At 46.5% G+C, this 57671-nt stretch carries 54 protein-coding genes (2 of these 54 running past the window's edge); 31 read left to right on the plus strand and 23 right to left on the minus strand.

Translation table 11 applies throughout. The features are described 5' to 3' along the window. Both FSB84_RS08755 and FSB84_RS08760 read left to right on the plus strand, forming a co-directional pair. A protein-coding gene (locus FSB84_RS08755; RefSeq protein WP_130541920.1) for an efflux RND transporter permease subunit crosses the window boundary here: on the plus strand, nucleotides 1-2034 show its 3' portion. The gene continues 1545 nt to the left of window position 1, outside the view; the window shows 2034 of its 3579 coding nt (coding positions 1546-3579); its start codon lies off the left edge, out of view; its stop codon occupies nucleotides 2032-2034. A 144-nt stretch (nucleotides 2035-2178) separates the two neighbouring features. Further along, entirely contained in the window at nucleotides 2179-2973 is a 795-nt protein-coding gene (locus FSB84_RS08760) for a TIGR00266 family protein (protein ID WP_130541919.1), read from the plus strand. 81 nt (nucleotides 2974-3054) lie between these two features. Here the strand turns inward: FSB84_RS08760 and FSB84_RS08765 are convergent, their stop codons facing one another. From FSB84_RS08765 to radA, 6 genes are all read right to left on the minus strand, one after another. Further along, on the minus strand, nucleotides 3055-4578 hold the full coding sequence (locus FSB84_RS08765) for a PSP1 domain-containing protein (protein ID WP_130541918.1): 1524 nt from the start codon (nucleotides 4576-4578) through the stop codon (nucleotides 3055-3057). Between the two features lie 263 nt (nucleotides 4579-4841). Next, on the minus strand, nucleotides 4842-6047 hold the full coding sequence (locus FSB84_RS08770) for a DNA polymerase III subunit (RefSeq protein ID WP_130541917.1): 1206 nt from the start codon (nucleotides 6045-6047) through the stop codon (nucleotides 4842-4844). Between the two features lie 27 nt (nucleotides 6048-6074). Beyond that, nucleotides 6075-6587 (minus strand): glutathione peroxidase, encoded by a 513-nt coding sequence (locus FSB84_RS08775; RefSeq protein ID WP_130541916.1) that lies wholly within the window; start codon nucleotides 6585-6587, stop codon nucleotides 6075-6077. 61 nt (nucleotides 6588-6648) lie between these two features. Beyond that, nucleotides 6649-8043 carry a choice-of-anchor Q domain-containing protein gene (locus FSB84_RS08780; protein ID WP_130541915.1) on the minus strand — a complete coding sequence of 465 codons (1395 nt, stop codon included), beginning with the start codon at nucleotides 8041-8043 and terminating at the stop codon, nucleotides 6649-6651. A 20-nt stretch (nucleotides 8044-8063) separates the two neighbouring features. After that, nucleotides 8064-8762 carry a ComF family protein gene (locus FSB84_RS08785; RefSeq protein WP_130541914.1) on the minus strand — a complete coding sequence of 233 codons (699 nt, stop codon included), beginning with the start codon at nucleotides 8760-8762 and terminating at the stop codon, nucleotides 8064-8066. An 8-nt stretch (nucleotides 8763-8770) separates the two neighbouring features. Next, nucleotides 8771-10147 (minus strand): DNA repair protein RadA, encoded by a 1377-nt coding sequence (gene radA / locus FSB84_RS08790; protein WP_130541913.1) that lies wholly within the window; start codon nucleotides 10145-10147, stop codon nucleotides 8771-8773. On the opposite strand from radA, the gene FSB84_RS08795 reads away from it, so the two are divergent. Both FSB84_RS08795 and FSB84_RS08800 read left to right on the plus strand, forming a co-directional pair. Continuing rightward, a complete protein-coding gene (locus FSB84_RS08795) occupies nucleotides 10148-10381 on the plus strand; it encodes a hypothetical protein (RefSeq protein WP_130541912.1) in 234 nt (77 codons plus the stop codon). A gap of 355 nt (nucleotides 10382-10736) precedes the next feature. Continuing rightward, nucleotides 10737-11429 carry a zinc metallopeptidase gene (locus FSB84_RS08800; RefSeq protein WP_130541911.1) on the plus strand — a complete coding sequence of 231 codons (693 nt, stop codon included), beginning with the start codon at nucleotides 10737-10739 and terminating at the stop codon, nucleotides 11427-11429. Nucleotides 11430-12729: 1300 nt separating this feature from the next. Here FSB84_RS08800 and FSB84_RS08805 read toward each other — a convergent pair. The 3 genes from FSB84_RS08805 to FSB84_RS08815 all read right to left on the minus strand — a co-directional run bounded on the left by FSB84_RS08805 (nucleotide 12730) and on the right by FSB84_RS08815 (nucleotide 15790). Further along, nucleotides 12730-14283, minus strand: coding sequence for an Rne/Rng family ribonuclease (locus FSB84_RS08805; protein WP_130541910.1), 1554 nt, complete (start codon nucleotides 14281-14283; stop codon nucleotides 12730-12732). A 317-nt stretch (nucleotides 14284-14600) separates the two neighbouring features. Further along, nucleotides 14601-15182 carry a tetratricopeptide repeat protein gene (locus FSB84_RS08810; RefSeq protein ID WP_225980017.1) on the minus strand — a complete coding sequence of 194 codons (582 nt, stop codon included), beginning with the start codon at nucleotides 15180-15182 and terminating at the stop codon, nucleotides 14601-14603. Between the two features lie 287 nt (nucleotides 15183-15469). Further along, nucleotides 15470-15790: an HU family DNA-binding protein gene (locus tag FSB84_RS08815; protein WP_127129062.1), complete on the minus strand. Its 321-nt coding sequence runs from the start codon at nucleotides 15788-15790 to the stop codon at nucleotides 15470-15472. A gap of 302 nt (nucleotides 15791-16092) precedes the next feature. On the opposite strand from FSB84_RS08815, the gene mutY reads away from it, so the two are divergent. The 7 genes from mutY to FSB84_RS08850 all read left to right on the plus strand — a co-directional run bounded on the left by mutY (nucleotide 16093) and on the right by FSB84_RS08850 (nucleotide 23484). Continuing rightward, on the plus strand, nucleotides 16093-17163 hold the full coding sequence (gene mutY / locus FSB84_RS08820; protein WP_130541908.1) for an A/G-specific adenine glycosylase: 1071 nt from the start codon (nucleotides 16093-16095) through the stop codon (nucleotides 17161-17163). Between the two features lie 158 nt (nucleotides 17164-17321). Further along, nucleotides 17322-17771 carry a single-stranded DNA-binding protein gene (locus FSB84_RS08825; protein WP_262713799.1) on the plus strand — a complete coding sequence of 150 codons (450 nt, stop codon included), beginning with the start codon at nucleotides 17322-17324 and terminating at the stop codon, nucleotides 17769-17771. Between the two features lie 115 nt (nucleotides 17772-17886). After that, complete coding sequence (gldE, locus tag FSB84_RS08830) at nucleotides 17887-19239, plus strand: gliding motility-associated protein GldE (RefSeq protein WP_225980019.1); 1353 nt, start codon at nucleotides 17887-17889, stop codon at nucleotides 19237-19239. Next, the gene (gene gldD, locus FSB84_RS08835) at nucleotides 19236-19826 is read left to right on the plus strand and encodes a gliding motility lipoprotein GldD (RefSeq protein ID WP_130541906.1); all 591 of its coding nucleotides are present in this window, start codon (nucleotides 19236-19238) and stop codon (nucleotides 19824-19826) included. The genes gldE and gldD overlap by 4 nt, the downstream gene beginning before the upstream one ends. A 127-nt stretch (nucleotides 19827-19953) precedes the next feature. Continuing rightward, a complete protein-coding gene (locus tag FSB84_RS08840; protein WP_130541905.1) occupies nucleotides 19954-20547 on the plus strand; it encodes a DUF3109 family protein in 594 nt (197 codons plus the stop codon). A 12-nt stretch (nucleotides 20548-20559) separates the two neighbouring features. Then, nucleotides 20560-21945, plus strand: a complete 1386-nt coding sequence (locus FSB84_RS08845) for a LutB/LldF family L-lactate oxidation iron-sulfur protein (protein ID WP_130541904.1) — start codon at nucleotides 20560-20562, stop codon at nucleotides 21943-21945. A gap of 216 nt (nucleotides 21946-22161) precedes the next feature. Continuing rightward, nucleotides 22162-23484 (plus strand): polysaccharide deacetylase family protein, encoded by a 1323-nt coding sequence (locus tag FSB84_RS08850; RefSeq protein WP_130541903.1) that lies wholly within the window; start codon nucleotides 22162-22164, stop codon nucleotides 23482-23484. Here the strand turns inward: FSB84_RS08850 and FSB84_RS08855 are convergent. From FSB84_RS08855 to FSB84_RS08875, 5 genes are all read right to left on the minus strand, one after another. Then, complete coding sequence (locus FSB84_RS08855; protein ID WP_207234271.1) at nucleotides 23472-24452, minus strand: DMT family transporter; 981 nt, start codon at nucleotides 24450-24452, stop codon at nucleotides 23472-23474. The genes FSB84_RS08850 and FSB84_RS08855 overlap by 13 nt on opposite strands. A 3-nt stretch (nucleotides 24453-24455) precedes the next feature. Then, nucleotides 24456-25976, minus strand: coding sequence for a bifunctional phosphoribosylaminoimidazolecarboxamide formyltransferase/IMP cyclohydrolase (purH, locus tag FSB84_RS08860; RefSeq protein WP_130541902.1), 1521 nt, complete (start codon nucleotides 25974-25976; stop codon nucleotides 24456-24458). A gap of 125 nt (nucleotides 25977-26101) precedes the next feature. Next, nucleotides 26102-26566 carry a hypothetical protein gene (locus tag FSB84_RS08865; RefSeq protein WP_158643822.1) on the minus strand — a complete coding sequence of 155 codons (465 nt, stop codon included), beginning with the start codon at nucleotides 26564-26566 and terminating at the stop codon, nucleotides 26102-26104. After that, nucleotides 26563-27555, minus strand: coding sequence for a ComEC/Rec2 family competence protein (locus tag FSB84_RS08870; protein ID WP_147122106.1), 993 nt, complete (start codon nucleotides 27553-27555; stop codon nucleotides 26563-26565). Before FSB84_RS08870 ends, FSB84_RS08865 begins: the two co-directional genes overlap by 4 nt. Continuing rightward, nucleotides 27528-28199 (minus strand): ComEC/Rec2 family competence protein, encoded by a 672-nt coding sequence (locus FSB84_RS08875; RefSeq protein ID WP_147122108.1) that lies wholly within the window; start codon nucleotides 28197-28199, stop codon nucleotides 27528-27530. The genes FSB84_RS08870 and FSB84_RS08875 overlap by 28 nt, the downstream gene beginning before the upstream one ends. Nucleotides 28200-28898: 699 nt before the next feature. Between FSB84_RS08875 and FSB84_RS08880 the strand changes: the two genes are divergently transcribed. The 3 genes from FSB84_RS08880 to FSB84_RS08890 all read left to right on the plus strand — a co-directional run bounded on the left by FSB84_RS08880 (nucleotide 28899) and on the right by FSB84_RS08890 (nucleotide 32526). After that, nucleotides 28899-29399 carry a hypothetical protein gene (locus tag FSB84_RS08880; protein ID WP_130541900.1) on the plus strand — a complete coding sequence of 167 codons (501 nt, stop codon included), beginning with the start codon at nucleotides 28899-28901 and terminating at the stop codon, nucleotides 29397-29399. A gap of 1650 nt (nucleotides 29400-31049) precedes the next feature. Beyond that, complete coding sequence (locus FSB84_RS08885; protein ID WP_130541899.1) at nucleotides 31050-31880, plus strand: sensor histidine kinase; 831 nt, start codon at nucleotides 31050-31052, stop codon at nucleotides 31878-31880. Next, complete coding sequence (locus tag FSB84_RS08890) at nucleotides 31870-32526, plus strand: response regulator transcription factor (RefSeq protein ID WP_130541898.1); 657 nt, start codon at nucleotides 31870-31872, stop codon at nucleotides 32524-32526. Before FSB84_RS08885 ends, FSB84_RS08890 begins: the two co-directional genes overlap by 11 nt. Before the next feature lie 79 nt (nucleotides 32527-32605). Here the strand turns inward: FSB84_RS08890 and carB are convergent, their stop codons facing one another. Next, a complete protein-coding gene (carB, locus tag FSB84_RS08895; protein WP_130541897.1) occupies nucleotides 32606-35428 on the minus strand; it encodes a carbamoyl-phosphate synthase large subunit in 2823 nt (940 codons plus the stop codon). A 198-nt stretch (nucleotides 35429-35626) separates the two neighbouring features. Continuing rightward, complete coding sequence (locus FSB84_RS08900; protein ID WP_130541896.1) at nucleotides 35627-35842, minus strand: hypothetical protein; 216 nt, start codon at nucleotides 35840-35842, stop codon at nucleotides 35627-35629. A 456-nt stretch (nucleotides 35843-36298) separates the two neighbouring features. On the opposite strand from FSB84_RS08900, the gene FSB84_RS08905 reads away from it, so the two are divergent. From FSB84_RS08905 to FSB84_RS08930, 6 genes are all read left to right on the plus strand, one after another. Continuing rightward, a complete protein-coding gene (locus FSB84_RS08905; protein ID WP_158643823.1) occupies nucleotides 36299-37858 on the plus strand; it encodes a M23 family metallopeptidase in 1560 nt (519 codons plus the stop codon). Nucleotides 37859-38012: 154 nt separating this feature from the next. After that, complete coding sequence (gene bcp / locus FSB84_RS08910; RefSeq protein ID WP_130541894.1) at nucleotides 38013-38480, plus strand: thioredoxin-dependent thiol peroxidase; 468 nt, start codon at nucleotides 38013-38015, stop codon at nucleotides 38478-38480. Between the two features lie 317 nt (nucleotides 38481-38797). Continuing rightward, complete coding sequence (locus tag FSB84_RS08915) at nucleotides 38798-39169, plus strand: c-type cytochrome (RefSeq protein ID WP_130541893.1); 372 nt, start codon at nucleotides 38798-38800, stop codon at nucleotides 39167-39169. A gap of 5 nt (nucleotides 39170-39174) precedes the next feature. Beyond that, complete coding sequence (locus FSB84_RS08920) at nucleotides 39175-39612, plus strand: OB-fold protein (RefSeq protein ID WP_147122109.1); 438 nt, start codon at nucleotides 39175-39177, stop codon at nucleotides 39610-39612. Nucleotides 39613-39650: 38 nt separating this feature from the next. After that, complete coding sequence (locus FSB84_RS08925; protein ID WP_130541891.1) at nucleotides 39651-40202, plus strand: YceI family protein; 552 nt, start codon at nucleotides 39651-39653, stop codon at nucleotides 40200-40202. Nucleotides 40203-40258: 56 nt separating this feature from the next. After that, entirely contained in the window at nucleotides 40259-41140 is an 882-nt protein-coding gene (locus tag FSB84_RS08930; RefSeq protein ID WP_130541890.1) for a DUF5777 family beta-barrel protein, read from the plus strand. On the opposite strand, the gene FSB84_RS08935 is transcribed toward FSB84_RS08930, so the two are convergent. From FSB84_RS08935 to FSB84_RS08945, 3 genes are all read right to left on the minus strand, one after another. Continuing rightward, nucleotides 41141-41500, minus strand: a complete 360-nt coding sequence (locus FSB84_RS08935; protein WP_130541889.1) for a hypothetical protein — start codon at nucleotides 41498-41500, stop codon at nucleotides 41141-41143. It lies immediately after the preceding gene. A gap of 139 nt (nucleotides 41501-41639) precedes the next feature. Then, entirely contained in the window at nucleotides 41640-42149 is a 510-nt protein-coding gene (locus FSB84_RS08940; RefSeq protein WP_147122111.1) for a biotin--[acetyl-CoA-carboxylase] ligase, read from the minus strand. Next, nucleotides 42140-42412 carry a biotin--[acetyl-CoA-carboxylase] ligase gene (locus FSB84_RS08945; RefSeq protein WP_147122113.1) on the minus strand — a complete coding sequence of 91 codons (273 nt, stop codon included), beginning with the start codon at nucleotides 42410-42412 and terminating at the stop codon, nucleotides 42140-42142. The genes FSB84_RS08940 and FSB84_RS08945 overlap by 10 nt, the downstream gene beginning before the upstream one ends. 126 nt (nucleotides 42413-42538) lie before the next feature. On the opposite strand from FSB84_RS08945, the gene rsfS reads away from it, so the two are divergent. From rsfS to FSB84_RS08985, 8 genes are all read left to right on the plus strand, one after another. Next, on the plus strand, nucleotides 42539-42928 hold the full coding sequence (gene rsfS / locus FSB84_RS08950; RefSeq protein WP_130541887.1) for a ribosome silencing factor: 390 nt from the start codon (nucleotides 42539-42541) through the stop codon (nucleotides 42926-42928). Nucleotides 42929-43056: 128 nt separating this feature from the next. Further along, on the plus strand, nucleotides 43057-45150 hold the full coding sequence (ftsH, locus tag FSB84_RS08955) for an ATP-dependent zinc metalloprotease FtsH (RefSeq protein ID WP_207234269.1): 2094 nt from the start codon (nucleotides 43057-43059) through the stop codon (nucleotides 45148-45150). Between the two features lie 47 nt (nucleotides 45151-45197). Further along, on the plus strand, nucleotides 45198-45782 hold the full coding sequence (locus FSB84_RS08960) for a LutC/YkgG family protein (RefSeq protein WP_225980020.1): 585 nt from the start codon (nucleotides 45198-45200) through the stop codon (nucleotides 45780-45782). A 16-nt stretch (nucleotides 45783-45798) separates the two neighbouring features. Next, nucleotides 45799-46221: a gamma-glutamylcyclotransferase family protein gene (locus FSB84_RS08965; RefSeq protein WP_130541885.1), complete on the plus strand. Its 423-nt coding sequence runs from the start codon at nucleotides 45799-45801 to the stop codon at nucleotides 46219-46221. A 28-nt stretch (nucleotides 46222-46249) separates the two neighbouring features. Beyond that, on the plus strand, nucleotides 46250-47038 hold the full coding sequence (locus FSB84_RS08970) for a UDP-2,3-diacylglucosamine diphosphatase (protein ID WP_130541884.1): 789 nt from the start codon (nucleotides 46250-46252) through the stop codon (nucleotides 47036-47038). Between the two features lie 5 nt (nucleotides 47039-47043). Next, nucleotides 47044-47880, plus strand: coding sequence for a hypothetical protein (locus FSB84_RS08975; protein ID WP_130541883.1), 837 nt, complete (start codon nucleotides 47044-47046; stop codon nucleotides 47878-47880). A 31-nt stretch (nucleotides 47881-47911) separates the two neighbouring features. Continuing rightward, entirely contained in the window at nucleotides 47912-49006 is a 1095-nt protein-coding gene (locus FSB84_RS08980; protein WP_130541882.1) for a mechanosensitive ion channel family protein, read from the plus strand. 65 nt (nucleotides 49007-49071) lie between these two features. Further along, nucleotides 49072-50178, plus strand: a complete 1107-nt coding sequence (locus tag FSB84_RS08985; RefSeq protein WP_130541881.1) for a hypothetical protein — start codon at nucleotides 49072-49074, stop codon at nucleotides 50176-50178. Nucleotides 50179-50192: 14 nt separating this feature from the next. On the opposite strand, the gene FSB84_RS08990 is transcribed toward FSB84_RS08985, so the two are convergent. Both FSB84_RS08990 and FSB84_RS30975 read right to left on the minus strand, forming a co-directional pair. Next, entirely contained in the window at nucleotides 50193-50702 is a 510-nt protein-coding gene (locus FSB84_RS08990; RefSeq protein WP_130541880.1) for a thioredoxin family protein, read from the minus strand. 41 nt (nucleotides 50703-50743) lie between these two features. Then, entirely contained in the window at nucleotides 50744-52090 is a 1347-nt protein-coding gene (locus tag FSB84_RS30975; protein ID WP_225980021.1) for a MerR family transcriptional regulator, read from the minus strand. A 393-nt stretch (nucleotides 52091-52483) separates the two neighbouring features. On the opposite strand from FSB84_RS30975, the gene FSB84_RS09000 reads away from it, so the two are divergent. Both FSB84_RS09000 and FSB84_RS31805 read left to right on the plus strand, forming a co-directional pair. Beyond that, on the plus strand, nucleotides 52484-54031 hold the full coding sequence (locus FSB84_RS09000) for an ATP-binding protein (RefSeq protein WP_455430516.1): 1548 nt from the start codon (nucleotides 52484-52486) through the stop codon (nucleotides 54029-54031). Nucleotides 54032-54036: 5 nt separating this feature from the next. Beyond that, a complete protein-coding gene (locus FSB84_RS31805; RefSeq protein ID WP_455430517.1) occupies nucleotides 54037-54462 on the plus strand; it encodes a hypothetical protein in 426 nt (141 codons plus the stop codon). Nucleotides 54463-54534: 72 nt separating this feature from the next. Here FSB84_RS31805 and FSB84_RS09005 read toward each other — a convergent pair whose 3' ends face one another. Beyond that, nucleotides 54535-56787, minus strand: a complete 2253-nt coding sequence (locus FSB84_RS09005; protein ID WP_130541878.1) for a hypothetical protein — start codon at nucleotides 56785-56787, stop codon at nucleotides 54535-54537. 206 nt (nucleotides 56788-56993) lie between these two features. Between FSB84_RS09005 and FSB84_RS09010 the strand changes: the two genes are divergently transcribed. Next, nucleotides 56994-57197, plus strand: a complete 204-nt coding sequence (locus tag FSB84_RS09010) for a hypothetical protein (RefSeq protein WP_127129124.1) — start codon at nucleotides 56994-56996, stop codon at nucleotides 57195-57197. A 279-nt stretch (nucleotides 57198-57476) separates the two neighbouring features. On the opposite strand, the gene FSB84_RS09015 is transcribed toward FSB84_RS09010, so the two are convergent. Further along, on the minus strand, nucleotides 57477-57671 hold the final stretch of the coding sequence (locus FSB84_RS09015) for a DUF1501 domain-containing protein (protein WP_130541877.1). It continues 1005 nt past the right edge of the window; 195 of the gene's 1200 nt are visible here — the last part of the coding sequence; its start codon lies beyond the right edge, outside the window — the gene reads right to left on this strand; its stop codon occupies nucleotides 57477-57479.

The following is a 57671-nucleotide window of genomic DNA, read 5'->3' on the forward strand; positions in this document are numbered from 1 at the left end:
GAGCATGAGAAAAGGAAATCGGATATCTTCAAAAAGCCGGCCCTTTGGGTAGCGCTTGTTGTTGGTATCATCTTCGATCTCACTGGTTATACTTTCCTGGGGAACCTCCTGATCTTTATTGTGTTGCTGGTGATCCTCAACACGTATGTTCTGGAAGGAATGATCCGTTCATTCCAGCATCGTGTACTGCCCTGGATCATGGGTCACTATGAAACCCTGTTGAGATGGGTATTGAAAGGATGGAGACCCGTATGGATGCTGATCGCCACATTTGTGCTGCTGATTTTGTCCGTGATGATCTTCGGCGCGTCCAATCCTAAAGTTGTGTTCTTCCCAACCGGCGATCCCAATCAGATCTTCGTATACCTCAAATTACCGGTAGGTACCGATGTTGATTATACAGATTCGATTACCAAAGCAATGGAAAGCCGCGTAGCCCGTGTACTTGATATGGAGAACGGAAAAAAGAACCCGGTAGTGGAAAGTGTGATCACCAATATCGCAGTGGGCGCAGGTGATCCAATGAGTGGCGATAGAAGTACACGCCCCGAGCTGGGACGTATCCAGGTTTCTTTCGTGGAGTTTGAAAAACGACATGGTGTATCAACCAAACCTTATCTCGATTCCATCCGCGCAGTGGTGAAAGGCGTACCTGGCGCGGAGATCACAGTGAACCAGGAGCAAGGCGGCCCTCCTACCGAACCTCCGGTCAACATCGAGATCGCCAGTGAAGACTTCGACAACCTCACCAAAACAGCAGTAGCGCTGAAGAACTACCTTGATTCCATCCAGGTGCCGGGTGTGGAAGAGTTGAAAATGGATATAGATCTTACCAATCCTGAAATTACGCTTACTGTAGACCGTGAGAGAGCAATGATGGCCGGCGTAACTTCTGCACAGATCGGTATGACCATCCGTACTGCTCTCTTCGGAAGAGAGCTTTCAAAGATCAAAGACGGTGATGAAGAATATAAGATCCAGTTGCGCAACCAGGAACTGCAAAGAAAAGATCTGGGTTCGCTGCTGAATATGAATGTAGTGTTCATGGATCAGAGTGTGGGCCGCTGGAAATCGGTTCCCATCAGTTCCTTAGTGAAAGTGGATTATACCAGCACGCTGGGAAGTGTGAAGCGCAAGAACCAGAAACGTATGATCACACTCGTGTCTAACGTTCTGGAATCACAGGGATATACTCCTACCGGCGTTAACCAGGAGCTGGCACAGCATATCGCCAACTTCAAACAAAAGCCTGACGGTGTAACCATCAGGCAGACCGGTGAAGGCGAACAACAGGCTGAGACGGGAGCATTCCTCGGTAAGGCCCTGATCATAGCCCTGCTGTTGATCCTGCTGATCCTGGTGATCCAGTTCAACTCTATCAGTAAATCTGTGATCATCTTAACGGAGATCGTATTCAGTGTGATCGGTGTACTGCTTGGATTTGCGTTCACCGGAATGGAAGTGTCTGTGGTGATGACGGGTATCGGAATCGTTGGTCTGGCTGGTATTGTGGTGAAGAACGGGATCCTCGTGATCGAGTTTGCGGATGAGCTGCGTATGCGTGGAATGAAAACCCGTGAAGCCGTGATCCAGGCTGGTAAAACGCGTATCATCCCGGTTCTGCTGACGGCTGTGGCGGCTATCCTCGGTCTGATCCCGCTGGCAGTTGGTTTCAATATCGACTTCATCAGGATGTTCTCCGAACTGAATCCGCATATCTTCTTTGGTGGTGATAATGCCGTGTTCTGGAAGCCACTGTCCTGGACCATCATCTTCGGTCTGGCCTTCGCCTTCTTCATGACGCTGATCATTGTACCGAGCATGTACCTGATCGCGGAAAGATTGAGACGTCCGATGCGTAATTTATACGGAGGCAAGTGGGTGAGCTTTATGGGCATCCCGCCACTGACCCTGATCTTTGCACTGATGATGATAGTTGAGATCTTCAGGCATAATTACAAACGTGGACGCCGGAGGAACAAGCTCAGGAACAATCCGAATGTGAATGAAGCCTTTATCGGCAGCTGGTTCTGATGATCATGAATAATTGATCCAATGCGGGCCTCAGGTAATTTTTGCCGGAGGCCCGTAATTTTTTAAACCGCTTCACTACTAATTGTAAGTAATCAATTTAAATGATAATATTGCGGAAGCAGTATTTGCAATAAAACAAAAAGTATGAGAACGAACCACGAGATAGACTATCGCATTTACGGAGAAGAAATGCAATATGTTGAGATAGAACTCGACCCCAACGAAACCGCCATCGCAGAAAGCGGCGCCTTTATGATGATGGATGATGGCATCCAGATGGAAACTATTTTCGGAGACGGAGCCAAAGCGCAGCAAGGCTTCTTCGGCAAACTGATGTCTGCCGGTAAGCGCATGCTCACTGGTGAAAGTCTTTTCATGACTGCCTTCACCAACCTGGGGCATGGAAAGAGAAAAGTAAGTTTCGCCTCACCTTATCCCGGTAAGATCATTCCGCTGGACCTGCAGCAAATGGGCGGAAAGATCGTGGCACAAAAAGATGCATTCCTTTGCGCAGCCAAAGGAGTGAGCGTTGGTATCGAATTCCAGCGTAAACTGGGAACGGGCCTCTTTGGTGGCGAAGGTTTCATCATGCAGAAGTTGGAAGGCGATGGTATGGCATTTGTGCATGCAGGTGGTCACGTATTCGAAAGGGAATTGCAGGCAGGTGAATTCCTCCGCATCGATACAGGTTGCTTAGTGGCTTATACACAAACCATCGATTACGATATCCAGTTTGTAGGTGGTATCAAGAATACATTTTTCGGAGGTGAAGGTCTTTTCTTCGCTACACTTCGTGGACCTGGTAAAGTGTGGATCCAGACACTGCCTATCAGCAGGCTCGCAGGTCGCATCCTCGCTTACGGATCTTATAACCGTAAAGAAGAAGGAAGCCTTCTCGGTGGTTTGGGGAATATGCTTGATGGCGACGGCTGGAAATAATGAAGTCATCTTCTGAACGCAATAAAAAAAGCAGGCACCTGTAAGATGCCTGCTTTTGTATTTTGATCTGTTGAAATAAACTTATGCCTGCGGTTGCTGCGGTGGCGTACCATCGTTGCCCTGCTGTTGCTGAGGCCGCGGAGGATTATTGCGCTGCTGGTTTTGCGGGCGTTGCTGTTGCTGAGGACGCTGACCATTCTGTTGATTGGTCTGCTGTGGCTTCTGACCTTGCTGGCCCTGCTGAGGTTTCTGTTGCTGCGGCTTGTTAGGTTGCGGCTTTTGACCTTGCCCTTGTTGCTGCGGGCGTTGTTGCTGCTGTGGCTTTTGTCCCTGCTGCGATTGCTGCTGAGGACGCTGACCTTGCTGTTGCTGTGGTTTTTGTGCCTGCCCTTGTTGTCCCTGCTGCGGTTTTTGAGGCTGTTGTTGTCTCAACTGCTGAGCAGGTTTTTGTTGTTGGCCTCCTTTCTGCTGACCACCTTTCTGATCCTTGCCCTGGTGGCGTTTTTTCTTTTCCGCTTTTTCCAGGCTGCGCAGGCTGATCTGTCCAACCACATCCACAAACTCAGGTTCTACTTCTTTCGGTTTGTTGGTAGTAACATCAACTGGTTCCAGTTCATCTGGGATGATACCCTGTGCATTCAGTTGTTTGATCTTGCGAACGCGTTCGATGCTCAGTGGATATTGTTTGTTGCTATCCGGCAACATATACCACATGAGGTTTTTGAAAATATCTTTCTTGATGAGATTGGCGTATCCTTTGGCTACCTGGATGCTCTCTGCATTTTCAGGGAATGATTGCAATGCATCGAGATAGGTATCCAGTTCGTAATTGAGACAGCATTTGAGGCGGCCGCATTGTCCGCTCAGTTTGCTCTGGTTGATACTGAGGTTCTGGTAACGGGCAGCAGTAGTGTTCACTGATTTGAAATCAGAGAGCCAGGTACTGCAGCAGAGCTCGCGTCCACAGCTTCCGATTCCACCTACTTTGGCGGCTTCCTGGCGGGCGCCGATCTGGCGCATTTCCACTTTCAGTTTGAACTCGCGTGCATAGATCTTGATCAGTTCACGGAAGTCAACGCGGTCATCCGCAATATAAAAGAAGGTAGCCTTGCGGCCATCTGCCTGGATCTCCACTTCGCTTACCTTCATCGCCAGGTTCAGTTGTTTGGCGATGGCGCGCGACTGGATCAGTGCCTCTTTTTCGCGGGCTTTGTTCTGCGCCTGCACCTCAAGGTCTTTATCAGAAGAACGTCTGAGTACTTTTTTCATTTCAGGCTCAAACTCGTTGAGCCCTTTCTTTTTCAGCTGCAGTCTTACTATTTCACCGGTCACGCTTACAGAGCCCACGTCAAAGCCGCTGATACCTTCAACGGTAACCTGGTCTCCTTTTTCGAGATTGTGAACAGTACTGTTTCTGAAATAATCTTTACGGCTGCCATTGTTGAAAGCGACTTCTATCACTTTACAGGCGCTGTCTTCATCGTTGATTGGAAGATTGACAAGCCAGTCGAACACATTCATACGGTTGCAGCCACCAGTGCTGCATCCTCCGTTACTTTTACAGCCGGCTACTTTGCCACCTGTACCACATGAACTACATCCCATTCGTATGTTGAATTGACGATGATTAAATTGGATTTATGTTGAAGCCGTAGTACAGGGATCAAAAGGGAGGGAGTACATGCAAACCAATATGCTAACAGTTGTAATCACTGATTAGCATACCAATACTATATATATAGCAGGTGTAAGATGACTCAGTTGATGCTTTCGCTCCTCTTCACAATATCTTCCTTCACAAGCCTCTCTTTTTCACATTTCTGTACAGGCTGATATACAAATATAGGTTTTTCAGAACAAAAGGGGCTTTATAAGACAGTCAGGGTCTGGCGGGTAGCCAGGATATGGTATAATTTTATGGTGAGCGCATGGAAAAGCATTTTCGCATTAGCATTTCTTTCAATGTAATACGCGGCGTTATCCAGCTCTTTAATGATGGCTTCCTGCTGGGCGTAGCCCGATAGTTTATTGAGGCGGGAGGCAAAATCCTTCTCTGTTTCTGGAAGGTGAACGGCGTCAGGGCCCATTGCCTGCAGGCGGATGGCCTGTTCCAGGAGGTGATTGAAATATCTGAGGAACTGTTTTTGTTTTTCCCGGCCCAGCTTACTCACCTCATCCACCCATTTCACCTGTGCGATAGGACCATTCTTCAGAACGGCATTGAGCCATTCACGTACGAGTGAGATCCAGTCTTCCCCGGCATGGTTCATCAGTTGAAGGGCCTCGCGATAATTACCCGAAGCAATGCTTGCGATCTGACGGGCCTGATCTGGTTGCAGATTAGCACGGGAACTGAGGGCTTCGGTAATTTCATTGGTGGTGAGTGCGGGGATCTTCACCAGCTGGGTGCGGCTAAGGATGGTGGCCAGGATCTGTGCTTCATTCTCTGCCACGAGGATGAAGAGCGTATCCGGGGGCGGCTCTTCTATCAGTTTGAGAAGTTTGTTTCCTTCATTACCAAGGTACTCCGGCATCCAGAGTACGAGTATCTTGAAACCGCTTTCGAAACTCTTAAGGTTGAGCTTGCGGATGATGTCGTTGCATTCGTAAGCAGTGATATTGCCCTGCTTGTTTTCTGCGCCGATGAACTGGAGCCAGTCGTACACATTGCCGTAAGGATACTGACCACAGAATTCTCTCCATTCAGTGATATAATCTGTACTGAGGGGTTTGTCGCCCGGTTTGCGCGGGATCACCGGATAGGAGAAATGGATATCCGGGTGCATCATTTGCTGTGCTTTCATGCAGGAGGGACATTCGCCGCAGGCATCGTTCATAAGAACGGGTTCCATGGCGGGTTCCGCTTCTCCAAATAAAGATGGTCCGGGATCAGGAGTGCCGGCCCTGTTCACTTTATCACACACTACATACTGGGCAAAGGCCATTGCCATCGGCAATGCGCCGCTTCCTTCTTTTCCGAGAAAAAGCAGCGCATGAGCCAACTTGTTCTGATGCACCATTTCTACCAGGTGCTGCTTTGTATCAGCCTGACCAATTACTTTTTTGAAAGACATGGACGCGAAGATAACAAAAGCTCCCGCTTAGTTGAGGTACTTCATTAATTCAGGATCGGTGGGTTTCACCTTGCTGGGGAAAACGGTGATGAGCTTTCCATTCTCGTCTACAAGGAATTTGGTGAAGTTCCATTTTACGGGATCTTCAATGCCCAGTTTCTTTGCTTCTTCCAGGAGATATTTATATAAAGGATGAATGTCTTCGCCTTTTACAGAGATCTTTTCAGCCATCGGAAAGCTGACGCCGTAATTCTTCTGGCAGAATTCCTGGATCTCTTCATTGCTGCCGGGTTCCTGTCCTCCGAAATTATTGGCGGGGAAACCAACGATCACCAGTTTGTCTTTATGCGCTTCGTACAGGCTTTCCAGTTCTGCATATTGCTTCGTGTAGCCGCATTTGCTGGCCGTGTTCACGATCAGGATCTTCTTTCCCTTGTATTGGGAAAAATCGATGGTGCCGCCGGAAAGACCGGGAACCTTGAAATCATAAATTCCCATGGCGGCCGTAAGCATCAGTGAAAGCAATAACAGACGTATCATAAATTATTTGTTTTGAAATGATGTATTGTAATACAAGAATTGTACTAAAAAGGTTGCCGGTTTATTGTTTTTCATAACAACCGAGATCGGGCTGGGCAACAGGACGTGGTTTGCCATCCAGGTCGATACTGATACCGGAAGCGATACCTGCATCGATAGCCGGTGATCCATCCTTCAGCCGGAAATTGAAATTCTTCTTTTGTGTATCGATGGTTTCAAATTCCGGCGACTGGTTCAGCAATACTCCCGTGAGCGTACTGTTGGCCGGATTCGTTTTTACTTTCATGATACAATTGGTGAAACTAACATCGAAATTGCTATTGCCTTCTTTCTGAACTACCACTTCGTTCTCCACAATACTGTTCTCAGACCAGAAGATGGAGTTGGTGAAACTGGCTGAAAGATCAACCGAAATAGTATTGTTATTTTCTTTCACAAAATTGGTCAGACCCAGTACCGGATCCTTATGTTGTATGAAAGAAGTGGTGTAAGACGCAGCCGTAAGATGATTGAAAGTATATTGTCCGCCTTTCACCAGTATCAGGTTCTTTCCGCAATTGCTGATCAGGCAGTTTTCGGAATTGATGGAAGATGAGATGGCGAGGATGCCTGCATCATATGCATTGTCTATGATGGATTCTTTCAGTTGTAATTTCGCTTGTCCGTTACTGGCAGGGTTGTTGAGAACGATGGCCTGGTATGCGTTCTGGATTGTCGTGTATTGGATACTGTTATTGATGCTTGCGTCTCTGAAGATCAGTCCTGGCCAGGCGGCGGGATAATCCCTGTAAGGAATGTCCAGCCTGTCTCCCCGGAAAATGATCCTTTCATTTTCATCAGCTCCGCCATTGGCCTGGAGGGTTCCGTCAACAAATAAGGGGGCATCTGCATGAACATAGATGCGTGTTCCTTTTTCGATAGTGAGTGTTACATTTTCTTCAACCAGCAGGCCGCCGAGGATCACATAAGGTTTATCGTTAGTCCAGGTTTCATTGGCATCGATGAGTCGGTTCCGGTAGAAATGAGCATTCTGTCCCCAGGCATCCAGTTGCACCCATTGTTCCTGGTCATTGTATTTGATATGCACACTGTCTTGTACAACAAAGGGCAGGTTGGCAGCGGTGGGATCAATCTTGACTGTAACGAAAACATAGAGACTATCGTTGGCTTCCACTTCGAGATCACGAACAACAGGGCCGGGAAATCCATCCACGTTGATCTTGAAGAAGGAGGCTGCTCCACCGCCGAGCGATACTTCGCTGATGCGGAGTTTCTGATCGTTCTGGTTGTAGATACGGAAGAACTGGGTAACGGAGCCTGTTGAAGTGAACAGGGTATCGAAATGAAGTGAATCGGAAGAAGTGATAACGGTAGCGTTACCTGTAATGAATGAGTTTTTCTTGCACGCGCTGGCAGTGATAAGCACCAGCAGTATGGCAACAAGGATTTGTTTCATGCAGCTCAAAAATAAGGTTTTCATTTCATGGCGCAAGCCAGGGTACAGATGCTGAGACGGGCGTCGGGAGCTTTGAGCAAGGCGGCTCCACAGGCTTCCAGGGTGGCGCCTGTAGTGATCACATCGTCCACCAGCAGCAGGTGTTTACCGGCAACAGCTTCCGGAGCCTGCAGTATGAAGCTGCCGGCAATGTTCTCCCATCTTTCTATCCTGTTCTTATGCGTTTGTGATCCCGTGGAGCTGATACGTGTAATGATATGCTCCAGCACCGGCCGGTTGATCACTGCGCCGATGCTATTGCTGAGAATACCGGCCTGGTTGTATTTCCTTTTTTTCATTTTGTGTTTGTGCAATGGCATCGGTATGATGGCATCGATACTTTGGAAACGGCCGGATTGTAAAATGGCTTCTCCCATCCTCTTTCCAAAATATTCTCCGATCTCCTGCCTGCCTTTGTATTTGAACTGGTGCATCAGTTCCTGTATCAGGGATTGCTGCGTGTAAAAGTAATGGCTGGCTGCGTTGAGGAATGGCAGCCGGCCGGCAAGTATCTTTTCCGTGGCATTTCCTGAATGCGGGTAGAAATCGGTTGCTGGTAATCGTTGGAGACAGGAAAAGCAGAGCATCTGGTCCCTACTCACCGCGTCAGATCCGCATCCCTGGCAGGTTTGCGGGAAGAAAAGCTGAATGAGTGATTGAGCGGCTTGCCTGAACTGCATAGGGATGGTTAACCGAAAAGATAGCGGTAGAGTTCTTCAACCCTTGCCATCTGTATTACTTCAATATTGAAGGATTGCTGACTGATTGCTTTTTGGGTGTATTTGGAAACGATGATCTTTTCAAAGCCGAGTTTCTCTGCTTCGGCGATCCTTTGTTCGATCCTGTTCACGGCTCTGATCTCTCCGCTGAGACCAACTTCACCTGCGAAACAAATATCATAGGGAAGCGGAATGTCTTCATAAGAGCTCAGCAATGCGGAGAGAACGGCGAGATCGATGCTCGGGTCTTCCACTTTGAGTCCGCCTGCGATATTGAGAAAAACATCTTTGACTCCGAAATGGAAGCCGCCTCTTTTTTCAAGTACGGCCAGGAGGAGCTGAAGCCTGCGCAGGTCGAAACCCGAAACCGTTCTTTGCGGTGTTCCGTAAACCGACTGGGTCACCAGGGCCTGCACTTCCACCAGGAGGGGGCGCATGCCTTCGATGGTAGCGGCAATGGCGATTCCGCTGAGCTGTTCCTCCTTCTGGCTCAGGAGGATATCGCTGGGATTGTTCACGCCCCGCATCCCGTCTGCCCCCATTTCGTAGATTCCCAGCTCCGCGGTGCTCCCGAAGCGGTTTTTGAGGGTCCGGAGGATGCGGTAAGCATAGTGTCTGTCGCCCTCAAATTGCAGTACAGTATCCACCATATGTTCCAGTATTTTCGGGCCCGCAATACTTCCATCTTTTGTGATATGTCCGATCAGGAAAACAGGAATATGCGTGTCTTTCGCGAAGCGCTGGAATTCTGCAGTGGTTTCGCGGATCTGCGAAACACTTCCGGGAGAAGAATCTATGTAAGGGCTTTGAATGGTTTGAATGGAATCTACTATTACCAGGTCTGGTTTCAGTTTTTTGATCTCCTGGAAAATAGTTTGTGTGAGGGTTTCCGTGAGCAGATAAAAAGAATCGTTCTGGATTTTCAAACGGTCTGCGCGGAGTTTGATCTGTTGATCGCTTTCTTCCCCGCTGATATAAAGTGTTGTAATGTTTTTCATCTGCAAAGCGATTTGCAGAAAGAGCGTAGACTTACCGATGCCTGGTTCGCCGGCCACGAGAACAAGACTTCCGGGAACAATGCCACCGCCTAAAACCCTGTTCAGCTCTGCATCTCCGGTGATGATGCGTTCCTGTGCATTACTTTTTATTTCATTCAGCGCGATCGTTTTTGCTGTTCCGTTTTTCTCATCATCGTTTTTCCATTGCTTCTCTTTTTGGGAAACATCTTTATGGATCACTTCTTCAATGAAAGTATTCCAGTTACCACATGAAGGACATTTACCGGACCACTTTGGACTTTCATAACCACAGTTCGAACAGAAGAAGGCGGTTTTTATTTTACTCATATGATAAAGATACGTTGGGAAGGATCAATTTCCGGACTTCAAAACGGAATGAACTTGTTTGACGTAGCGAAGAAAAAAAACGGGATGATGTATGAACGAAAAAAAACTGAAATGCATTTCAAAAATGATATTCGAAATAGAAAAATGAAGAAAGAATTTTTGATAGAAAAAATGCGGGGAAAAATGATAAAAAATGAGGTGAGAAAACGAAGAAAATCTGAGGTGATTTTTTAAAAAGTAAAAGGGCCAACATTGCTGTTGACCCCTTACTTACTAACCCATTAAATTCTTGCACTAAATTACAAATTCACGCCACATAACAAAATTATTTTTTAGGGTTGTGAATAAATAATAATCGTTATGAGGGATACATTTTAATGCATATATAATATTGTAAATCAATTGATTAAATTATTTTTGACATATCAGGGCAAGGCAACGGTGATAAAATGTCAGCCATGTTTTTTTGATTAGATTTGAGGTGACAAAACTGCTCGTTTTCAACCCCTGACATGACCAAAAATCTGAAAAAAAATTTGGTAATTCTTTTGATATTTAATTAGAATATTCATCAAAAATCCTAGTACAAATGACACCATCGATTTTGATAGTTTCCCTCGTGTTTCTTGGTATCAGTATGTTAGTTTCCGGGGTGTTAAAAAGTAAGTTTAATTCTTATGCAAAGATCCGGTTATCCTCCGGTCTGACCGGTAGTGAAGTAGCCCGGAAGATGCTCCGGGATAACGGTATATATGATGTTCAGGTGGTATCTGTAGACGGCTTTTTGAGTGATCACTACAATCCGGCCAATAAAACCGTCAATCTCAGCCCCGATGTATATAATGGAGTGTCTATTTCAGCGGCAGCGGTAGCTGCCCACGAATGCGGCCACGCCGTACAACATGCTACCCAATACCCCTGGCTGAACATGCGGAGCAAGCTGGTTCCCGCGGTGCAACTAAGCGCCAACCTGGTGAACTGGGTATTGCTGGTGGGGGTGATCATGGTCCAAACCTTCCCTCAGTTACTGCTGGTAGGCATCATTCTTTTCGCTCTAACTACCTTATTTTCAGTGATTACGCTCCCTGTGGAGTTCGATGCCAGTAAAAGGGCGCTTGCCTGGCTGCAGCAAACCAATGTTACCACAGCCCAGGAATACCCCAAGGCCAAGGATGCCCTGAAGTGGGCTGCCACCACATATGTGGTTGCCGCGCTGGCTTCCATCGCCACCCTGGTACAATACATTTTGATCTTTTTGGGTGGTAGCCGGAACAGGGATTAAAGAAACACAGCAATTTTTTAATATTCTGGTAAAGCCATGCAGCATCCTGCATGGCTTTCCTGTCTCAGAATGATAACAACACAAGCTAACGATTGCTGACTTATACTTTTTCATGTTAACGTTGCCATTTTCCTGAAGAAGGAAGATGGTATCCCGGAAACGGGGATACTCTTACTCAAAACCAAACTGCAAAGAAAACTCTGGCTAACCACCGGAGTTTTTGATTTTTAGGGGGGCTCAGTTTTTTCGTTTGACAATTGTCAAAAGAAGGGGCGGCAGAAATAGATTTTAATACTTAATGTCCGCAGGATTAATTGCCTGGAACGTTCAGGGGCATTTTTTAAGCTGTTTTGGCGAAATGCCACGAATTCCACCTTGCTGTTTTCCTTCGCCAATAATGCCTCAATTTCGTTTTACGGGCGGTAGAACAAATATCCTCCAATCGCTTTCGTTCATAAAAATGCACAGTTACAATTCTTCCTGGCACAGTTGCTAGTTTCTTATTGTTCTACCGATGGGAGGGGTATATCTTTACTCCCGTACATATACTTTGTACAGGGCTGGTTCATTGTATATAATACATCCGGGCAACTTTAGGGTTGCCCGGTTTATTTTATGTTCCTTCCTGCCGGAATATTTATGGGATTATTTCTTTCACTGGATTTTACCCGGTTCCTGCTCTGCCGCGTTCATTCATTGCCACTGTAGCCGGCAGGCGGCCGATCGGTTTGGTTTCGCCAGCAGAACAGGTAAATGGATCAGGCATTGATGGTCTCAAAGGCTATCGCTTCAATCAGCAATAAGGAGCGATCCCGGTACCGGTCAGGTGATCAATAACGTTAGTGATGCATACATGCATAGCGTTGACGGTATTCACATTACCCGGACAACTATGCGAAAATCAATTGATCAGTCAAAGAGAGTAGAAGTCATCTTACGCTGGTTATGTTTTGAAGATGATACTGGATAACTGACTCCGGGCAATTACTCATGGAAGAGTTTTGTGGTGCTGTTTGTTTTGAGATGGTTTCTTCTCAGAATTTCCCGGTATAGTTCCAGCTTCTATCAGTAAATATGTTCAAACAGCAACTGTTTACATTATGGGATATTAAGATTCGCCTGATGAGTGCGTGGCGATCTTGCTGCATTGCCGCAGAAACAATGCTGTTGAGCTGCTGATTTACCCGAATGATCATTGCTCTTCTCCTGAGCATCCTCCAGTGAAGAAGATCCCATCTTTTCTTACGAAGAGAATCACGATAAAAGAAAAACGGCGCAGAATTTTCTGCGCCGTTCATTTTTATAATTTGATCTCTTCGTCGTGTTTATCAAAGAAGTGGAATTCCGTGAGATGGTAGTTTGTGTTTTCTCTCATTTTTACTTTACGGCCATATTTGAACCGCCATTTCCACTGACGTGAACTGAACCATTTGCCTTTGGTGAGATAGGCGTACATGATCGGGTGTACAACCAGAGCAAGATCTTTGTGCTGGTGGGTGATGAGATAAGAAAGATTCTTTTCAATTTCATCTTCCAGCAATAAGGTAGACGAGATCTTACCGGTTCCCGCGCAGGTGGGACAAACTTCTTGTGTATTGATATTCACTTCCGGCTTCATTCTTTGCCGGGTGATCTGCATGATACCGAATTTGGAGATCGGCAGCACAGCATGTTTTGCTCTGTCGGCTTTCATGAACTCTTCCATCGCATCAAGGAGCTTGCGTTTGTTCTCGGGGAGTTTCATGTCTATGAAATCCACTACGATGATACCACCGAGGTCGCGCAAACGAAGTTGTCTTGCGATCTCAGCTGCAGCTTCGAGATTTGTTTCCAGTGCGTTCAATTCCTGGTTATTGCCAACAGATTTGTAGCCGCTGTTCACGTCAATTACGTGGAGGGCTTCTGTGTGCTCGATGATCAGGTAGGCGCCACTGGGGAGGTTCACTGTTTTACCGAAGGCGGCTTTCACCTGTTTGGTGATACCGAACTGGTCGAAGATGGGCAGGCCATTATTATAGTAGGTAACGATCTCAGATTTTTCAGGAGCGATACGCTGGATATAGTTCCTGGTATCGTTGAAAAGGTTTCTGTCGTTCACTACTATCCGGTTGAAATCTTCGTTGAGCAGATCGCGAAGGATGCTGGTTGTTTTGGTCTGTTCACTCAGGATTTTGGCGGGAGCTACGGCGCCTTTGAGGTTGTGCTGGATGGTTTTCCAGGTTTCAACCAGCATGGAGAGGTCTTCATGCAGTTCTGCCGTATTCTTACCTTCAGCAGCAGTACGAACGATAACGCCGAAATTTTTTGGTTTGATCGCTTCCACGATCTTCTGCAGGCGTTTGCGTTCATCCGCGGAATGGATCTTCCGGGATACCGCTACAATGTCGTTAAATGGAGTGATGACTACAAAACGTCCGGGGAGGGAGATCTCGCAACTCAGACGTGGTCCTTTGGCCGCAATGGGTTCTTTGAGGATCTGAACCAGAATGTTCGGCTTACCGCTGAGCACTTCATTGATCTTACCGGTTTTGATGATCTCGGGTTCAACCACAAAGGTGCCGAAATCGAAACCTGGTTCGGAAGTATCGTTGATAGCCTGCTGGGTGAATTTCAACAATGAACGGGCATAAGGGCTGAGGTCTGTATAATGCAGGAATGCATCTTTTTCAAACCCCACATCCACAAAGGCCGCATTCAATCCGGGGATGAGTTTCTTCACTTTCCCCAGATAGAGATCACCTACAGCAAAACTGCCATCCGCTTTTTCGTGATGAAGTTCTACCAGCTTCTTGTCCTCTAATAGGGCTATTTCTACCCCCTGAGGCGCAGCATTAATTATTAATTCCTTATTCAAGCGTAAACTTTTACCGTCTTACCAATCACCACTACAAGGAAGGTTGCTGAAGAGGTATTAATTGTCAGATATATCTTATCAGGGCGGGGAAAACTTGAATAAATGACAAGTAATGAATTCAGCTAAAAGGAAGAAGGAATGGGCCGGTGATCGCCGGCCCTGTGCAAAAAGAAAAAACTCTTAGCGATTTTTCTTCTTATGACGGTTCTTTCTCAGTCTTTTCTTACGCTTGTGCGTAGCGATCTTATGACGTTTTCTCTTTTTTCCACAAGGCATATAACACCAATGAATTAAAGTTAACAAATGATTTTTCTATCCTATTGTTTCAGCGCTTTTATACGCTGGTCAATATCTGCAATGATCTCGGGGTTACCGAGTTTTTTCTTTGCGGCTTCATACCAGTGAATGGCTTCGGACTTATTGCCTCTGCCTTCGTGGATATCTGCCAGCATCAGTACAGCTTCCAGGTTGTTGGGTTCTTTGGTGGCCACTTTGGTGAGCCTTTCGATGGCTTTATCCATCTGACCGGACATCAAAGCGCCCTGACCTAACATGAACTGTGCGTACATATTGGTGGAATCTCTCTCCGCCACTTCACGGATCTTCAGGATTCCTTCCATTGGATTGCTGCTGATATTACCGAAAAGGTAACAACTTCCCAGGCCGATTTTCAACGAATCATTATTGGGATCCAGCTCTAATCCTTTCTCAAACAACTCTTTAGCCTGTGTGGCCATCCAATTTCTCAGGGAAGGGTCAGGTTGACGACGAACCCCGTCCAAAAAGAATTGGGCAGCAAAGGTGAGGTTTTTTTGAGAATTTTCCAATTTAGCTGCTTCTGCAGTGTAATATGCATAAGGAAGCAGGGCATGGGCGGAGTCTCTCCAGAACCCAGCCATCTGCTTAAACATTTGAATCTGCTGTTCCTTCACGTCGCCGCGCACAACGGATGCTTCCAGCCGGGTGATGTACTCCTGCTGGGAAACAGACAGTTTTTGTTTGGATGCCGAAAGAATAGCTTTAATGTCGATCGCGGTAGAGTCCTGATGGGTAGCGGCGGCAACAGGTCCGGCCTTTTGAGTTGGAACTGTTCTGCCAAAAAATAAATCAGGCAGAGGAGGGCCACTCCGCCACCTACGACGATGATCTGCTGCTTTTTCACGTCAGAATAATTTAGGCAGCAAAATTACATCTCATCGTCGGGGTTTGGTTGATCTTCTTTGATAGATTGTAACTTTTTAACTTCTGCAACAAATTCTTTTGCAGGTTTGAATGCGGGAATGTAATGTTCTGGGATGTGAACCGCAATATTCTTTTTAATGTTGCGGCCGATCTTGGCGGCTCTTTTCTTGGTGATGAAGCTACCAAAACCACGGATGTAGATGTTCTCCCCCTGGGACAAGGTGTCTTTCACTTCCTTGAACATGGTTTCCAGCGTAACCAGAACATCAACCTTCGGAATACCTGTTTTTTCAGATATTTGGTTAACGAGGTCTGCCTTTCTCATGTCGTTTGAGTTTTAAACAGTTTAAAAATTTTTTTATAGGCTATTGATCGCCCACAGGGGCAATCCGCACAAAATCAATTCTTTACCCAAATTAAAAGTTAATTCGCACATTTGCAAGAAAAGTCTAAATTATTGATTATGAATTTTCAACATGCCAGGTGCGAAAAAGTTTATAGAAACACTCATTTTCAATAAGTTATTTGTCATAACTTGTGCCAACCGCAACTTTCCCTTTTGCCGGCAGAAGTTCAAAACGGGAATGGCGGGACAGCAGAAACCACAAAAAAGAAACCTGTTTTCGGATGAAACCTGATTTTACCCGGAAATTATTGCAGTGGAACAAAGATTCCAATACAAGGTCCATGCCCTGGAAAGGAGAGAAGAACCCTTACAGGATCTGGCTTAGTGAGATCATTCTCCAGCAAACCCGCGTGGAGCAAGGATTAGCGTATTATCAGAAATTCATCGAAACATTCCCAACCATTCAACACCTGGCAGATGCACCCGAAAAGGAAGTGTTCAAATGCTGGGAAGGACTTGGTTATTACACACGCTGCAAGAACCTCATCGCTACTGCAAAAAAAGTTGCCTACGAACTGAATGGTGTATTTCCTTCCACGTATGAATCCATCAAAGAACTCAAAGGGATCGGCCCATACACTGCAGCTGCTATCGCATCCTTTGCATTCAATGAGCCCAAAGCCGTGGTGGACGGCAATGTGCAACGGGTATTGAGCCGTTACTTCGGCATCTCTACTCCCATCGATACCACTACCGGAAAAAAATTATACCAGGAACTTGCCCAGGCTCTCATAGACACAGACCAGCCTGCTGCATACAACCAGGCCATCATGGATTTTGGCGCTGTGATCTGTAAACCTCAGTCACCCTTATGCGCAATCTGTGTCCAGAACCAAGATTGCGAAGCATTCAAACATGATCTCGTAAAGCAATTACCGGTGAAAGAAAAAACACTGGTGAAGAGTACGAGATGGTTGTATTATTTTATTATCGTATCTGATGATGAGGTTTATATCCGTCAGAGAAAAGGTAAAGACATATGGGAAAACCTGCATGAGTTTGTACTCTATGAGGCTGAAGGTCCCGTGCATACTGCATTTCAGGAGCTTCCCTTCCTGAATGGATTTCTTGGTGATATACCTTTTTCCATCTGGCATATCAGCAAAATGTTCAAACAGCAGTTGACACATCAAACCATTAATGGACAGTTTATTACTGTAGATATAAGCAAACCCCTTCCCACCGGATCAGGATATTTTCAGGTTTCGAAAGCTCAATTGTCAGACTATCCATTCCCGCGATTCATCAATATGTTCCTGGAAGAAACCGCCTCCCCGGCACGATTATTTTAGGCATGTGAAAGTTGGTTTAAAACCATCCATGGATACCTGTAGAACGGCCAAATAATTGTGATAATATCTCTGAAAAAAATTAACTTTAAAAGCAATTAAAACCGACAGGCGATTCATTAACATTCAAACTTACCATTATGCGCGGTGTAAACAGGGTTATGTTAATTGGAAATTTAGGACGAGATCCGGATGTGCAATACCTGGAAGGTAATATCGCAGTAGCCAAATTCCCGCTCGCCACTACCGAAACTTTTAAAGACAGGGCTGGTAAGCTCATCTCACAAACAGAATGGCATACAGTTGTGCTCTGGCGCGGCCTGGCCGAGCTGGCTCAAAAATACCTGCATAAAGGAAGTCTGGTTTATATTGAAGGTCGTTTGCGTACCCGTAGCTGGGAAGACAAAGAGGGTAACAAGAAATTCGCTACTGAAGTGGTGGGTGATAACCTGATCATGCTGGATAAACGCTCCGACTCCGGTGGCCAAAGCTCGCATACTCCCCCCACGGTGAGAACGTGGAAGGGTTCGGTAATCACGATGTACCCCCGCCCATGCAGGAGCCCTCACCAGACCTGCCTTTCTAAGAAGCCCCTTTTCCGTTACAAGTAATATCTTTACAACCCAAATCGATAATGGTCAGGCTAAAACCTTGTGCCATACACGAAAACAACCAGCAAAACCGTTGTTTTGTCTGGCAAGCTATTGATCACGCAAACCCTTTGAGTTGGACAACCTTTCTACGCTGCTTTTTACCGGAGTGAGCTTTCAGCCTTTATTACTGGCTGTAAATGCACAATCCACCACTATTCTGGGCGCCGTAATCCTGATGTTGCTCCTTCTGAGCTTCTTCGTATCAGGAGCAAAGCTCGCATTCTTCTCACTCACCTTCCGTGACGTGAACATGCTTAAAACAAAGCAGGATACAGGTTGGAAGAGGATCGCCACCCTCCTGGAAGAACCCAGGAAACTGCAGGCCTCCCTCACTGTTGCCAATACGCTGATCAATATCGCCATCATCATTCTCTCCAATTACCTCATAGACGAGATCCTGATTTTCGACGAAGCCCAGGAAGGATCAACAATGATGATATTGCTCCGCTATGCCATCAAAGTGCTGATCATCGCTTCACTTATCATCCTTTTCGGTGAAGTGCTTCCCAAGATCAGGGCCACTCAGAATAATCTCAGGTCTGCATACGAAACCTCATTTCTTGTAGAAGTACTGTATTATGTATTCCGCAGGATCGGCGACTGGATGATTGGTCTCAGCGATTCCGTGGAAAAATTCTTCGGCGGCAGCACCGCCCGCGCCAGCATTCAGCTACAACTGGAAGCCGATATCAAAAAATCGGTAACACAGGAAGGCGAACAAAAGATCCTCGCAGGCATCTATAAATTCGCGGACATCACAGTGAAACAGGTGATGCGCACCAGGCTGGATGTGAGCGGCATCGAATACGGCATCAGCTTCGGTGAGCTTAAGAAAAGAGTGGAGGACCTGCATTATTCAAGGCTTCCCGTTTACAAGGGCAGCCTCGATGATATTGTGGGTATCGTACAAACGAAAGACATCGTTCCGCATTTGCTGGAGCCCGATACTTTCGACTGGCATACCATTCTTCGCACACCTTACTTCGTTCATGAACAGAAATATATCGAAGACCTGCTAGGTGAATTCCAGAAAAAACATATCCATTTCGCAGTAGTGGTGGATGAGTTCGGAGGCACCAGCGGTATCATCACCCTCGAAGATATCATGGAAGAGATCGTTGGTGAGATCAAAGATGAGTTCGATGAAGAAGAATCCACCAATAAAAAAATAGACGACCACACTTATATCTTCGAAGGCAGCACCATGATCCACGATGTTTGCAGCATCATGGGACTGGCCGCCGATACCTTCGACCAGGTGCGCGGTGAAAGCGATTCCCTCGCCGGCCTGGTGCTGGAGCTCGCCGGAGAGATCCCCAAAGTGAACGATACCATCAACGTGGGCGACTTCGATTTTGTGGTATTGGAAATAGAAAGAAACCGTATCAAAAAAGTGAAAGTAGTAGTGAACCCACATGCAATATGAAACCAGTAGCCCTCCTCAGCCTCATCGCCCTTTTTGTGATCAGCTGCAACAGTGAATTCACTCCCAAAAGAAGAGGGTATTACCGGATCGATTTTCCGAAACATGAATACCAGGTTTTCAATCAGCCAGGCTATCCCTATTCATTTGAGTATCCCGTTTATGCCACCGTGGTAAAGGATACCACCTTCTTTGATGCGAATCCCGAAAACCCTTACTGGGTCAATATCGAGATCCCACGCTTTAATGGAAAAGTGTACATCAGCTACAAGAATGTAAACAGCAGGGATGACTTCATGAAACTGGTGAACGACGCCTACAAAATGACCTACAAACATTCCTCCAAAGCCACGGAAATAACGGATTCGGCTATGCGAACTCCCAATGGTGTTCACGGCATGTACTTCCAGGTGGGAGGGAATGCCGCCACAGCCAAACAGTTCTTCCTTTCCGATACCACCAAACATTTCCTGCGCGGCGCCCTTTATTTTGACGCTACTCCCAATGAGGACTCCCTTTCTGTTGTGAATGATTTTTTGCAGGAAGATCTGAAGCATTTGATCAATACGCTGAAGTGGAACTTGCAATGAGTGCCCGGGAAGTAACAAGGGGCCAGTTGTTTGCCTTCTGCGGGTGACCTGTATTTGTTCACCTTCCGGTGAACACTCATAGTGCATCAGCAATTTCCCTTAAATTTGCTTCATAAAACTCAATAGCGTGATAGCAGTAGACAATGTATTGATCAGTGACGATATTGCCAAAGAGCAATTTGTCTGCGATCTCTCCAAATGTAAGGGAGGTTGCTGTGAAGAAGGAGATGCCGGAGCGCCACTGGAGGAAGCCGAGCTGGACCTGATGGTGGAGCTCTATCCAAAGATCGTTTCTTACCTCACGCCTGAAGCTATCAAAGAAATCGAAAAGAAAGGTAAATACGTTTACCATAAAGAATTCGGATGGGTAACCCCCACCCTTGGAAACGACAATGAGATCTGCGTTTACGGTACCCGCGATGAACAGGGCATCATCAAATGTGCATTCGAGCAAGCCTATTACGATGGTAAGATCGGATGGAAGAAACCGATCAGTTGTCATTTCTTCCCCATCATTCAGAAGAGTGGCCGTGATGGCGACTATGATCGCATGAATTACGAGCCACGCGAAGTACTCTGCAAACCTGCCTGCAGTTTCGGTAAGAAGCTGAAAGTGCCGGTTTACCAATTCCTGAAAGAACCCATCATCCGCAAATACGGAGAAGCATTTTACGAAGCACTGGAAAAAGTGGCGAAAGACAATTTCCCACCCAAAACATAAAGCCTGGCAACAATGAGTGATATCCTCTCTTCCTTCATGGCCAAAAGCACCATCAAGGCTGGTGATCTCGAACACCGCCGTAAAGTGGCTTTCAATATCAGCAGATATGATGCTGTGGTGCCCGTTGGCAAGCAACAATTCCAGGATGTACACCTCGCCCGCGAGCGCGCCAAGAACGTGAAATGGAGAGCCATCGAAATGCTGGACCAGTACCTGGAGGAATTCGAATCCAATATCACCAGGCGTGGCGCCAAAGTGATTTGGGCAGAAGATGCCAAACAAGCCCTGGAAGAAGTGGCGAAGATCTGCGCAGAGAAGAATTGCAAAACCATCGTGAAGAGCAAGAGCATGGTAACCGAAGAGATCCATCTCAACGATTACCTGGAAAAAAAAGGAATTGAAAGCGTTGAGACCGATCTCGGCGAATACATCCAGCAACTGGACGAAGAGCCGCCCTATCATATCGTAACGCCTGCCATGCACAAGAGCAAGGAAGATGTTGCAAAACTGTTCTACGATAAGCTGGGAACCGCGCCCAATCTGAGCCCCAGTGAGCTCACACTCGTAGCCCGCGAAAAGCTCCGCAAAAAATATGTTGAGGCAGAGATCGGTATCACCGGCGCCAATTTCATCATTGCAGATGTTGGCGGCATCGCTGTTACGGAGAATGAAGGCAATGCAAGACTGAGCTGTGCATTCCCCAAAACGCATATCGTGATCTGTGGTATCGAGAAGATCATTCCTTCCGTTACCGATCTGGGGCTGTTCTGGCCGCTGCTCGCCACTTACGGAACAGGACAACGCATCACTGTTTATAATACCATCGTAACCGGGCCGAAGCAGGCGAATGAAACCGATGGCCCGGAAGAAATGTACGTGATCCTGCTGGACAATGGCCGGACCAATATCCTGGCCAACGAAAAAACAAGGGAAAGTCTTTACTGCATACGTTGTGGCGCCTGCCTCAACGCATGTCCTGTATACAAGAATATTGGCGGGCATGCTTATGGAACTACCTATAGCGGCCCCATCGGTTCTGTGATCACACCGCACCTGAAAGAGCTGGACGAATGGAAACACCTCAGCTATGCTTCCTCGCTTTGTGGCAACTGCACTGAAGTATGTGCCGTGAAGATCAACCTGCACGAGCTATTGCTGGAAAACAGGCATGAAGCTGTAGAAGAAGGCGCCAGCAGTTTCGCTGAAAGGATCGCCTGGAAAATGTGGAAGAAAGCCAGTCTCAGCCGCAAAATGATGAACATGGGCAACCAGAAAGTGAAGAATTGGGCTGCCAATAAAATGTTCAAGGGTTGGACTGCACATCGGGGCGATCTCCAGTTCCCGGAAAAAACTTTCAATGAACAATGGAAAGAGAAGTTTGAACCGAAGAAAAAATAATCCGGATTGCGCCGGATCATTGATTGGTCAAACAGCAATCTACCCAATAACCCGCAGCGGATTTCGAAACTTTGCGGTTACCCCCTGCTTCATAAGCATTCGAAATAGTAGAATTCCAATTGGATTTGATGCAGATCAATCCTGGCGGGAATTCCACTTATCTTTTTTCAAATCCCCGATACAATTATCAACCTACTTTTATATTTTGTGTAACTGATGCTGCTGCTCTACACTCATACTGTTACACCACGGTTGGAATATATCGTTGACTTTTTCAGCAGGGAATTGTTTGATGAACCGATTGAAGTAACCTCCAGCCGGGCCGCTTACAATGCCAGTATTCAACCCAGGATCAACTACTCCGGACAGGCGTTCTCCGACAATGAATTCTTCATTGAACATACCAGCCTGTTATTTGAAAAAGGTATTCGCGATCAACCCATCGAATGCTTTGAAGTGAATTTTCACAAAGCCTTTTTTCAAACCCGCGGGGATTTTCCATTCGACATTTTTGCCGCATCATTTTATCTGCTCAGCCGATACGAAGAATATCTTCCTCATAAAAAAGATGAGTATGGCCGTTATGCACATACCAATTCACTGGCGTTCCGCGAAGGATTCCTTCAACAGCCTCTCGTGAATATCTGGATGGAAGAATTCAGGAAAGCACTGCAACAGAAATTTCCAAACCTTCGCTTCAAGGGAAGGAATTTCAAATGCATCCTGTCTTACGATATCGACATGGCCTGGTCTTATCGCCACAAAGGCTTCATGAGGAATATGGGAGGATTTGCCAGGAGCATCAAAAATGGCAACTGGAATCAGGTGAAAGAAAGATGGGAAGTTGTGCGCGGTAAAAGAAAGGACCCCTTCGATTGTTTCGAGTGGCTGGACGCGTTGCATCTCTATTGCAGATTGAAGCCCTATTACTTTTTCCTCGTTGCAAAAAAACAAACCGGATACGATAAGAATACATCGCCCGATGTAAAACAATTCCAGGACCTGGTAGAATATTATTCCAACAGCTACAAAGTGGGATTGCATCCCAGCTGGCAGACGGGCGATGATGAAGAACTGTTCGAATCCGAACTGGAGTGGATGGAAGACGTTACCGGCAGGGCCATCATTCACAGTCGTCAACATTATATCCGGTTCACATTACCTGACACTTTCCGCACACTCACCAATCTCGGCATCCAAAAGGAATTTTCGATGGGATACGGTACCATCAACGGTTTCAGGGCATCCGTCTGTTCATCTTTCTATTGGTACGACCTGGAAAAAGATGATCCCACCACTCTGATGTTATATCCCTTTTGCTTTATGGACGCCAACGCTTACTACGAACAAAAATTCACGCCACAGCAGGCATACACAGAGCTCATGCAATACTACTCCACGGTAAAAAAGCTTAATGGGATGCTGGTAACTGTCTGGCATAATTCCATTCTCGGCACAGACAGTGCTTTTGCCGGCTGGCGCGAGATGTTTGAACTCTTCATGAAAGAAACAGTGTACTGGGATGCTTACTGCGACTGATCTTTCACTTTCTCCTGATTTTTGAAAGCCTTATTGATGAGGCGAACGCCAATGAGGATCACAGCTCCGCCGATAGCGATGTAGATGCTCAGTTTTTCATCGAACCAGATGGAACCGAGCAGGATCGCTACTATCGGGTTGATATATGCGTAGATCGATAACTGCTCTGTTGGCAGATGCTGTAACGCATACAGGTAAGCGATGAAGGAAACCACCGAACCGATGATCACCAGGTAAGCCAGCGCCGCCCAGGCCTGCCAGGGAATGCTGCTGTAAGGGATCGTCATTCCCGTGCCATTGGCTACGCCCGAGAGGATGATGCCGCCGATCAGCATTTGCAGGCCCAAACTGAAATACGGATTGAAAGCCGTTGCCTGTTGTTTTGTGTAGATGGTTCCAAATGCCCAGCTCCAGGCCCCTGCCAGCGAAAGAATGATCCCGAACCGGAAATCCGGGTTCAGGAAATCCACGAGATGATCATAGAAGATGGTGCATACTCCTGCAAAACCCAGAAGCAATCCAAGGATGGCATTTCGTGGTAGTTTCACTTTGGAGACTGTCAGATGTATCACAACGATCCAGAGTGGAAAAGTAGCGGCGATGATGGCTCCCAGTCCTGCGGAAATGTATTGTACTGCCCAGGTGGTAAGTCCATTTGTGAAAGTGATGTTCAGCAGGCTCAGCACCAGGATGGGCATCCATTCCTTTCCTCTGGGCCATTGCATGCCTTTGGCGGTAAAATAAATGATGTAGAGAATGCCGCCGGCCAGTTGGCGGATGCCTGCCATCTGGAGGGCAGGCATGTAGAGTACGCCTTGCCGTGAGGCGATCCAGGTGGTGCCCCAGAGAAAGCACACCAGTCCCAATGCTATGAGTGCTTTGGAACGGGTGCCTTTCTTTTTCAGAAATGGGGTTGATATATTAGTTGATGCACACATGTTATAGATCAGGAAGTGCGCATCGCGCAATTCTTAGTGTTTGAAATGGCGCATGCCGGTCATTACCATGGCGAGGTTATGTTCTTTGCAATACTCGATACTGTCTTTATCGCGAACAGAACCTCCGGGTTGAATGAATGCTGCGATACCCGCTGCATGGCCGATCTGCACGCAATCATTGAAGGGGAAGAAAGCATCGCTGGCAAGTACTGCGCCGTTCAGGTCGAAATTGAATTGCTTCGCTTTTTCGAGAGCCTGACGGAGTGAATCGATGCGGCTGGTTTGTCCGCAACCTTTGCCAACCAGTTGTTTGTTTTTCACCAGTGCGATGGCGTTTGACTTCAGGTGCTTGCACACGAGGTTAGCGAAGATGAGATCGGATCTTTCAGCTTCGGTGGTTTCCCTGCCTCCGGCTTCTTCCCATTTCTCATAATTGCCTTCATCGGGTTTTTGCGCCAGAACACCGTTCAGTACAGCTTTGAATTCTTCTTTCTTCTTCAACTGGTTGATTTGCTGAAGGAGGATCCTGTTCTTCTTTGATTTCAGAACAGTCAGTGCATCTTCATCAAATGCAGGTGCGATCAATACTTCGAAGAAGATTTCGTTGATAGCGTCTGCAGTGGCCTTGTCGATGGTTTTGTTGCAAACCAGTACGCCACCGAATGCGCTTTCAGGATCACCTGCCAGGGCTGCGTCCCAAGCTTCTTTCACAGATGGGCGGGAAGCGATGCCACAGACATTGGTATGTTTGATGATGGCAAAAACTGGTGTGCCTTCTCCGCTGAATTCATCAATGAGTTGAACGGCTGCATCCACATCAACAAGATTGTTGTAAGAAAGTTCTTTTCCATTGAGCTGGTTGAATATCTTTTCCAGGTTGCCGAAGAAAACGCCGGCCTGGTGTGGGTTTTCGCCATAACGCATGATGCGTGGATTGGGGAAAGATTCCTGGAAATAGTTGGTGTGTTGTGGATTGAAATATTGTGCGATGGCTACATCATAGTGAGCTACGATCTCAAAAGCGCGTGCAGCCAGTTGTTTGCGTTGTTCGAGGGTGGTGGCTCCGGATTGTTCGCGAAGGAGTTGTTCCAGGTATGCGTAATCGCTTTTTGCGGCAACTACTACTACGTCTTTGAAGTTCTTGGCAGCGCCGCGGATCATGGAAGGTCCGCCGATATCGATCTTTTCGATAATGAGTTTTTCTTCAGAAGTGGTGGCCACTGTTTCTTCGAAGGGGTAAAGGTCTACGATCACCAGGTCGATCTCCGGGATATTGTACTGTTTCATTTCCTGGAGGTCCTGATCCAGGTCCCTTCTTCCGAGGATGCCACCAAACACAGATGGGTGCAGGGTTTTAACGCGACCACCGAGAATGGATGGATAGGTGGTAAGATTTTCTACAGGCACAACGGGAATGCCCAGTTTTTCAATAAAGCTTTGAGTACCTCCGGTGGAGTAGATGGTGATGCCCTGCTGATGCAGTTGTTGAACTACGGGCTCGAGGCCATCTTTATAAAAAACGGAAATAAGCGCTGATTGAATTTTTTTGGTCATAACATTAATTGATGCGTTCGAAAAAGTATGCAGGTAAGCGATCGTGAGTTCTATTCCTACAGAAGATTGACTGGCAAAGGCTTGCTGCAAGGGTCTTAAAAAGAAGGCGCAAAGGTAATTCAAATTCAATAGGCATTCAAAACAAAAGCTCCTTTCTCTGCCGTGAAATGGCAGGGGATACCGGCTTCCCGGCAGACTGAGCGCCATTCAAGGGCCAATTTCGCTGAATTGGACCCATCTACCACCACCTGTGTTGTTGGAAGCCGGGTCAGCAGGCTGTACGGGTCCACGTATGGGTTATGGGAGATCAGCAGCAGGTCTGCGGGCGGAACAGGCCCTGATGGCGGTGGTGGCAAGTGGAAGGCTGAATCTATGATGATCATTGTTTGTGAGCCTACCCTGACCAGGTTCTCATCTTTATACACTCCTTTCAGGGAACCGGATTGACTGACTTCAAACAAATCCCTTGCGGGGTTGAGCGTGTAGAGTTGCACCTGAAAACTTTGTTGGATAGTACTATCGCCTGTGTAAACAAACCTGTTCCCGATGATACAATCGATGGCAGTTGCGTTGGGGATCTGATAGATCACAAGGTATTGTTGTTTCCGGGTACGGTATGCTTCGGTTGCACCGATGCTGAAATAAGCAAGCAGTAAAATGAGCGCGGCGAAAACCATGATTTTCTTTTGTGCAGCAACCAGATTGTAAAGGCAGTAATGACTCCGTAGAGCAGCCAAACCTGAACCAGGTTGATATTGATTTGAGTGATGGAAGTGAAGGGTAGCTGATCTATTCTTTCTACAATACCATTCATGACCCTGATAAGCCATGAAAGCAGCGTACCTGTTGGCCTGGCCAGAATGGGCATAAAGCTAAGGAGGCAGAGCAGTATTTCGCCCAGTAATATTCCGCTTGAGAGTGGAATGGCGATGAGATTGGTGAGTACAAAGAAAACGGGGAACTGATGGAAGAGAAAAAGAATTACCGGAAGGGTGAGTATTTGCGCTGCGATGGTGGTAGATATGTGTTTCCAGATATGGTCAAGCCATTGCCAGGATATATTGATGGCATCGTAAATAGTTTGCTGGAAAAGCGCCAGGCTGGCTACTGCGGTGTAGGAGAGCTGGAAGCCTGCATCCCAGAGCCAGTATGGGTTATAGCAGAGAAGAAGGAATGCGGAAGCTGCGAGTGAATTAAATATCGAAGCCTGTTTTGAAAGGCTATTGCCGATAGCGATGCATGTGAACATCACGGCCGACCTGAAGATGGAAGGAGAGCCGCCTGCAAGGAAGCCGAATGCCCAGAGGCCTGCGATGATGAAGATGGGGCGAAAGATCCTCGTCCATTTTTTGTTTCCAAGAGGTTGGCAGATGAGTGAAAGCAGCATGTAGATGAGGCCGAGATGCAATCCTGAAATAGCGATCACATGAATAACGCCGGTGTTGGAGTAGGATTGAATGAGGGATTTGTGGAGGTCTTCTTTGTAGCCGATGAGCAGTGCTTCTGCGAGTCCTGCTTCTTTGGGCCCGGGGATGTAGCGTCGAAGAATGTTTACAATGGAATCGCGAAGAATGAACATTGATTTTTTAAGTGAGGAAGGGGCTTATGCGATAATTTTTTCAGGTCATTTTCTGCCAGGTAAGCCTGATAAAAAATGCCCTGGAATTCGCACCATGATTTATAGTTGAAACTTCCGGGGTTTACCGTGGCTTTCACGGGGTGTAATTGCTTGCGGAAAACGATCTTGTCACCGTAATATAAACCCTGGTTGCTGCGTGTTTTCTGAAGGTAAAGGATGATGGTTGTTTTGATGGGGATGAGGGTTTGACCGGAAATGCGGTGTGTAAGTTGGGCGATGGTTTTGTATGAGTTTGGTTTTTCGGTTACTGGTTCCAGGAGGGAGGCGATATATGTATAGGCGGAATCCTCGATGTGGGCTATGGGTGTGGGTTTCAGCGAATCGGTTTTAATGTGCATCCTCCATGCGCCGGCAGTAGTGAGGAGTATCAGTAATGTATATGCGAGCTGGTATTTGAATTTAAAGAGGGTGGTAATGGAGCTGTTGGAGAGGAGGATGACAACAGTGGTTGTGATAGTGGCGGAAATGATCAAATAAATGGGTGGACAATATGTATAGAATTGGATAACAATGCCTGTGCAGAATGGGAGGAGCAGGCGGAGAAATGGCGCCTGTTTCCAGGCAATTAAGGTTGCAGCATACATAATAAATAAAACTGAAATGAGTTAGAGAAATGATGCTGTACCTGGATTTGAGTGCGATTTGGATTGGCATTTGGTGGGTATCGGAAGCTGGTGATACCCCGCTTTTTTGGCGGGGCAATATGCTAAACTCTAAGAAAGGTTGAGATTCTGAAGTTCAGGACATTGATACCAGCTTAACCCGAAAAAAGAAAAGGATAAGGATAAGGCCAATGGTTGGTTAATAGCTTGATCTGTTAGAATGAGTTGGGCGGATTTTTTAAAACCCGGTTCAGAAAAAAATTTCCTCAAGTATTTGTTGAGCAAAGAACTTGAGGAAATCTGTCGGCGGGTTTTCACAGGAGTATTGGACTTTGAAAAACGGGATGATAGCAACTCTCCGATATCTAATATCAGACAAAAAATGGGATTGGGGCTGAAAAGCTGCTTTTATTAGGTACGGGATTTTATCCGTATAAAAGACGGTGCAAAATGCCCCGTTTTTTCACGGTATAAAATGGCGATGTTTTTACGGTATTATGGCGATGTTTTCAACGGATTTTAGCAATTTGATTTAACTTGGAACCTTGAAAGCCTTCGCTTTATGGATAATATTAATTTGTAATCATTTGACTAACACTCATTTGTAACCGAAATGCTGTCTGGTTACGGGTATACATTTACACTCGTAATTCAATTATTCAATTATAAACCCCCCAGACTATGACAGCTATTGAAACAAAATCCTTAAAGGTTGGCAAATACGTTGATACTGCCCATGTAGACACCTTGATCAGAAATTATAAGCAAGAGAGGTGGAGGCAGAATAGTGAACGCTTGGGGAAAGAGGATTCACTCAGCGTTTGGTTTAGTGTTGAAGAACTCGAAGAGTTTATTGCCAATATCAAAGACTACAATGCAACAGGTGTACGATTTTATTTCGGAGCTTACCCAAATTTGCATATCAATAAAAAAGGTGAGGATGGACGCCAAACTATTGTCATGGTGGCTACTAAGAACCAAATAACCGAGGATGGTAATGTCGAAAAAAATATTCACATTTCTTCACAAAGCGGAATCAGCATCCTTGCTTACAATATGGGACAATATTGCCCACCAACTTGCCCAACGCCCAGAAAACCAACTCCAGGCGACAGCGATGATTGGGGCGGACTTGGCATTACAATTGTTGATAAAGGTGAACAAGGCTTAGCGGTAATCTAAAGTTAACTTACAAGAGATATTTAACCCTTTGCTTCGGCAAGGGGTTTTTTTATGTTTAGAGATGTACAAAAGGGAATTATAAACTAATTTAGTAGTGATGAATTTCCCTTCATTGGTAATCCAGATTATTAGCTTATTAATTTCTTCCTTCTTAATTTTCAGAAGGAATACACCAAGGTATATTAAGGTCTTTCCATTTTTCTTATTGGTAACGGTTATTATTGAAATAATCGGTTATGAGCTTTGGATGAATGGAATCAAGACAACATTATTATACAACTTTTTTACAACTCTAGAGTTTGAGTTTTACTTATTTCTGCTTTATAACATAATACAGAATTCCAAATTTCGGAAAGCTATTTTCTATTGTATTTGCTTTTATCCTGTTTTAGTAATAGCAAACATTTGCCTGATTCAAATCAATACATTTCACACAATTACCTATGCATTCGGATGCTTGTTAATTGTGGCAGTTTGTATTTATTATTTCTTCGAATTATTTCAATACCCTAAATCTGTAGATTTAAAGCGTGAACCAGCATTTTGGATGTGTTCAGGTTTATTGTTTTTTTATTGCTGCAGCTTCCCTCTTTTTGGATTACTGAATTTTCTTCATGGTGTATCAGGAGTAATAATGAGGAATTTAGCTTCCATAGTTATGATTCTAAATATTCTGCTTTACACATCCTTCATTATAGCTTTCTTGTGTAATTTGAAAGTTCGGAAGGTGAAAATACATAGATAAAAAATATTATATTGTGATTCGATAAACAGGAAGGAAGTTTTTATTATTAAAAGCAAACCTTGATGTATTACCAAATAACACAGTCGATCTATTTTACTTCAATTCTTGTAGCCTTCTTAACTAGTCTCACTGCTTATTCCAGATTCAATAAGACTACTTATCTTAAATATTTCGCTCCATTTCTATTAATCACTTTAGGAGTAGAAGTAGCGGCTAAAATTATCGAGGAAAGATCTGGAAATAATCAGTACTTATTTAATTTCTTCTCTGTATTAGGATTCATGTTTTACTTCTTCATCTTGTATAAAGGAATTACTAATTTGATAATGAAAAGAATTATCCTAGGTCTCATTGTCATTTACCCATTATTCGCATTTTATATCATCTTCTTTGTTCAAGGGGTCTATGTATTTCATACAATTTCTTTTGGGATAGGAGCCTTATTAATTGTACTAATTTGTATTTTTTACTTTAAGTGGCAATTTTTTGAGACCCCAATTGAAGTAGATATTAGAAGAGATCCTCTCGTATTTATATGTCTAGGTTTAGTATTATTTCACACAATCACTTTTACTTATTTCTCTGGAATCCATTTTTTCAAAGGCCTTTCAACGTCGTTCGTAAGAAATATGACTTTAGTTTGTATGATATGTAATTATGCTCTATATGCTTTTTTTACCGTCGCATTTCTAGTGAATCATAAATACAGTAAAATTGAATTTGTTGAATTTCCAGAAATCCCCAAACTCTAAACTTCCCCCCTTTTCCAAACTTCTCTCTCAACGGTAATCCTTTACCAAAATTTATTACGTATTTTGTTGGCGTAAAGCCTTATCCTGCTCTGTTATTTCCGGGATTTTTACCCTTGCAAACATTTACCTAAATTCATATACCATTCCTGTTTTATGGAGAACCAGGGTCAGGAAATTTATTTTATTATAATTATCGGTGGTTTACTGGCCCTGCTACTGGTAGGTTTTATCGTAACCATTCTCTTCACCTATCAACGCAGACAGCACCAGCAAGAGCAGGAACTGACCCGCTTGAAGGATCTCTTTGAACAAGAATCACTCCGTTCCCAACTCGAAATTCAGGAAGAAACTTTCAAAATGCTCAGTCAGGAGCTTCATGATAATATCGGGCAATCCCTGTCTGTAGTCAAACTCTCCCTGGCCATTCTGCCGGTAGACAAACAGCACGAAGCCTGGGAACCTATCCAAAATGCCCGAGATATCCTCAATAAAGCCGTACTCGATCTCGCCGGTCTGAACAAAAGCCTGCATACCGACAGGATCGCGCAAATCGGACTGGTGGAAGCCATCTCTTTTGAAGTGGAAAGCCTGCGCAAATCCAGGCTAGTGGAAGTGGAATTCACTATCGATGGTTATGAACAACTACTAGACGAACAAAAATCCGTGATGCTCTTCCGGATCTTTCAGGAAATGCTCAATAATATCCTGAAACATTCACAGGCATCACGCGTAGAAATATCGATCAACTTTACAGACGATCATCAATTTATTCTCCGTTTGGCTGATAATGGAGTAGGGTTTGACATCGAAGCAAAAAGAAATTCTGTATCTTCTACTTCCGGTGTCGGACTAAAGAGTATTTTCAACCGGGCAAAACTGGTAGGAGCCGAAATCGATATGCAAAGTACCATCGGCCAGGGCACTACCACCACCATTAAATTAGCTTTGCCTCCCGAAAGCGAAAGTGATAACCATGACAGGTGATAAAAAAATACTGGTAGGAGTGGCAGATGACCATACACTGCTACGCAACGCACTGGCGCGACTCATCAGTTCGTTCGAGAACTACCAGGTTGTGTTCGAAGCCGGAAACGGAAAAGAAGTGAAAGAAAAGATAGCAAAAAATGTACTGCCGGATATTGTTCTCCTCGATGTGAATATGCCGGATATCGATGGCTACGAGACCGCAAAATGGATCTACAAGAACTATCCGCAGATCAAGATCCTCGCCCTTTCCATGTTCACGGATGAAAGCATCATCATCCGTATGCTTCGTCTAGGAGCAAAAGGTTATATCCTGAAAAATGCTGACCCCGATGAACTCAAACTGGCGCTCGATTCTGTGTGGCAAAAAGATTTTTACCTCTCGGAATATATATCAGGCAAAGTGATCAGCGGCCTGCACAAAGACATCGACCTCCCCGATGAACCTATTGTACTCAACGATAAAGAGAAAGAATTCCTGCAGTGGGCCTGCTCGGAAATGACCTATAAAGACATTGCACAGAAAATGTACGTGAGCCCCAGAACAGTGGACGATTACAGAAATGCACTGTTCGACAAACTCAAAGTGAAATCCAGGATCGGTCTGGTTCTCTATGCTATCAGACGCGGACTCGTGGAAGTATAACCGAAATCAGTGTTTCCTCAGGGACCAAAATAAAAAAGGCGTATCGGTTGATACGCCTTTTGATTTATGTAGACCTGAACTATTTACTCAGGTACATGCTTCTGTCTTTATACAGCTGACGGAAATAAGGATCGCGGAGGTCCTTGATGAAACGGATGGCTTCGCCGGTTGATTTCATCTCAGGTCCGAGCTCTTTGCTCACGCCAGGGAATTTCTCGAAGCTGAACACTGGTTCCTTGATCGCATAACCTTTCAGGCGTTTCACGAACTTGAAGTCGCGGAGCTTGTTCTCGCCCAGCATCACTTTGGTAGCTACATTCAGATAAGGGATCTGATAGGCTTTCGCGATGAACGGAGTGGTGCGGGATGCCCTTGGGTTGGCTTCGATCACATATACTTTGTTGTCCTTAATGGCAAACTGTATGTTGATCAATCCGCGGATATTCAGTTTGAATGCAATTTTCCTTGCATACTCTTCCATGGTCTCAACAATCATGGGAGAAAGATTGAACTGGGGAAGAACCGCATTGCTGTCTCCGCTGTGGATACCGGCAGGCTCGATATGTTCCATCACACCCATGATGTGCACTTCGTCACCATCACAGATCGCATCGATCTCTGCCTCCTGGCAACGGTCCAGGAAGTGATCGATCAGGATCTTGTTACCGGGAATATGCTTCAGCAGACTTACTACTGCTTTTTCAACTTCTTCGTCGTTGATCACGATCCGCATTCTTTGTCCACCCAATACATAGCTTGGACGAACCAGAACAGGATAACCTACTTTATTGGCAACCTCAACGGCTTCGTCAACCGTATAGGCGGTACCGTAATCAGGGTAAGGGATCTTCAGCTCTTTCAGCATGTCGCTGAAACGACCGCGGTCTTCGGCAATGTCCATATTATCGAAGGAGGTACCGATGATCTTGATTCCTTTTTGAGACAGGCGTTCTGCGAGTTTCAGGGCCGTCTGGCCACCAAGCTGAACGATCACTCCTTCTGGCTTTTCCAGTTCGATGATCTCCCAGAGATGCTCCCAGAATACTGGCTCGAAGTAAAGTTTGTTGGCGATATCGAAGTCGGTAGACACTGTTTCTGGATTACAGTTCACCATGATGGCTTCGTAGCCGCATTCTTTCAGTGCCAGCAGACCGTGTACGCAGCAGTAGTCGAACTCGATACCCTGACCAATACGATTAGGACCTGAACCAAGAACGATCACTTTCTTCTTGTCGCTCACCTTGCTTTCGTTGGCATTGCCATTCTCGAAAGAAGAGTAGAAATATGGGGTCTTGGCCTCAAATTCTGCGCTGCAGGTGTCAACCATCTTGTACACGCGGGTGATATTGGCGGCTTTTCTCTTTTCGTATACGTCCTCATCTTTACCATCCTGCATGATCAGCGCAATTTGCTGATCGCTGAAACCAAGGTCCTTGGCGGTTTTCAGCAGTTCTACAGGTAAGGTGTTGAGTTTGTATTTGGCGATCTCCTTCTCCGTGTCAACGATCTTCTGGATCTCATTCACAAACCAGCGGTCGATACCGGTTGCTTTGGAGATGGTGCCTACACTGATACCGTCCATGAGGGCATCCTTGATTCTGAAGATGCGATCCCATTTCGGAGTTTTGATGTATTCAACGATCTCTTCTGCGTGCATCTGGCTCTTGCCGTAGTAGCCCAGCCCAACAGCATTGTTCTCCAGGCTCTGGCAGGCTTTCTGAACGGCTTCAGCAAAACTTCTTCCGATGGCCATCACCTCACCTACGCTCTTCATCTGGAGGCCGAGGGTGTCATTGGCGCCTTTGAATTTATCGAAGTTCCAGCGTGGCATTTTCACGATCACGTAGTCCAGCGCCGGCTCAAAGTAAGCCGAAGTGGTCATGGTGATCTGGTTCTTCAGTTCATCGAGTGTATAACCGATAGCCAGTTTGGCTGCTATCTTGGCGATGGGGTAACCAGTGGCTTTGGAAGCCAGGGCAGAAGAACGGCTTACACGCGGGTTGATCTCCACGGAGATCAGTTTTTCAGTGGAGGGGTCCATAGCGAACTGCACGTTACAACCACCGGCGAAGTTGCCGAGGCTGCGCATCATCAGGATGGCCTGGTTGCGCATTTCCTGGAAAGCGGTATCGCTGAGGGTCATGGCAGGCGCCACAGTGATGGAGTCTCCGGTGTGAACGCCCATGGGGTCTACGTTCTCAACGGTACAGATGATGGCTACGTTGTCGTTTTTGTCGCGGAGGAGTTCCAGCTCATATTCTTTCCAGCCGAGCAGGGCTTTTTCAACCAGTACCTCATGGATGGGAGAGGCTTTGAGACCTTTGTCCAGTGCGGCTTCCAGTTCAGATTTGTCGTGAACGAAACCACCGCCTGAACCACCGAGTGTGAATGAAGGACGGATAACGAGGGGGAAACCGATCTCCTGTGCATATTCCTTTCCTTCGAGAAGGGAGTTAGCTACTTTGGAGTTGGCTACAGGAACGCCGATCCTGATCATGAGCTGGCGGAACTTCTCACGGTCTTCCGCAGTGTCGATCGCTTCCACGTCAACCCCGATCAGTCTTACATTGTATTTTTCCCAAACGCCGAGTTCAGCGGCCTCTTTGGTGAGGTTGAGGGCTGTTTGACCGCCCATAGTAGGGAGAACTGCATCGATCTGGTTTTCTTCCAGGATCTGTTCGATACTTTCTACTGTCAGTGGCAGTAGGTAAACCTTGTCGGCCATCATGGGGTCAGTCATGATAGTAGCCGGGTTACTATTGATCAAAATGACCTTAATTCCTTCTTCGCGCAGGCTGCGGGCAGCCTGAGAGCCGGAATAATCAAATTCACAAGCTTGTCCGATAATGATGGGACCTGATCCGATAATGAGCACTGACTTAATAGAAGTGTCTTTTGGCATTTTTTGAAGAGCTGTTTTTTTTCTAAACAAATTGCGCAAAAGTAAGGCAGCAGCAGGAATTTTGAGGATTAATTTTTGAAAAGGCCGGAACAGGCAGTAAAACAAGCTTTCCCGGGCAGGGCCGGGCAATAAAAAAACCTTTACCTAACCGGTAAAGGTTTATATGCAGATTCTTAAGTTTCGTTAAGTGAGTTACCTTCAGCTATTGTGGAAAGCAGCTATCTCGATATCGTCCAGCGCAACTCCACCCTGGCGAATAACCCTACGTTGCTCCGCCAGATGCTTCTTCTCATCAAAACTGCTTCTGATTTTGAAGATCCACTTCTGCTTCGCCTCATTTCCTTTGAAGAATCCAACAACCGACCCTACTGTCAATGCAAGTAGTAAAACCATCCTGTTAATAATCGCTTTCATAACCTCGAGTTTGTAGAATTAAACCATCATGTTTCCATATATTTCAATAGACAATTTATATACGCCAAATGCTGTTCCATAGTTTAGAAAAAAGCATACCACTAAGTGGGTATTTTTGATAACTTAACATGGCGGAATCCAATGTCCATCTACCTTTCATGTTAATACCCATTCCTGTGCCGGGTAACCTCTTTTTCCCATTTTTAATATTAGTTTAATACAAACAAACCGATACAGTCAAGCCCCCAACCTCTTTTCAGTAGTTTTGTAACTTCTTTGTTAAATAAAAGCTGAGCAATGCGAATATTGGTGATCGTTTTTTTACTCTGTAGTGAAATGCTGACAGCGCAGGTTTTTACTCCGGCGATTTATCCGAAAGGTTATTTCAGAAACCCTTTAGCAATTCCCATCGACCTCAGTGGGAACTTCGGGGAACTCAGGCCCAATCACTATCACATGGGATTGGATCTTAAGACCCGGCAAAGAGAGAACCAGCCCGTCCATGCTGCGGCAGACGGGTATGTTGCCAGGATCAAGATCGAACCGGGCGGCTTTGGGCGCGCACTTTACATTAATCACCCCAATGGTTATACGACCCTGTACGCTCACCTCAACGATTTCAACCCGCAGTTGGAGGCATGGGTGAAAGAACAGCAGTACAAACAGCAATCATGGCGCGTTTTCCTGGAACCGCCTGCCAGTCTGTTTCCAGTGAAGAAGGGCGACTTTATCGCGTACAGCGGCAATACCGGAGGATCGCAGGCTCCCCACCTGCATTTCGAGGTCCGCAGAACAGCCGACGATATCAACCTCAATCCCCTGCTGTTCGGGCTTCCGCTTACAGACAATGTGCCTCCCCGCATTCTTCGTATGGGGATCTACGACAGAACCAAAAGCATTTACGAGCAGTCTGCCCGCATCTTCCCCGTCAAACTCACTGGAGGGACCAGATACGTTGCTACCCCGGAACTGATCACTGTTACCTCTCCTCAGATCAGCTTCGCTATTGGAGCATTCGATACCCATACAGGTTCCACCAACCTGAATGGGATCTTTGAATCCATCTTGTATGTAGATGAGCAGCCGGCAGTGGGTTTTCAGATGGATAATATCAGCTACAACGATACCCGCTACCTAAATGCGCATATCGATTACCGGACCAAGTCCGGTGGCGGCCCCTGGCTGCAACAACTCTTCGACCTTCCCGGCTATATCAACTCCATTTACAAAAACGAGAAAGCGCAGGGCGGAGTGATTGACCTGAGCGATGGCGGGATCCATAAGATCCGGATCGAAGTAAAGGATACCTATCTAAATTCCTCAACGCTGGAATGCCGCGTGCAATACAAGCCCGGTACGGCTTCTGCCGTATCCACTACTTCCGCGAACAATCCGATGTTCTATCCGCTGATGCTGGATGGCTTCGAGCGCGAGGACTGTGAATTCTATATTGGTGAGCGCTGCCTTTATGATTCAGTGCATATCCGGTACAACAGGTCAGCTTCCGCAAGTCCGCAAGCGGTTTCCGCCCAGCACTCGATCGGTGCCAGTTATATTCCGCTGCAGGAAGCCTTCCTGGTCAGGATCCAACCCACAAAGATCCTGACGCCAACAGAACAGCAAAGAACAGTGATGCTCTGGACCTCCGGAACCAAAAAGGATGTTCAGAAAGTGGAATGGCAGAACAACTGGGCCTCCGCTCGTTTCCGGGATTTTGGAACTTACCAGCTGTTGGTGGACGAAGAGCCACCAACCATCGTTCCTGTTGGATTCACAGACGGCGCAGATCTCAGTAAAGCCACCCGGATATCATTCACCATCAAAGACAATTACAATAAGTTCAAAAACGTGAGACCAACACTGGACGGCAAATGGCTCCGCTTCACCAATGATAAGGGCCGCACTTTCATTTACCGCTTCGATGAATATTGCCCTCCGGGTAAACATGAACTTACCATCTATGCTGAAGACGAAGCAGGTAATGCCACTTCAAAAACTTTTACCTTCACACGCTGAGTTATAGGATCAGCGCCACAGCTGGCGGCTTTTGAAGAGCCCGCCAGCCAGGCAACTGAAACCCGGGATTGAATGCAAGCTTTACTCATGGTTGCATATGCTGCCTCCCGGCGAACAGCAAAAACAACTCAATAAATTCTGAAAAAGAACGAATATGATTTTACAGGAAGGCGATAAAGTGCCTGCTTTCAAAGGAGTGGACCAGAATGGAAATCCCGTATCTCTCAACGACTATAAAGGACAAAAACTGATCCTGTATTTCTACCCTCAGGACGATACGCCCACCTGTACAGTACAGGCCTGCAACCTTCGCGATAATTTCACGTTACTGAAAAATGAAGGCTTCACGATATTGGGCGTGAGCCCGGACGAAATAGAGAAGCACAAAAAGTTTGAATCCAAATATCAACTCCCTTTTACTCTCCTGGCTGATCCCAAACACAGCATTATCGATAAATATGGAGTTTGGGGAGAAAAGCAGCTCTATGGAAGAAAATACATGGGCCTCCACCGAACTACTTTTGTGATCGATGAGAAAGGCATCATCCGGAAAATATTCCTTCGCCCCAAAAACAAACAACACGCAGAAGAGATCGTGAAAGCATGGAAAGAACTGGCTTAAGAAACCTTTTCACTCTTTGATGCGTATAGATGAACAGCTCCCGTATCGGGTAGTGACTATCCTTGCTTCGGTCTTTTTCTAAAAGGCTCCTGCATGGATTGCTTTTGTTCAAAGGTTTGGTAAAAAGGATCCCTGTTCTGGAAAGAGCAGGGATTTTTTTCTGACATGATTATAGCAATGCCAATTCAGAAAAACCAAACCAGGAATACATCGAAAAAACCAGAAACCAAAACTTAATTATTTATTGAACGGCGGCTATCAAGGCAACCTCATGATTTTGTTCTTCGTAAGAAACAGGAACCAACATTCGAAAAAAAATGAACAAGCCTGTTTCAATCTTCGCAGGATTGATCCTGCTGATCTATTGTAGTTGCTCCAGCAAAAAGGAAGATCCTGTAGACCCTGGTGGCGGTGGTGGAGGCGGCGGCATCAATTGTGATGGCGTTGCTAAAACCTTCACTGCAAATGTGCAACCTATCATCCAGGCCAGTTGCCAACTCAGCGGTTGCCATGACGGAGCAAGTACCAATGGCCCCGGACCACTGACCACTTACGATCAGATCAAGAGCGCATCCGCACGTATCAGGGCAGCAGTGATTTCCCGTCAAATGCCCAAGGGAGGCAGCCTTACAGACGCACAGATAAAAAGCATTGTGTGCTGGATCGATTCCGGCAGTCCAAATAATTAACAGGAATGGCTACGCGAAAACGAATTAGGCTATTCACCGGAATACTGCTCCTCTTGTGTGGTCTGTTCTTCTACGGTTATTTTCAATACCAGCGCACCAACCAGGACCTTAAACTGGCAACTCCTGATCAGACCTTAACCGCATTTACCCTGATCCACGAATTTGCCGGCGATGATACCCTTGCGGATAAAAAATACAGGAAAAGGGTCCTGGCGGTGCGTGGTATCGTTAAGTCTGTAGACACTACCAATAATGGTGTGTCGGTCATTTTAGGCGATTCCCTTCAAAGAGCTTCGATCCGTTTCTCCATGGAAGGACCATGGAACGAAATTTCGGATATACAAGAGGGTATGATAGTATCTATCAAAGGCATTCTTAACGGATACAGCAAAGACCAAACAGGCCTGTTGGGCGATGAGATCGTTTTCAACAGGGGGTATTGATCAGAAACCCCTGACTGTTCCGTGAAAAAAGCTACACTATGAAACAGCGAATCAGTTTATTATTACTCTACCTGGTGTTGACGGGAAGTGTTTTTTCCCAGGGCAAATTCTTTACCCGCACAGGCCAGATATCTTTTTCTTCCAAAGGCATACTGGAGACAATAAAGGCGCAAAACAAAACAGTTACCTGCGTACTGGATGCTCAAACAGGGCAGATCCAGTTTTCTGTTATGATGCGCGGCTTCGAGTTCAAAAAAGCCCTGATGCAGGAACATTTCAATGAGAACTACGTGGAAAGTGATAAGTATCCGACAGCCGAATTCAAAGGACAGATCAACAGTCCACTCCCTGACCTGTCGAAAGACGGCAGCTACCCCGTGAAGGTGAAAGGCAAAATGACCATTCACGGTATCACACAGGAACTGGCAACGGATGGAACGCTCACAGTACAGCAGGGGGCGATGAAGGCGGATGCCACTTTCACTATCCTGCTCTCCGATTACAAGATCAGGATACCATCCATCGTAAAGAATAATCTTTCCAACACCGTGAGTATTGCAGTGGCCTGTTCATTACAACCACTGCAATAGTATCACGATGATTTGCTAACTGATCTTCACCTCACACATAACCAAAACGAAGCATAATGTCCGGAGCATACAGAGCATTATTCACCATACTGATCTCCTGCGGAGTTGCAAAGGCGCAGGAGCCAGACCTGCTCAAAGAACTTAAGAAAGAGGAAACGCCTGCCAGATCTCATGTGACCAACGCTTTCAAATCATCGAGAGTGATCAACAACCACTCGATCGAGTTTATAGGGAAAGGCGTGCTGGACGTACGTTTCCTCCACCGTTTCGGAACGGTTAACAGCGGAATTAAAAATCTTTTCGGTCTTGACCAGGCCAATACGCGTATAGGGTTCGACTACGGCCTCAGCAACCGCGTGATGGCGGGCTTCGGCAGAAGCAATGTTGGCAAGGAACTGGACGCCTTCATCAAATACAGGCCCATCTGGCAATCCAATGATCCCGGCGGTTCACCTGTTTCTGTGGTATGGGTATCGGGTATCACAGTGAATACCGCTCCATGGGCATTCCCTGAACTGAATTATGATTTCGAAGACAGGCTTGCGTATTTCCATGAGATCATCATCGGAAGAAAATTCACGGAAAGTTTCTCTCTGCAACTGAACCCGATACTGGTGCACAGAAACCTGGCGCCAGCCAATGGACATAATAATACATTCGCGCTTGGGATCGGATCCAGGCTGAAGCTCACCAAAAGAACCGCCTTCATGCTGGATTACCAACCAGTTCTATCCGGCAGGCAGACAGGCACCAAAGACATGCTGGCGGTCGGCTTCGATATCGAAACCGGCGGTCACGTATTTCAATTGCATTTCACCAATGCTACGGGGATGAATGAAAAAGCATTTATAACAGGCACTACGGACGATTTCTGGAAAGGGGATATACGGTTTGGCTTCAATATCTCGCGGGTATTCACCGTAGGTAAAAAGAAGTAATTATTTTTTCAGCAATATCAGCAGGATGGCTACCACACCTCCCATCACAAAGGCGAAGTAAGTGAACATCCATTGCATGATGTCCGTATTATTCACTCCGGGAAATTTTTTTTCAAACAAATCTTTATGCAGGTTATATGCTTGCTCTACCATAAGCCCAACCCGCAGGTCCAGCGCTTCCTCAAATTCCTTCCTGTCTTTACGCTCAATTTCAGAGTAATGTTTCAATAAGAGATCCCGCTCCTCTGCAAACATTAACTGTACACATTTACTCATGATGGCGGCATCGCTGTCACCAAGCTTCAGTTTGTTCTTACAGAGGTCATGGATCCTTAGATCGATCATTGAATTACTTTCCATTTGACATCGGTTTTCATTTAGTGTTCGTGAATCGTTGACTTTGTAAAGATGATGAGCACCCGGGAAACAACAAGGGGAAAAAAAACGCGATTCTGCGTTTTTTTTCCCCTTGTTGTTTGAAATAAATTTTGTATTGATGTTAGTCGAGAACCCATTCCACTTCACCTACTGCGAAGTACCTGTCCATTACGTCCTTTGTATGCAACTGGCCTTGTTCGGTTACACCGCAGACGTTAGTTTCAAAAACACTGCTATCTTTTTTCAATTTCACTTTCTCTCCGATCCTGTACATCGCTTCATGATAAGCGCGAAGAATATCACGACCTTCCCCAGCCGATAATTTCTTCCACCATTTTTCCTGGTATTCGCAAAGCGTGGTGGCCAGCGCCTGCACATCGAAGTTCCGCCCTGTGATCTGTTTCAGGCTGACGGGATTCCTGAATGCACCATCGAACCGCGCCTGATTGATGTTCACTCCCATCCCAACAATAGCCCAATCCCAGATTGCCTGTCCTCCGGCCGTTTCCAGCCTGTTTTCGATCAGGATGCCGGCTGCCTTTCTGTCACGCCAATAAATATCATTGGGCCATTTGATCCTGGTTTCGTCACCCGCATAATTTTTAAAGAATTCATAACAACTCAGTGCCATGGCGGCAGATAGCAAAACTGCTGATAAAAAGGGAGCTCACCAGGTTTGATAATGGTGCTGAGAATGATATTGTCTCCGGGCGCCGTCAGCCATTGCCGGCCTCTCTGGCCTTTCCCGGCGGTTTGCTCCAGGGCAAAAAAGGCTGCTCCGTGCTTCGCTTTGCCCTCAATGGCCAGGGCCATGGCATAGTTGTTGGTGCTGTCAACTGAAGGCAATACCGTCAAAGGCCGGCCAATAGTGTGTAAGATAGCGGGATGTGACAAAAGATTACTATTTTTGACAACAACGAAAATAGGCATTCCAAGTGAACGTTTCGGTGCCTGCGCTGTTGTAGATATTAGCGGTAAAAATTGATCATCAAAAAGTACGAATTATTGGAACAACTTTCAATGTTAGCTACCCGTCGCAAAAGTAGCAGTGTAGCGAGGTTAACAAAGAGCTCAAAGATCATCAAAGCTATCATCCACGCCATTCAGGAGAAAAAAGGGGAAAACATCATTTCCCTCGATCTCCGAAAAATTCCCGAAGCAGTTGCTGATTTTTTCATTATTTGCGATGCCGGCAGCACCACGCAGGTGAAAGCCATTGCAGATTATGTTGAGGTGCACGTGAAAGAGAAAACTGGTGAAGTACCCTATCACCATGAAGGCCGCCAGGCATCTCAATGGGTGATCACAGATTATGTGAATGTAGTGGTACACGTTATGCATTCAGAAACACGCAAGTTCTACAAACTGGAAGAAATGTGGAGTGACGCCGCAGCGGATGAACATTCCTGATGACTGCGTCTGATCAGGATCCGGAACTGATCGCTGGAATAAAAAGGAGCTTTTCCAGTGATCAGGTTGTTTTTTGAACTATTTTGTCTTATTATTATTAATCAGAAAAACAAGAGACACAACATATTATGTCAGACGAGTCAAGACAGAACGAAAGAAATTTCCCTCCGCGCATGCGCCCCAGGGATGATGGCAACGGACAACGAAAAGGCCCGAGGTTCAATATCTATTGGGTCTGGGCTATCATCTTTGCAGTACTTGTGGGCTTCCAGCTTTTCGGATCCCTTACCCCGGACACCAAAGGAATCAATGATCTCGAGTTCTACGCCATGCTCAAAAAAGGAGATGTGGACAAGATCACCACAGTCACCAATAAGAACCTTATCAGGGTTTATCTCAAAAAAGAAAGCGTAGAAAAATACAAATCACAACTTTCAAAGAACAGTCAGGCCAGCGTTGAAAAAGGACCGCAGTTCGAATTCAAAGTGGTTGACGCCAAAGAATTTGATAAGAAACTGAGCGACTGGTACGATAAGAACCCCGATGTTGCCCCTGTTGTGAACAATCCCATCCAGGAAGGCGAATGGTTCGGATCCCTGATCCAGCTCTTACTCCCACTGGTTGTGATCATCCTCATCTGGATCATGCTCATGCGTAAAATGGGCGGTGGCGCAGGGGGCGGAAGTGGTCCCGGCGGTATCTTCAATATTGGAAAATCAAGGGCAACCCTCTTCGATAAAGGAACAAAAGTAAATATCACTTTCGCAGATGTTGCAGGACTGGACGAAGCCAAGGTGGAAGTGATGGAGATCGTGGATTTCCTGAAAAATCCCAAGAAGTACACTGCATTGGGTGGAAAGATACCCAAAGGCGCACTCCTGGTAGGTCCTCCCGGTACCGGTAAAACCCTGCTCGCAAAAGCAATGGCAGGTGAAGCACAGGTTCCCTTCTTCTCCATGAGCGGTTCCGATTTCGTTGAACTGTTCGTTGGTGTGGGCGCCAGCCGCGTACGCGACCTCTTCAAACAAGCACGTGAAAAAGCTCCCTGTATCATATTCATCGATGAGATCGATGCCATCGGCCGCGCCCGTGGTAAGAACGCCATCATGAGCAACGACGAACGTGAAAGCACACTCAACCAGTTACTGGTAGAGATGGACGGTTTCTCCGGTGAATCAGGTATCATCGTTCTGGCAGCCACCAACCGCCCGGACGTACTGGATACCGCACTCCTCCGCCCAGGCCGCTTCGACCGTCAGATCTCCATCGACAAACCAGATCTCAAAGGCCGTGAGCATATTTTCAAAGTGCACCTGAAGCCCATCAAGATCTCTGAAAAAGTTGATATCCATAAACTCGCCGAACAAACGCCAGGCTTCGCCGGCGCAGACATCGCGAATATCTGTAACGAAGCCGCACTTATCGCTGCCCGTAAAGGCAAACAGTCAGTTGAGATGGAAGACTTCCAGGATGCAGTTGACCGTGTGATCGGTGGCCTCGAAAAAAAGAACAAGATCATCTCTCCCGAAGAGAAAAAGATCATTGCCTACCACGAAGCCGGTCACGCTATCTGCGGCTGGTTCCTGGAACACGCATACCCATTACTGAAAGTAACCATCGTTCCACGCGGTGTGGCTGCACTCGGTTACGCCCAGTACACTCCGAAAGAACAATACCTGTACAATACAGATCAACTGATGGACCAGATCTGCATGACCCTCGGCGGCCGTGCCAGCGAAGAGATCTTCTTCGGCAAGATCTCTACCGGCGCGCAGAACGACCTCCAGCAGGTTACCCGCATCGCTTACTCTATGATCACTGTATATGGTATGAACGATAAAGTAGGTAACGTAAGCTTTTACGACCCTGCTGCTGAAAACTCTTTCACCAAGCCATACTCTGAAGAAACTTCCAAACTGATCGATGAAGAAGTTAGAAAGCTCATCGACGTCGGTTACCTGAAGACAAAAGAGTTATTGTCTCAGAAAAGAACAGAGGTAGCTAAACTGGCTGAAGCGCTGCTGGAAAAAGAAGTACTGTTCCAGAGCGATGTGGAAGCTCTGATCGGTAAACGTCCGTTTGAAGAAAAGAAAACGCTCGATGTTGATGGAAACCCTGAGCACCATTCAGAGAATGGAACCATCAGCGAAGGCGTTCCTCCTTATGATAGCAATGTGACCAATCATCCAGTACAGAGCAACGAACAGGAAAAGCAATCATGAGCGTTTCACCATCCAAAGAGAATATTTTAAAGAAAATACGGAAGGCGTTGACCCAATCAACGCCTCTTCCTTTTCCGCAAAGTGAAGGCAATAGTTCTGTGTACCAGCCTTCCAGGCAGGAATTGGAAGTGGAGTTTGCAGAACAGTTCACCAAGCTGACGGGAAAGTTCATTTTCTGTTTAACCTGGCAGGAACTGGCCGCACAGCTCAATGCTGTTGTGGCCCACAATAACTGGCAACATATTTACAACCAGGAAACAGAACTGTCTAAGACCCTTGCTGGCAACGGCTTTGCGCCGGCAGCTTTTGATTCAGTAGCCAACTGCGATGCAGCCATAACATCCTGTGAAAGCCTGATAGCTCGTACAGGCTCCATCGTGATGAGTGCAGCAGGCCCCAGCGGCCGCTCCGTGAGCGTATATGCGCCGGTTCATATCTGTATCGCCCGCACCAATCAACTGGTGTACGATGTGAAAGATGGCATCCAGCTGGTGAAAGAAAAATATGGCGCCAGTTTCCCTTCGCTCGTCACCTTTGCAACAGGGCCCAGCCGCACGGCGGATATCGAGAAAACCCTGGTTGTAGGCGTGCACGGCCCAAAAGAAGTATATGTTTTCCTGGTGGATCAGTAGCATAAACCATTAATCTATGAATCAGCACATCCATCACCTTTTCGTATATGGATCATTGTTAAGCGGGTTCCAGCATCCTGCCTATACATATGTGAGCCGTTATTTTACACTCGTTTCCCCGGCCGTTACCAATGGTAATATCTATGATCTCGGCGAATATCCCGGCGCTGTTCCTGCAGCTCCACCAGCCCTCATTCATGGCGAACTGTATAAAGTGAACCATGCTGATGAGTTCTCCTTTGCCATCAAACAACTGGACGATTACGAAGGATTCCTGGTAGAAGCAGGAGAAGTACCGCTATACCGCCGTGAACCGGTTGATGTGAAGAATGGCAATGTAATTACCACGGCCTGGATCTACTGGTACAATCGTGAAACAGACGGGCATCCATTGATCCCCAATGGCGATGCTCTCAGTTATTGGAAACAGAAAGGCTGAGCCCATAAAATTCAGATGATATTTTTACATGCAGTTACCTCCCGATAAGAAAGTTTATTTTCTCTCCGACTTCCATCTCGGAGCGCCCAACCCTGCAGCAAGCCTGGAGCGCGAAAAAAAGATCGTGGCATTTCTCGAAGAGATCCGCCACAGCGCCGGCGCCATCTTCATCGTAGGAGATATGTTCGATTTCTGGTACGAATACCGTACGGTTGTGCCTAAAGGTTATGTGAGGCTGCTCGGTAAACTGGCCGAACTTACAGATGCAGGCATTCCCATCTATTTCTTCGTGGGAAATCACGATATGTGGATGACAGACTATTTCCAGAAAGAGCTCAATATCCCCGTCTATTTCGAACCACAGGAATTCGAGTTCAACGGCAAACAGTTCCTCATCGGTCATGGTGATGGATTGGGGCCGGGAGACCATGGTTACAAAATGCTGAAGAAGATCTTCCGTAACCCTGTCTGCCGCTGGCTTTTCGGCATCCTCCCACCATATATTGGCATGGGGATCGCCAATTACAGCAGCAGGAGAAGCAGGGCTGTGACCGGACAGAACGATGCCGCATTCTACGGCGAAGAAGGAGAATGGCTGATCACCTATTGCAAGGAGGAACTGAAAAAGAAATTCTATGATTACCTGGTGTTCGGGCATCGTCACCTGCCCATCGATTACACACTGAATGACGGGAAAAGCCGTTATATCAACCTGGGCGACTGGATCCGTTATTACACTTACGCCATATTCGACGGAAAGGATATGCACCTGCTGACCCGCGAATCAGACCAGGAAAAAAATATTGTACGAAAATAGTTGACATGCTGAAACTGGCCACCATCGCTGTTTGCCTCTTACTCTGCACGCTGCCCTCTGCAAATGCGCAGATGGTGGGTATACAACAGCTCAGCGATACAGCTTTCAAAACAGAGCGGGTGATCAGCGGCGAATTCACAGATTTCAATGTAGACAATCTTGGCAATCTCTATGTGGTGAACCAAACGGGACAGTTAAAAAAGATGAGCCCCAAAGGAGATTCACTTGCCGTGTTCAACAATGTACGTCAGTACGGCAAGATCCATTTCATAGATGTGAGCAATCCGCTGAAAGTATTGCTGCACTTCAAAGATTTCGGCACCATCGTTATCCTCGATCGCTTCCTCAATACCCGCAGCACCATCGATCTGCGCAGACAGCAACTCTTCCAGGTAAAATCCATCGGGCAATCTTACGACAATAATATCTGGGTCTACGATGAGCTCGAAAGCAAACTGAAACGCATCGGCGAAGATGGCCGTACCATCGATCAGTCCAACGATTTCAGGCAGCTCTTCGATTCCACTCCTTCACCAGGCTTCATCGTTGATCAGAATAAACTGGTATACCTGTACGATCCCGCCAAAGGCGCTTATATTTTCGATTACTACGGTACATTCAAGAACCGGATCCGTTTTCTTGGCTGGACCGATTTTACGGTGATCGGCAATACCATTCTCGGCCGCGATGCCAATGTACTCTATAAATACGAACCGGGCACGCTCAACCTGCAACAGTACAGCATCCCCGCAAGCATGCAGGATGCCAGGAAGATAAAGATCACACCCACCAATATTTACCTGCTTCGGGAAAAGCAGCTCGAGATCTTCTCGTACCGCTGATCCCTTTCGCGAAAAATGTAACTTTGTAAGCATGGATAAATTTCTGGACACAGTCATTCTGGACAATACGATCAGGAGTTATTTGATGGTGGCAGGCACCATCCTGCTGGTGTTGTTCCTGAAAAGATATTTATCAAGATATATCGCCGGCCTGCTGTTCCGTGTTGTGCGCAAGATCGCCAGAGGTATCGATAAGCCCAGCTTCGTGAACCTGGTTGTGTCTCCGCTGGAAACATTCCTGTTGCTGGTAGTGAGCATCATCTCGCTGGACAAGCTCAGTTTTCCTGAAGTGCTGAATGTAAAAGTGTACAAAATATCTCTCCATAGCCTCATAGATGGCCTTGCCATCATTGTGGTGATCATCACTTTCATCTGGCTGCTGTTGCGCATCATCGATTTCGTTGCCATGATCCTGCACCAGAAAGCCGAACAGGCAAACGACCAGCAGGACAATCAGCTGGTAGTCTTCTTCAAGGATTTTTTCAAAGTGATGTTTGTGATCATCGGATTCCTGATGGTGCTGAAATTTGCTTTCAGTTATCCCATCACCAACCTGATCACCGCCCTGAGTATCGGTGGCGCTGCCATCGCACTGTCCACCCGCGAAAGCCTGGAGAACCTGATCGCAAGCTTTATTATCTTCATCGATAAACCATTCATGGTAGGCGACATAGTGAAAGTGCAGTCCATTACCGGCACAGTGGAAAAGATAGGATTGCGCAGCACGCGCATCCGCACAGATCAGAAAACATATGTAACCATGCCCAATAAGCAAATGGTGGACAGTGTAATGGACAATCTTTCGCTACGTACACAGCGCAGAGGTTTCATGCAGCTGGAACTGAATGCAGATACCCCAAAGGAAGCCGTGCAACAACTGGTGCTTGGTATTCAGCATTTGCTGCAGCTAAGAAAAGATCAGATCGAAAGCTCTTCCGTTTTTCTCGCAGATATCGTCAAGAACTCATTCATAGTTCAACTTGAATTTTTCACGGCGCCCATTCCTGTTGCGGATTTCAATGCAGTGCGCCAGGACCTTTTTCTTTCCATTATCGATTTGATGGAAGAAATGAATATCAGGCTGGCAGCCAAAGAGAATGAAATAGTGGTCACGAAAGAAAGCTAATAATTTCATAACGCATAGGGGTAGAACCATTTCATGTTGTCATAATTTCTACAAATACACACAACATGATGGTTAGTAATTACACAACCGGCATTCCGGGAAGGAAGGTCGCATGCATCGTATTATCGTTACTGATGACCGGCAGTGTACAGGCTCAATCGCAAAACAGCAAAGGAGGCGTACATATCGGACTCATCTATCCCATCAGCACGCATGGCACCAATGCGGCTGCTTCAACCAATAATTTTTCTTTTCATTTACTGGCTGGTGTTTCAAAGAATGAAACCGGCGCCGCATTTTCCGGATTCTCGAATGTGATCTTCGGAAACGCAAGCGGGGCGCAGTTTGCAGGCTTCTCCAATCATATCGGGGGACAATCATCCGGCGCGCAGCTGGCGGGTTTCATGAACTTCACAGGAGAGGCAAGAGGAACACAGCTGGCAGGATTCATGAATGCCTCAAAAAGTTCCACCGGCATACAGCTGGCAGGCTTTGCTAATTATTCAAAAGGAAGTGGTGGTAAATTCCAGGCAGCAGGTTATCTGAATATGGCGAAAGATGTGAAGCTGCAATTGTCGGGATTCATGAATATCGGGCAGGATGTGAATACCCAATTAGGTGGTTTTCTCAATATCGCCAGGAATGTGAAAGGTGTGCAGATTGGGTTCATCAATATTGCTGAAAGTGGCACTCCCATTGGATTAGTGAACATTGTGAAGAATGGTGAGATGGCGGTGCGTGTAACTGTTGATGAACTGGGAACAGTGATCGGCGGCTTCAGGTCTGGGGGTAAAAGAATGTACGGTGTGCTTGGAGCAGGCTACAATGGAAAAACCTCAAAAACTATGTATGCCCTGGAAGGCGCTATAGGCGCGCATTTCCCGGTGTCTGAATATTTCAGGATGTATACGGAACTGGCATCTGCCACGCTGGATGATTTCAAGAAGGGGGATTTTTTCCGTGGGTCGCTGAGAGTGTTCCCAGGTTTCAGGATCGGTAATCAGCTGGAGATCTTTGCAGGCCCCACTTTCAATTATGTATACTTCGATATTGCTTCCGGAAAGGGAGTAGACCTGGTGAACCATTTCATGTGGAGTGAGAAAGCTGGTGATGAGCATCAGCAGGGAATGTATATCGGCGCCATTGGCGGGATATCATGGAAATTAAAATAAGCAGTACTGACTGCTTACTTTTTTCCTGAAACTATTTCGCTGATTTCTTTGTCCCATTGTCCTGTTGTGCCGTATTCCACAACACGACCCACTTCTTTTCCATCTTTCAATACAATGAAAGTTGGCACGCGCTGGATATTGAAGGCTTCAGAGAGATTACCGATGGTCTTCTTACTGTAATCAACTGCCACCAGGCTTACACGGTCTTCATTCACACCGGCAGCATCCAGCAGGGAGTAGAACTTAGGCAGGAGAAAACGTGTGTCGCCACACCAGGTTCCACCGAATACGAGATACTGTACTTCTGCTGCTTTGGATTTGATATTTGAAACGATCTCTGTGTCCGGCTTATAGCCTTCCTGCTGTTGCCGGAACCATTTGAAGGTAGTGTCATTTGCCAGCAGATCACGATTGATGATTCCCTTCAGGATCCTGCGGCCACTTTTTTCAATCACTTCATATTGTGTTTGTGCAAATGATGATAAGGTGATCACCACAAACAGAGCGGACAAAAGGTACTTCATAAAGAATGATTAGTCTACAAAATTAGTAGAATTAATCCTTTTTACAAAGTGGCTTTGATCTCGAGGAGGAAGCCCTTGATTTGCTGGAGGGACTGTATCATTTCAAACCTTTCGCGTGCCTGTTTATTCTTTTTGAGGAATTCTTTGGCGCCTTCGATGGTGAGCTTGCGTCTTCTGAGCAGATCGTAGATCAGTTCCAGGTTCTTGATGTCTACCGGGCGGAAATGCCGGTCGCCCTTCCTGTTCTTCCTGGGCTGAATAATATCGAACTCATTTTCCCAGAACCTGAGCAGGCTCTGGTTTACACCGAACATGCCTGCCACTTCACCGATACTATAGTACTGGCGCTTGAACAGCGTGGAGTCTTCAGGGATATTCATTGCGCCGGCTTCGGCATCGAGAGTTTTCAATGATTTGCGGCCGCGTGTAGATTTTTTGGGAAGCTCAGGTTCGGGTTCGGGTGTGTTGAAATTCACACCATGACCTGTGTTATCGGAAATGAAATCTTCATCTTGTACAGGCTCTGCTACAGCTGGTGGCGCTGCTGCCTGAGGGGGTGCGATAATGTTGGCAGTTGGCTGTGATTCCTGAACCTGTTGAGGTGTTTCAGTTTCTGCAACTGGCTGCTCATCTGCCTTGAAATCGCTTACAGGCGTTTGTGCTTCATTGGCATCCTGTATTTCATTGGCAGGAGCTTCGGCCTTCTCTTCAGCAGCAACTGGCGGCTTCCCGGTCTGCTGACTTGCCGGTGTGAATCCAATATTCCTGTTTTCCTTTTTTCCTGAAGGCGCTGATACTTTTTCTTCTACTGCATATACCTGCGCGGGCCTTGTGAGCCTTGAAGGTATATTGCTGGCAGGAACTGGTTGCACAGCGGCTTTCGGCTCCTCAGGCTTTGGCTCTTCATCGGTCTTCTCACCTTCGTTTACTTTCTGCTCTTCTGCTATTGTTGTTTCTGCAACCGGTTCTGCAAAGATGGGATCAGCTGCTTCTTCTGCAACAGCTTGTTCCTGGCTGGTTTCACTGGCAGGCTCATGCGTATGTGCATGAGCTTCCGCTTCTGAAACTACCGGAGTATTTTGGATTACTTCGCTGTCGTTATTGGGATTGTTTTCGTTTTCCTGTTTTGCAGGATCAAGCTCAATGGTCAGTCCGCTTTGTCCCGGTTGAGCTGTATTCACTGCTGGTTGGGAAAGTGCTTCTTCTCCGTTCGCTCCGCTTTGTGCTGTAAGGTTCGCCTGGTTTTCCGTTTCCTGTTCTGTTTCACCAGCATCCGCCTGGGAAGCGGGCTTGAGGCTTTTGATCCTGAAACCTGCTGCAGGGGATTCCTGAGCAGGATCAGCATCTCCGAAATCAAAGCCCATCTGGTTGTATTTTTTCTTATCCATAATTTGAAAGCAGAGGTTCTCTATAGTTCATCAAAATTCGTGCAGTAAAAGTACGAACAAAAGGAGTGCCGCCTCCCGCTTCGCGGGCCTTTGGCGCAACTGTGGAAAAATTGCCTTGAAATGACCGGGCAAAAACAATTCGAATAAAAATATTCTATTTGGGAAACATCCTGTTTTACGGTTGAATTTCCCCTTGAAACAGGCATTCACACAGCATAATCTGCTAAGCCGGCACAGGCATTTTTACACTTGTGCGGAAGGCTGTGAAAGCACTGTTATAAACTGTATAAAACGGGGATAAAATAAGCCTTAAAAATCGCCTCAAACCCTTAATTTTCGTACATTTGCAGGAATCAACATTTTTAAACTGCAGAAGTATTTTTCGACGAATTTATGGATACAGAAACTACAGAAATCCTGAGTCCCTCCAATAGCGGATATGGTGCAGATAGTATACAGGTTTTAGAAGGTCTGGAAGCAGTGCGGAAACGGCCGGCGATGTACATTGGTGACGTCGGCGAAAAAGGCTTGCACCACCTGGTGTATGAGGTGGTAGACAACTCCATCGATGAGGCCCTGGCCGGATATTGTAAGAATATCACCGTTTCCATTCATGAAGACAATTCCATTTCTGTTCAGGATGATGGCCGTGGCATCCCCACCGGTATCAATACCAAAGAGAAGAAAAGCGCACTGGAACTGGTTATGACCGTTCTGCACGCCGGTGGTAAATTCGACAAAAATACCTACAAGGTTTCCGGTGGTTTGCACGGTGTAGGTGTGAGTTGCGTAAACGCACTTAGCACAAAACTCCATGTTACCGTTCAGCGTGAAGGAAAGATCTTCGAGCAGGAATATCATATCGGGGCGCCGCAATACCCCGTTCGTGAGATCGGTACCAGTGATATTACCGGTACTCACGTTCACTTCTGGCCAGATCATACCATTTTCACCACCACACTTTACAAGAAAGATATTCTGGAAGGCCGTCTTCGCGAACTGGCCTACCTCAATAAAGGCATCAGCATCACGCTCAACGATCTCCGTGAGAAAGATGATGACGGTACTTCCTATACCAAAACCTTCTACAGTGAAGGTGGTATCGTAGAGTTTGTTGAGATGCTCGATAAGAATGCGGGCCGCTCCACCCTTATCCCCACTGTGATCTACGTGGAAGGAAGGGATGAAGCTTCCAATGTAGCCGTTGAAGTGGCAATGACCTACAACGACAGCTATCATGAGCATATCTATTCTTATGTAAATAATATCAATACCATCGAAGGTGGTACGCACGTGTCCGGCTTCCGTCGCGCACTTACACGCGTGTTCAAAAGCTATGGCGATAAGAACAACCTCTTCGAGAAAGCAAAAGTGGAGATCGAAGGTGACGACTTCCGGGAAGGCTTAAGCGCTATCATTTCCGTGAAAGTGCCCGAACCTCAGTTCGAAGGTCAAACCAAAACAAAGCTCGGAAACAGCGATGTGATGGGCGTTGTAGACTCCACCGTTTCAAAAGTACTCGACCGTTTCCTGGAAGAAAATCCCAAGGAAGCAAAAAATATCATCTCCAAAGTGATCCTGGCTGCACAGGCGAGAGCCGCTGCACGCAAGGCCCGCGAAATGGTTCAACGTAAAAGCGTTCTCAGCGGTGGCGGCCTGCCCGGTAAACTGGCCGACTGCTCCGACAGGGATGCCGATCGTTGCGAGCTCTTCCTTGTCGAAGGTGACTCGGCGGGTGGTACCGCCAAACAAGGCCGTAACCGTAACTTCCAGGCCATCCTGCCACTCCGTGGTAAGATCCTGAACGTGGAAAAAGCCATGGAGCATAAGATCTACGAGAATGAAGAGATCCGCAACATGTACACCGCCCTCGTGTTACTGTGGGAACTCCCGAAGATCCCAAAGCGCTCAACCTCGTCAAACTCCGTTATCACAAACTGATCATCATGACGGATGCCGACGTGGATGGTAGCCACATCGCCACACTGATCCTTACTTTCATCTATCGTTATATGAAAGAAATGGTGGAGCAGGGTTATGTGTACATTGCGCAACCACCACTCTACCTGGTGAAGAAAGGAAAAGAATCCGGCTACGCCTGGAATGAAGAACAACGTAAAGCCCTCACAGAAAAACTGGGCGGTGGAAAAGAAGACAGCGTGAACATCCAGCGATACAAAGGTTTGGGTGAGATGAACGCAGATCAACTCTGGGATACTACCATGAATCCCGAGACACGCACCCTCAAACAGGTAACCATCGAGAGCGCTGCAGAAGCAGACCGCATCTTCAGTATGCTGATGGGTGATGAAGTAGCGCCCCGCCGCGATTTCATCGAAAGCCACGCCAAATACGCAAAGATCGACGTATAAAATATCTGGTCTTATAAAAGTAATCGGCTGTCCGCTTTGCAGACAGCCGATTTTGTTTCAAGCTGTGCCCGGTCACTTGCCGGGACGCGAGCGACTGCTCCCCGCGGTTTCCGTCACAAAAAAGAATTGATGCAGCGTAGTTGCAGTGGTTTGAATGCGGCTATTCCTTACTGTTACTTTAGAATAAGCTGGTTGTAGTTTTTTGAAACTGCCCACCATCTTTTGAACATTACTTGACGCACCAACAGGCAGATTCACAGGAATGCCTTTGCCTGTACTGCTGCTGTCTTTCCAAACTGCATACACTACTTTGGCGGGATCCTGGCTATGCCTGAATTTGATCACGAACAATCCGCCGCCTGCCGAATCGATGATCTGCCCGTTCCCGTACCAGAACAATTCACGACTGATGCCCTGATCATAGTAATAGTTCTCCCAGTACTTGGTTGAATCCAGCTGCCAGTTCTTATTATAGTAGTACCAGAGATAACCACTGCCGCTGTAATTGGTGTAACGTGAAGACGGATTCGGCGCTTCATCGTCCTTGAAAGCATATTGTACACGCTCGGATTCGGAAGTGGCGGCGCCCATCAGTTTGGAGCTGACCAGAAAAATGCCGAGGCTTTGCGCTTCATTATATTTATCGTACCGAACTATACCGAACAGCGTGGTATCATACATGCCGTTCTCTGTTTTGGTGCGAAGAAAGGATTTGTCTGCCCCGTATTCATTGATGGTAACGGGAACGTATCCACGCCATTCGCGATAGATGGCTTCCAGGGCTTTGTGCTGATCCTGGTAATATCCCTTATCCGAAGGGAAAGTGATATGACTGCCGCGCAGTTCGCTGGAGAAAGGCCCAACACCTTTTTTTAAACTGCCGGGGTATGCGTGGAAGCCTACATAATCGATGGGAGGATGTGCTGTATTGTAAGCATATTGCAGGAATTTGATCACGGCGCGTTGGTACTGTACATCGAGGCCGGTGGTGGCGGGAAGGTACACTTTGAAATCCGGGTCTGCATTCTTTGCGCCGAAACCCTTGCCCCACCTATTGTTCCAGCCATCAGTGGCCATCAGCATCATGCAGCCTGCGGCGATAGGGTCCTGCCATTGATTGGGAAAATAAACACCATTGAGTTCATTGCCCGGCTCGATACCCCAATGCGTTCCGGTAGCTTTTACGTGACCGTTCTTTTGTTTTGTGTACTTATCATCTGCATCGGGATTGGAGCCGTATGCGTAAGCGATGCTGTACATATTCTTACCGAGGGTTCGATAACTGAGCGGGTCGCGGCGATCGGAAGCGGTATCGTCCACGGGACGCCAGGAGTAGGAATTCGTTTGTTTGAGCACGTGAGAGTTGGGCCCCATCATCTGGTAGTACATCCTGCGACCGGTCATTACAGACATGAGAACGGAATCATAGAATTCGGAAGAGGAAATATCGCGCTGGGGTTGAAGCACCAGCGTATCGTAAGAGAAGCGGTTGGTTTGCTGGAGGCCTTTCCTCATGATGGTGAAGCTGTCGCAATCCTTTACCGGAAATACATTGTAGTAATTGGAGCCATTGAGGTTGCGGATGATCTCCCTGCGGGAAGCTGCGCGGGCTACCACTTCATCGGATGCATAATTGAATGTGGTATCGCCGGTACCGGTAGGTTCTCCATAAAAGACGATCCCGGTAAGATTGGTTTCGGGCGCCATCCAGTAGCCGCCTTCCTGGTAGAACATCTTTCTCCAGCGGATACTGGTGAGAAAATATTGAACGATGGTATCGCCCTCCCATACTTTTTTCCATTCGTACTTACCCCCTTTGGTGATAATGCGAATGGAGGGGGGAGTATTATTCGTGTACTGGTAGAGGTAAGTAGCGGAGCGGGCACTGTCCCCGATAGTGATGTCTACCGTGTCTGCAACGGGATTGGCAGGAGAGGTGCAGACCCAGATTTCGCGGAGGCGATATCGTTGTTGAAAATTTCCGCCGATGAGCCGGTGACGACGATAACCATAATAATCTTCTGCACCGATGGAGGTGTTGCCACTGGTACTGTCTGCCAGTAAGTCACCGTTCCGGGGATCGGCCTTACTGTCAAAATAATGAAAAGTTGAGTAAGCCGCACGCCCCCAGGCGCCACTGAAATCTACGATCATATTACTGTCGAGCAATATCTTTTGCACCGGATTGTCCGCACTGGTGGCGGATTTGAAGGGAATGCTGGCTTTTGCGGAGGTGGCGGCGGTCCCTGCTGTCCGGCCCGAAATTTGTGCGGTGGAAAAGACACAGGATAAGAGGAAGAAAAGGCACAATTGTACATATTTCATACCGGTGTGGTTTGATGGGGGGCTGGAAAACGTGCATATCCTGCATTTTTTTGTGCGTAAGTTTTTTTCTAAAACCCATTCAAAATCAATGCTGACCCGCCTTATATTGAAAAAAAACGTATATTTAAGTGTGCTTTGATCCTTATTTGGAGAACTTTTTGCAAAGTAAAATTATTCAATTTACTAACCTCTTAAATAGTTAGACTATGGCAGACATTCAGCTCACTGCATACAATGTAAAAACAAAGGAAAAGAATGTTCCTATCAAAGACGCAGTGATCACTAAAACCGCCAAAGGAGCTTATATGGCTCAGGGAAACGACGGTAAAGGCAATAAACTCACTACCCTGTTGGGCGAAGAAAAAGCGCTCGCTGCTATCAAGGCCGGTGTTGCCAAACAAGGCTGGTAAAAACATTTCCACAAAAGAAAAGCAACTGAGCGGTCATAACAGGCCTGTGCATTTGGCATGTTCCTGATATGACTGTCTCGGTTGCTTTTTTATTGGCAGCCATACTGCCAGCAAAAAAGCCTTCTTGTATTTCGTTTTGCTCTATACAAGGAAGGCTTTTGGTAAGCACAATCTCTTAAACTACAGATAAGGTAATTTTTTTCGAAGCCGGGAGAAATAAGGAAAGGAAAAATGGACGGTGATAAAAAGTTGTGTACTAAATATACATCTTTTTTAATATCAAACAAAATCAAGATAACTTAGCTCCCTTCCCAGTATTTGCCGGTCGTCTGCTCCCAGCCACTTGTTCAGCAGGGTGGCGTACACGTTCTTGAAATCCACACTGTACTGCAGGTCTCCATTCTTCAGGTTACTGAGATCGGGCAATTCATTCAGCAATCCTTTTTGTTTGAGCGCTCCGCTTACGAAGAACAT

Origin of the sequence: Pseudobacter ginsenosidimutans (genome assembly GCF_007970185.1) — a bacterium.
In the GTDB taxonomy this organism is placed as follows: Bacteria; Bacteroidota; Bacteroidia; order Chitinophagales; family Chitinophagaceae; genus Pseudobacter; species Pseudobacter ginsenosidimutans.

Coding starts and splice junctions, on each gene's coding strand:
- purH (WP_130541902.1), bottom strand. CDS start 25,976: ATGACCAAAAAAATTCAATCAGCGCTTATTTCCGTTTTTTATAAAGAT.
- FSB84_RS08815 (WP_127129062.1), bottom strand. CDS start 15,790: ATGAGAAAGGCAGACCTCGTTAACCAAATATCTGAAAAAACAGGTATT.
- radA (WP_130541913.1), bottom strand. CDS start 10,147: ATGAGTAAAATAAAAACCGCCTTCTTCTGTTCGAACTGTGGTTATGAA.
- FSB84_RS08850 (WP_130541903.1), top strand. CDS start 22,162: ATGCTGCTGCTCTACACTCATACTGTTACACCACGGTTGGAATATATC.
- carB (WP_130541897.1), bottom strand. CDS start 35,428: ATGCCAAAAGACACTTCTATTAAGTCAGTGCTCATTATCGGATCAGGT.
- FSB84_RS08780 (WP_130541915.1), bottom strand. CDS start 8,043: ATGAAACAAATCCTTGTTGCCATACTGCTGGTGCTTATCACTGCCAGC.
- FSB84_RS08975 (WP_130541883.1), top strand. CDS start 47,044: ATGCTGAAACTGGCCACCATCGCTGTTTGCCTCTTACTCTGCACGCTG.
- FSB84_RS08880 (WP_130541900.1), top strand. CDS start 28,899: ATGACAGCTATTGAAACAAAATCCTTAAAGGTTGGCAAATACGTTGAT.
- gldD (WP_130541906.1), top strand. CDS start 19,236: ATGAAACCAGTAGCCCTCCTCAGCCTCATCGCCCTTTTTGTGATCAGC.
- FSB84_RS08795 (WP_130541912.1), top strand. CDS start 10,148: ATGATAAAGATACGTTGGGAAGGATCAATTTCCGGACTTCAAAACGGA.
- FSB84_RS08985 (WP_130541881.1), top strand. CDS start 49,072: ATGATGGTTAGTAATTACACAACCGGCATTCCGGGAAGGAAGGTCGCA.
- mutY (WP_130541908.1), top strand. CDS start 16,093: ATGAAACCTGATTTTACCCGGAAATTATTGCAGTGGAACAAAGATTCC.
- FSB84_RS08765 (WP_130541918.1), bottom strand. CDS start 4,578: ATGGGATGTAGTTCATGTGGTACAGGTGGCAAAGTAGCCGGCTGTAAA.
- FSB84_RS08930 (WP_130541890.1), top strand. CDS start 40,259: ATGTCCGGAGCATACAGAGCATTATTCACCATACTGATCTCCTGCGGA.
- FSB84_RS08935 (WP_130541889.1), bottom strand. CDS start 41,500: ATGGAAAGTAATTCAATGATCGATCTAAGGATCCATGACCTCTGTAAG.
- FSB84_RS08775 (WP_130541916.1), bottom strand. CDS start 6,587: ATGATACGTCTGTTATTGCTTTCACTGATGCTTACGGCCGCCATGGGA.
- FSB84_RS08800 (WP_130541911.1), top strand. CDS start 10,737: ATGACACCATCGATTTTGATAGTTTCCCTCGTGTTTCTTGGTATCAGT.
- FSB84_RS08875 (WP_147122108.1), bottom strand. CDS start 28,199: ATGTATGCTGCAACCTTAATTGCCTGGAAACAGGCGCCATTTCTCCGC.
- FSB84_RS09010 (WP_127129124.1), top strand. CDS start 56,994: ATGGCAGACATTCAGCTCACTGCATACAATGTAAAAACAAAGGAAAAG.
- FSB84_RS08810 (WP_225980017.1), bottom strand. CDS start 15,182: ATGGCTGGGTTCTGGAGAGACTCCGCCCATGCCCTGCTTCCTTATGCA.
- FSB84_RS08965 (WP_130541885.1), top strand. CDS start 45,799: ATGAATCAGCACATCCATCACCTTTTCGTATATGGATCATTGTTAAGC.
- FSB84_RS08845 (WP_130541904.1), top strand. CDS start 20,560: ATGAGTGATATCCTCTCTTCCTTCATGGCCAAAAGCACCATCAAGGCT.
- FSB84_RS08990 (WP_130541880.1), bottom strand. CDS start 50,702: ATGAAGTACCTTTTGTCCGCTCTGTTTGTGGTGATCACCTTATCATCA.
- FSB84_RS09000 (WP_455430516.1), top strand. CDS start 52,484: ATGGATACAGAAACTACAGAAATCCTGAGTCCCTCCAATAGCGGATAT.
- FSB84_RS08785 (WP_130541914.1), bottom strand. CDS start 8,762: ATGCAGTTCAGGCAAGCCGCTCAATCACTCATTCAGCTTTTCTTCCCG.
- FSB84_RS08890 (WP_130541898.1), top strand. CDS start 31,870: ATGACAGGTGATAAAAAAATACTGGTAGGAGTGGCAGATGACCATACA.
- FSB84_RS09005 (WP_130541878.1), bottom strand. CDS start 56,787: ATGAAATATGTACAATTGTGCCTTTTCTTCCTCTTATCCTGTGTCTTT.
- FSB84_RS08870 (WP_147122106.1), bottom strand. CDS start 27,555: ATGTTCATTCTTCGCGATTCCATTGTAAACATTCTTCGACGCTACATC.
- FSB84_RS08760 (WP_130541919.1), top strand. CDS start 2,179: ATGAGAACGAACCACGAGATAGACTATCGCATTTACGGAGAAGAAATG.
- FSB84_RS31805 (WP_455430517.1), top strand. CDS start 54,037: ATGACGGATGCCGACGTGGATGGTAGCCACATCGCCACACTGATCCTT.
- FSB84_RS08925 (WP_130541891.1), top strand. CDS start 39,651: ATGAAACAGCGAATCAGTTTATTATTACTCTACCTGGTGTTGACGGGA.
- FSB84_RS08885 (WP_130541899.1), top strand. CDS start 31,050: ATGGAGAACCAGGGTCAGGAAATTTATTTTATTATAATTATCGGTGGT.
- FSB84_RS08920 (WP_147122109.1), top strand. CDS start 39,175: ATGGCTACGCGAAAACGAATTAGGCTATTCACCGGAATACTGCTCCTC.
- FSB84_RS08905 (WP_158643823.1), top strand. CDS start 36,299: ATGGGATTGGATCTTAAGACCCGGCAAAGAGAGAACCAGCCCGTCCAT.
- FSB84_RS08915 (WP_130541893.1), top strand. CDS start 38,798: ATGAACAAGCCTGTTTCAATCTTCGCAGGATTGATCCTGCTGATCTAT.
- FSB84_RS30975 (WP_225980021.1), bottom strand. CDS start 52,090: ATGGATAAGAAAAAATACAACCAGATGGGCTTTGATTTCGGAGATGCT.
- FSB84_RS08900 (WP_130541896.1), bottom strand. CDS start 35,842: ATGAAAGCGATTATTAACAGGATGGTTTTACTACTTGCATTGACAGTA.
- FSB84_RS08770 (WP_130541917.1), bottom strand. CDS start 6,047: ATGTCTTTCAAAAAAGTAATTGGTCAGGCTGATACAAAGCAGCACCTG.
- rsfS (WP_130541887.1), top strand. CDS start 42,539: ATGTTAGCTACCCGTCGCAAAAGTAGCAGTGTAGCGAGGTTAACAAAG.
- ftsH (WP_207234269.1), top strand. CDS start 43,057: ATGTCAGACGAGTCAAGACAGAACGAAAGAAATTTCCCTCCGCGCATG.
- FSB84_RS08825 (WP_262713799.1), top strand. CDS start 17,322: ATGTTAATTGGAAATTTAGGACGAGATCCGGATGTGCAATACCTGGAA.
- bcp (WP_130541894.1), top strand. CDS start 38,013: ATGATTTTACAGGAAGGCGATAAAGTGCCTGCTTTCAAAGGAGTGGAC.
- FSB84_RS08980 (WP_130541882.1), top strand. CDS start 47,912: ATGGATAAATTTCTGGACACAGTCATTCTGGACAATACGATCAGGAGT.
- FSB84_RS08940 (WP_147122111.1), bottom strand. CDS start 42,149: ATGGCACTGAGTTGTTATGAATTCTTTAAAAATTATGCGGGTGACGAA.
- FSB84_RS08970 (WP_130541884.1), top strand. CDS start 46,250: ATGCAGTTACCTCCCGATAAGAAAGTTTATTTTCTCTCCGACTTCCAT.